This window comes from Streptomyces sp. JLBJ103 (genome assembly GCF_058215575.1).
Genome location: NZ_CM177089.1, coordinates 7277858 through 7335528, shown reverse-complemented (window position 1 = coordinate 7335528; position 57671 = coordinate 7277858). Strand labels below are relative to the sequence as shown.

Genomic DNA, 57671 nt, shown 5'->3' with positions numbered 1-57671 from the left:
GGCGGCGGGTGGACCTGCCAACCTACCCGTTCCAGCGCAAGCGCTACTGGCTCGATGAGACGGCCCGCTCGACGGCGGGCGGCGACCCCGCGCTGGAGGAGTTCTGGTCCGCGGTGGAGCGAGGAGATCTCGCCGCCACGCTGGACGTGCCCGCCGACGCGCCCCTGACCGACGTCCTGCCCAGCCTGGCCGACTGGCGCCGCCGCAGGCAGGAGCGGTCCGCGGTCGACGCGTGGCGCTACCGCGTCACCTGGCGCCCGCTCGGCGCCGCCAACGCGCCGACCCTGACCGGCACCTGGCTCGTGGTCGGTGCGCCGTCCGAGGCGTCCGAGGCGGAGCACCCGTGGCGTGCGGCGGCCGTCGACGCGCTGCGCGCCCATGGCGCCGACGTCCTGGAGGTCGACGGCTCTGCGGAGTCGCTGCGCGCCGCGGGCGTCGTGCCCAGTGGTGTGCTCTCCCTGCTGGCGCTGGACGAACGCCCCGACCCCGGGTCGCCGACCGTCCCCCGTGGACTGTCCGGCACGCTGGCGCTGGTGCGGGCGCTCGGCGACGCCGGGATCGACGCGCCGCTGTGGCTGGCCACGACGGGCGCGGTGTCCGTCGGGCGGTCCGACCCGCTGACCCACCCGGCGCAGAGCCAGGTGTGGGGCCTCGGGCTGGCCGTCGGCCTGGAGCACCCCGGCCGCTGGGGCGGCATCGTCGACCTCCCCGTGGACCCCGACGCCAGGACCGCGACGCGGCTCGCCGCCGTCCTGGCCGGGCAGGCGGACGAGGACCAGTTGGCGATCCGGGCCTCCGGCGTATCGGTGCGGCGGCTGACTCCGGCCCCCGCACCGGCGGCGGCACCCGCCTGGCGCACCAGTGGCACCGCGCTGATCACCGGTGGCACTGGCGCCATCGGTGGCCACGTCGCCCGTTGGCTGGCGGGCAGCGGAGCCGAGCACATCGTGCTGACCAGCCGCAGCGGTGCGGACGCGCCCGGCGCGCGCGAGCTGGAGGCCGAGCTGACCGCGCTCGGCGTCCGGGCCACCGTCGCCGCCTGTGACGCCGCCGACCGCGCCGCGCTGACCGACCTGTTCGCCCGGCTCGACGCCGACGGCACACCAGTCCGCTCGGTCTTCCACGCGGCGGGCACCGTCCCGTCCCTGCCGCTGGCCGACACGGACACCTCGGACCTGGCATACGCCCTGGCGGCGAAGGCCGTCGGCGCGACCCATCTCGACGAGCTGTGCGCCGGGCGCGAGTTGGACGCGTTCGTGCTGTTCTCCTCCGGGTCCGCGGTGTGGGGCAGCGGCGAGCTGGGGGCGTACGGCGCGGCCAACGCCTTCCTCGACGGCCTCGCGCTGCGCCGCCACGCCGACGGCCTGCCCGCCACCTCGGTCTCCTGGGGCATGTGGGCGGGCGAGGGAATGGCGGCGGGCGACCTGAACGACCAGCTCCGCCGCAGGGGTATGCGCCCCATGCGGCCGGAACTCGCGGTCGACGCGCTCGCCACCGCCCTCGCGGCCGGTGAGACGACCCTGACGGTCGCGGACGTCGACTGGGCCCGCTTCGCCCCCGGCTTCACCGCCGCCCGCTCACGCCCGCTGATCAGCGAGATCCCCGACGTCGTCGCGCTGGCCGCGCAGGACGCGGAGGAGCAGCCGGCCTCCGGCGGGGCGCTGGCCGAACGGCTGGCCGGGCTCACCGAGGCCGACCAGCACCGGCTCCTGCTCGACCTGGTCCGCGACCACGCCGCCGCGGTGCTCGGCCACGACGGCCCCGACGCCGTCACCCCCGACCGGGCCTTCCGCGAGCTGGGCTTCGACTCGCTCACCGCCATCGAGGTCCGTAAGCGCCTCAGCACCGCCACCGGCCAACGGCTGCCCACGACGGTCGTGTTCGACCACCCGACGCCGGAGGCGCTGGCCCGCCACCTGCACTCCGTGGTGCTCGGCGAGCGGCAGACCGCCGCGTCGGGCCGGACCGCGGCCCGTGACACCGACGAGCCTATCGCGGTGGTGGCGATGAGCTGCCGCTACCCCGGTGGGGTGCGCGGACCAGAGGACCTGTGGTCGCTCGTCCTGGCCGGGCGCGACGCCATCGGGCCGTTCCCGGACGACCGGGGCTGGGACACCGACCGGCTGTACCCGGCCGACGCGGAGGCCCAGGGCCGCAGCCGCACCCTGGAGGGCGCGTTCCTCGACGACGCCGGCGGGTTCGACGCGGGCTTCTTCGGCATCGCCCCGCGCGAGGCGCTGGCGATGGACCCCCAGCAGCGGCAGGTGCTCGAACTGGCCTGGGAGGCCTTCGAGCGGGCGGGCATCGACCCGTCCTCGGTGCGCGACAGCCTCACCGGCGTGTTCATCGGCGCCTCGCCGCAGGGCTACGCGGGCACTCTGGAACAGGCGACGCCCGAGATGGACGGCTACCGGCTGACCGGTGACGCGCTGAGCGTCGTATCGGGCCGGATCGCCTACTCGCTGGGCCTGCGCGGGCCCGCCGTCACCGTGGATACCGCGTGCTCGTCCTCGTTGGTCGCCCTGCACCTGGCGGTGCAGGCGCTGCGGTCGGGTGAGTGCTCGATGGCCGTGGCGGGCGGCACGGCCGTCATGGTGTCGCCCACGCCCTTCGCCGAGTTCAGCCTCCAGGGCGGCCTGGCCCCCGACGGCCGGTGCAAGCCCTTCGCCGACGCCGCCGACGGCGTCGGCTGGGGCGAGGGCGCGGGCCTGGTCCTGCTGGAGCGGCTCTCCGACGCACGGGCCAACGGCCACGAGGTGCTCGCCGTCGTCCGGGGTTCCGCGATGAACCAGGACGGCGCGTCGAACGGGCTGTCCGCGCCGAACGGGCCCGCGCAGCAGCGTGTCATCCGCGCGGCGCTCGCGAACGCGGGCCTGTCCGGCTCGGACGTGGACGCCGTCGAGGGCCACGGCACGGGCACCCGGCTCGGCGACCCGATCGAGGCGCAGGCGCTGCTGGCCACCTACGGCCAGAACCGCACCGGTGAGCCGCTGCTGCTGGGGGCGCTGAAGTCCAACATCGGCCACACCCAGGCCGCTTCGGGCATCGCGGGCGTCATCAAGATGGTGCAGGCGCTGCGGCACGGCGTGCTGCCGCGCACCCTGCACCTCGACCAGCCGTCCCGGCACGTGGACTGGACGACCGGCGCCGTGGAGCTGCTGGCCGACCAGCGGCCGTGGCCGGAGACCGGCAGGCCGAGGCGGGCCGCCGTCTCCGCGTTCGGCGTCAGCGGCACCAATGGCCACATCATCCTCGAACAGGCCGAGCCCACTCCCGCGGCCCCGGCGGACGAGCCCGACGGCCGGATGCTGGCGTGGGCGCTGTCCGCCCGCGACACCTCGGCGCTGCGCGAGCAGGCCGCCAACCTGGCGTCCACCGTGGACGAACGGCCCGAGCTGTCACCGGTGGACATCGCCGCGACGCTCGCGGCCGGGCGGGCCGCGCTCGACCACCGCACGGTTGTGCTCGGCGCCGGCACGCCCGAACTGCGCGCCGGTCTCGACGCGCTGGCCGAGGGCGCCGACCACCCGGCCGTGGTGCAGGGCATCCCCGACGGCGGCCGGCTCGCCCTGCTGTTCTCCGGCCAGGGCTCCCAGCGCGCCGGCATGGGCCGGGCCCTGTACGAGGCGCACCCCGTGTTCGCCGACGCGCTCGACGAGGTGTTCGCCCACCTCGACCCGCTGCTGGCCGTGCCGCTGCGCGACGTGGTCTTCGGCGACGACCAAGCGGTGCTGGACCGCACCGAGTACGCCCAGCCCGCGCTGTTCGCCGTCGAGGTCGCGCTGTACCGGCTGTGGGAGTCCTGGGGGCTGCGGCCCGACGCGCTCGCGGGCCACTCGATCGGCGAGCTGACCGCCGCGCACGTGGCGGGGGTGTTCTCGCTGGCCGACGCCTGCGCGATCGTCGCCGCGCGCGGCGCGCTCATGCAGGCGCTGCCAGCCGGTGGCCTCATGGTCGCGGTGCAGGCCACCGAGGACGAGATCGCGCCGGAGTGCTCCGAGCATGTCGGCATCGCCGCGATCAACGGTCCGAACTCGCTGGTCCTGTCCGGCAGCGAACGCGAGGTGCTCGACCTCGCCGACCGTCTCAAGGCGCAGGGGCGCAAGGTGACCAGGCTGCGGGTCAGCCACGCGTTCCACTCACCGCTGATGGAACCGATGCTGGCCGAGTTCCACCGCGTCGTGGCGGGCGCGACCGCCCACCCGCCCACGCTGCCGATCGTGTCCACGCTGACCGGCGCGCCGGTCGACGCCGAGGAGCTGGCCTCGCCGGACTACTGGGTGCGGCACGTACGCCGCCCCGTGCGGTTCGCCGACGCCGTCACGGCGCTCTTCGCACAGGGCGTGACGACGATGGTGGAGGTCGGACCCGGCGGTGTGCTCACCGCGATGGGCCAGGACAGCGCCCCCGACGCCGTATTCGTGCCGACGCTGCGCTCCGACCGGCCCGAACCGGACGCAGTGACCCTCGCCGCCGCACAGCTCCACGTCCGGGGCGCGCGGCTGGACCTGGCCGGCGCGCTGGGCGGCGGCCGGGGCAGCCGCACGGACCTGCCCACCTACGCCTTCCAGCACGACCGTTACTGGCTGACCGCGGCCGTCGCGCCCGCGGGCGACGGGGCGACGGCGGCCCTCGGTGTCGCCGCGGGCGACCACCCGCTGCTGCGCGCCGCGGTCGCGCTGCCCGACTCCGACGGCGTCGTATTCACCGGCCGGCTGTCCACGCGGACGCAGCCGTGGCTCGCCGACCACGGTGTCGGTGACCGGGTGCTGTTCCCCGGCACGGGATTCCTCGACCTCGCCCTGCACGCCGCGGGTCACTGCGGGCTCGACACGGTCGAGGAGTTGACCCTGCACGCTCCGCTGGTCCTGCCCGAACGCGGCGGCCTCGCCCTGCGGGTCGCGGTCGGCGCGGAGACCGACGGCAGGCGGAGCGTCCGGGTGCACTCCCAGGCCGAGGACGCCGACCGGGACGAGCCGTGGACCGAGCACGCGACCGGCACGCTCACGACGGGCGACGCACGGGCGGAGGAGCTGACGGCGTGGCCGCCGGAGGGCGCGACGCCGATGGACGTCGACGACGTCTACGACCGCCTCACCGAACTCGGCTACGGCTACGGGCCGGTGTTCCGCGCGCTGCGCGCGGCCTGGCGCCTCGGCAGCGATGCGTACGTCGAGGTGGCCCTGCCGGACGGAACCGGTGGCGAAGGCTTCAGCCTGCACCCCGCCCTGCTCGACGCCGCGCTGCACGCGCCCGTGCTGCGCACGCTGGAGGAGAACGGCGGCGGCCCCCGGCTACCGTTCAGCTTCACCGGGGTGCGGCTGCACGCCGTCGGTGCGTCGACGCTGCGGGTGCGCTGGTCGCCCACGGGCCAGGACGAGATGTCGCTGACCGTCGCGGACCCCACCGGCAGGCCCGTGGCGACCGTCGAGTCGCTGGTGATGCGACCGGCGGAACTCCGGAAGGCCGCCTCCCGGGCCACCGACTCCCTGCTCGCCCTGGAGTGGGCGCCCGTGGGGACCGGGGACAGGCCCGTCGGGCTCGCCGTGCTCGGCGCGGACGACCTCGGCGTGGACGCGCCGACCGTGCCCGGCTTCGGCGCCCTCGACGGTGTGACCGACCTGCTCGCCCCCTGCCCTCCGCCGTCCGGTGTGGACGGGAAGGCGGCGCGGGAGACGGTGTCCTGGGCACTGGCACTGGCTCAGGACTGGCTCGCCGACGAGCGGACCGCCAACACCCGCCTGGTGTTCGTGACCCGCGGCGCGGTCGACACCGACTCGCCCGACCCGGCACAGGCCGCCGTGTGGGGGCTGGTGCGATCGGCACAGACCGAGAACCCCGGCCGGTTCGCACTGGTCGACCTCGACGACGCCGAAGAGTCCGCCCTCGCCCTGTCGGCCGCGCTGGCCTCCGACGAACCCCAACTGGCCGTGCGAGCAGGTCTGGTGACGGTGCCCAGGCTCACCCGTGCCGCCGCCGACGGCCCGCTCACCCCACCCGTCGACGGCCCGTGGCGGCTGGACATCCAGCCCGACGGCTCGCCGGCCGACCTGACCGTGGCGCCGCACCCCGACGCCACCGCGCCCCTCGCCCCCGGCGAGGTACGCATCGCCGTCCGCGCGGCGGCCCTGAACTCCCGGGACGTGCTGAGCGCCATGGGCGCCTACCCCGGCGCGGCCGAGCTGGGCAGCGAGGTCGCGGGCGTGGTCACCGAGGTCGGCGCGGAGGTGACGGACCTGGCGGTGGGCGACCGCGTGCTGGGCATGGTCGCCCAGGGCTTCGGGCGGATCGCCGTCACCGAACGCAGGCTGACCGCCCCGATCCCCGCCGGTTGGTCCTTCGCCCGCGCCGCGTCCATGCCGCTGGTGTTCCTCACCGCCTACTACACCCTGCACGACCTGGCAGCCCTGCGTCGGGGCGAATCCGCGCTGGCCTCCCTGGAACTGCTGCCCGGCGGCGGGCGGTTCATCGAACCGGGCGCGGCCGACGTCCGCGACTCCGACGAGCTGCCGCCCGGCGCCGAGCACACCGCGTCCGACCGGACGCGGCCGGGTCCGGACCGCTTCCAGGAGACGCTGGTCGAGGTGCTGGCGATGTTCACGTCGGGCGTGCTGAGCCCGCTGCCGGTACGCGCCTGGGACGTCCGCCGCGCAGCCGAAGCCTTCCGCCACCTCAGCCAGGCCCGGCACGTCGGCAAGGTCGTACTGACCGTGCCCGCGCCGATGGACCCGGACCGCCCGGTCCTGGTGACCGGCGGCCTCGGCACGCTCGGCGCGCTGGTGGCCCGGCATCTGGTCGCCGACCGGGGCGTGCGGAACCTCGTACTGGCCGGGCGCAAGGGTCTGGCGACCGAGGGCGCGCAGGCGTTGCGCGACGAACTGGTGGCGCTGGGCGCCGAGGTGTCCGTGGCGGCGTGCGACGTGGCCGACCGCGACTCGGTGGCCGCGCTGCTGGCCTCGCTCGACCGGCCGCTCGGCGCGGTCGTGCACGCGGCGGGCGTCGTCGACGACGGCGTACTGGAGTCGCTGACGCCCGAACGGGTCGACCGCGTCTTCGGCCCGAAGGTCGACGGCCTGCTGCACCTGGACGAACTGACCCGGGACACCGACCTGTCCGCGTTCGTCGTGTTCTCCTCCGCCGCCGGGCTCCTCGGCAGCGCGGGCCAGGCGAGCTACGCGGCCGCGAACGCGGCACTCGACGCGCTCGTGCGACGCCGCCACGCGCTCGGCCTGCCCGGTGTCTCGCTGGCGTGGGGCATGTGGGCGGCCGCGAGCGGTATGACGGAGGGGCTCGACGCGGGCGACCGTGCCCGGCTCGGCCGCTCCGGCATCCTCGAACTGCCCACCGATGACGCGCTCGCGCTCTTCGACGCCGCGGCGGAGGACGACCGCGCCGCACTCGCGCCGGTCCTGCTGGACACCGCCGCGCTGCGCGGTCAGGCGGCGGACGGCACGCTGCCCCCGATACTGCGGGGCCTGTTCCGCGCCCCCGCCCGCCGCGCCACAACGGCGGCCCCCGTCGCGACCGCGACGTTCGCCGACACCATCGCGGGCCAGTCCGCCGAGAAGCGCGAACAGACGGTGCTGGACGTGGTCTGCGGGCAGGTCGCGGCAGTGCTCGGCCACTCGGCCGGCACCAAGGTCGATCCCGGCCGCGCGCTGCGCGACCTCGGGTTCGACTCGCTGACCTCGGTGGAGCTGCGCAACCGGCTCACCGCGGCCACCGGGCTTCGGCTGCCCTCGACGCTGGTCTTCGACCATCCGTCGGCCGCCGCGATCACCCGGCACATGCTCACGCTGCTCCCGCGCACCGAGCCCGAGCCGGAGACCGGCGTGCTCGACCAACTCGACCAGTTGGAGAGCGCGTTGCTCACCCTCACCGACGACGGCACCGCCACCAAGGTGGACCTGCGGCTGCGTGCCCTGCTCGCCAGGTGGAGTGATGCGCGGGCCGACGGCGCGGGCGAGGACACCGAGTCCGACCTCGCCTCGGCCACCGACGACGAACTCTTCGGCTACCTCGACAACGAACTCGAGACCTCGTGACCGGGTCGCCCCGCGTCGATCTCGTCTGCACCGCCGTAAGGAGCGCACGTTAAATGGAGAACGAGGACAGGCTCCGCGACTATCTCAAGCGAGCCACCAACGATCTGCGCACCGCACGCCGACGCCTGCGCGAGGTCGAGGAGCGGGAGAACGAGCCCGTCGCGATCATCGGGATGAGCTGCCGCTACCCCGGAGGTGTCGAGTCACCGGAAGACCTGTGGCGGCTGCTGGTCGACGGCGGGGACGCCGTGGTGGAGTTCCCGGCCGACCGAGGCTGGGACGCCGACGCGCTCTACGACCCCGACCCCGAGCACGCGGGCACGTCGATCACCCGGCACGGCGGATTCCTCCAGGGCGCCGCGGGCTTCGACCCGGCGTTCTTCGGAGTCAGCCCGCGCGAGGCACTGGCGATGGACCCGCAGCAGCGACTGCTGCTGGAGACCTCCTGGGAGGCGTTCGAGCGCGCGGGCATCGACCCGGCGCAGGCCAGGGGCACCAGGACCGGTGTGTTCGCGGGCGTGATGTACAACGACTACGCGACACGGCTGCCGCAGGCGCCCGAAGGGTTCGAGGGCTACCTCGCCAACGGCAGTGCGGGCAGCATCGCGTCGGGCCGGATCGCCTACACCTTCGGCCTCGAAGGTCCCGCCGTCACGGTGGACACGGCATGCTCGTCGTCGTTGGTGGCGCTGCACCTCGCGATGGTGGCGCTGCGCCGCGAGGAATGCTCGCTCGCGCTCGCGGGCGGCGCCACGTTCATGTCCACCCCGCGTACGTTCGTCGAGTACAGCAGGCAGCGTGCCCTGTCCGTGGACGGCCGCTGCAAGGCGTTCTCCGACAGCGCCGACGGCACCGGCTGGGGCGAGGGCGTCGGCATGCTCCTGGTGGAACGGCTGTCGGACGCCCGCCGCAACGGCCACCCCGTGCTGGCGGTGATCCGCGGCTCGGCGGTGAACCAGGACGGCGCGTCGAACGGTTTGACGGCGCCGAACGGGCCGTCCCAGCAGGCGGTGATCATCCAGGCGCTGGCGAGCGCACGGCTCACCCCGGCGCAGGTGGACGCGGTCGAGGCGCACGGCACCGGCACCACACTCGGCGACCCGATCGAGGCCCAGGCGCTGCTGGCGACCTACGGCCAGGACCGCCCCGCCGATCAGCCGCTGTGGCTGGGGTCGCTGAAGTCCAACATCGGCCACGCCCAGGCGGCGGCCGGTGTCGGCGGCATCATCAAGATGGTCATGGCGATGCGGCACGGTGTGCTGCCCAAGACCCTGCACATCGACGAGCCGAGCAGCCACGTCGACTGGTCGGCGGGCACCGTGGCGCTGCTGACCGAGCGGCAGCAGTGGCCGGAGACCGGTGAACCACGCCGCGCCGGTGTGTCCTCGTTCGGGGTCAGCGGCACAAACGCCCACGTCATCCTGGAGGAGGCAGCCGCCACTCCGGAGGAGGCGCCTGCCGTCCTGGAGGGGGCGCCCGCCGCCGATCCGGTGTCCACCGTGGACACCGACCTGCCGGTCCCCGCCGTCACGCCGTGGATGCTGTCCGCCCGGACCCCCGACGCGCTGCGCGCGCAGGCCGACCGCCTGCTGTCCGCCGTGCGGAGTTCGGACGAGTTCGACCCGGTGGGCGTCGGCTTCTCGCTGGCTACGACACGGGCCGTGTTCGAGCACCGCGCCGTGCTGCTGGCCGAGGACCGGGCCACCACCACCGACCGGCTCGCCGCTCTCGCCGAGGGGCGGGGTGGTTCGGGTGTTGTGGTGGGTGAGGCGGCATCGCGCCGGTTGGGTTTCCTGTTCTCGGGTCAGGGGTCGCAGCGGCTGGGCATGGGGCGTGAGCTGGCGGCCCGGTTCCCGGTGTTCGCCGAGGCGTTGGATGCGGTGCTTGGCGAGTTCGACCCGGCGGTGCGTGAGGTGCTGTTCGGTGAGGACGCCGATGCGCTGAACGAGACCGGGGTGACGCAGCCCGCGCTGTTCGCTGTCGAGGTGGCGCTGTTCCGGCTGCTGGAGTCCTGGGGTGTCCGGCCGGATGTGCTGGCCGGGCACTCGATCGGCGAGTTGGCCGCGGCTCATGTGTCGGGTGTGTGGTCGTTGGCCGATGCGGCAAAGGTGGTGTCGGCGCGCGGTGCGCTGATGCAGGCACTGCCCTCGGGTGGCGCGATGGTGGCCATCCAGGCGACCGAGGCCGAGGTCTCGCCCGAGCTGCCGGAGACCGTGGGGATCGCGGCGGTCAACGGGCCGTCGTCGGTGGTCGTCTCTGGTGTTGCCGCCGATGTCGAGGCGGTCGCGGAGCGGTGGCGCGAGGCGGGCCGGAAGGTGACCCGGCTCCGCGTGAGCCATGCGTTCCACTCGCCGCTGATGGACCCGATGCTGGACGCGTTCCGCCGGGTGCTGGAGAGCGTGTCCTACGAGGGACCCGCGATCCCGATCGTGTCGACGCTGTCGGGCCGGTTGACGACCGCCGAAGAACTTGCCTCGCCGGAGTACTGGGTGCGGCATGTGCGGGAGTCGGTGCGGTTCGCCGACGCGGTCCTGGCGCTGCGCGAACAGGGCGCCGATGTCTTCCTGGAGATCGGTCCCGGTGGTGTGCTGTCCGGTCTCGGGCAACTCAACGTCCCGGAGGCGGCCTTCGTACCCGCCTTGCGCGGCGACCGGCCCGAGCTCGTCGCGCTGACCAGCGCCGTCGGCCAACTGCATGTACGCGGTGTCGCGGTGAACCTGGCCGCCTGTTTCGAGGGCAGCGGGGCCCGGCGGGTGGACCTGCCCACCTATGCGTTCCAACGTGAGCACCTCTGGTTGGACGCTCCGGCCGACGATGAGGGCGCTGAGCGAATATCGCCGGTGGAGGAACGGTTCTGGGAGGCCGTGGAGGAGGGCGATCTCACCGATCTCGCCCGCACGCTGGGTGTGTCGTCCGACGATCCGCTGAGTGCCGTGCTGCCCCGGCTGTCCGCCTGGCGCAGGAAGCAGCGGGACCGGTCCACCGCCGACGGCTGGCGGTACCGGGTCGACTGGCGGCCGGTGGCCGCCGGATCCGGGCGACTGGACGGTGCCTGGCTGGTTGTGGCGCCGACCGGTGAGGACCGGGCCGAGTGGGTGGCGGATGCGCTGGCCCGGAACTGTGCGGAAGCACAGGTTCTGCACGTGGACCCGGAGGCGGTCGACTGGGCGGAGCAGCTGACCGAACTGCCTGCTCCGAGTGGCGTGGTCTCGCTGCTGGGGCTCGCGGACGCGGGCGGGTCGACCGTGCCCACGGGTATCGCGGCCACGATTGGTCTGCTGCGGGCGCTCGGTGATGCGGATGTGCAGGCGCCGTTGTGGTGTGTGACGTCAGGTGCGGTGTCGACGGGCGCGGATGACGCTGTTGCCGGGTTCGAGCAGTCGATGGTGTGGGGTCTGGGCCGCGTGGCCGCACTGGAACACCCCGGCCGCTGGGGCGGCCTGGTCGACCTGCCCGATACACAGGACGACAGGATCGGCGATCTGCTGGCCTCGGTGCTTGCCGGAACCACCGGCGAAGACCAGGTCGCGCTGCGCGGTGGTGAGGTTCTGGGTCGCAGGCTGCTGCCCGCTCCGCTGGGCGACGCTTCCGGGGACGGCTGGTCGCCGCGCGGCACCGTCCTGGTCACCGGCGGCACCGGCGCCCTGGGTGGCCATGTGGCGCGCTGGCTGGCGGCGCGCGGGGCCGAGCATGTGGTGCTGGTGAGCCGTCGCGGCCGGACCGCCGAGGGCGCCGAGGAGTTGGAGGCCGAGCTCGTCGAGCTGGGCGCACGCGTCACCATCGCCGCCTGTGACATGGCCGACCGGGAGTCCGTCGCGGCGATGCTGGGAAGCGTCCCGACGCTCACCGCCGTCGTCCACACGGCGGGTGTCGAGCGCTCGGCCGTACTCGCCGACCTCGATCCGGCTGACCTCGCCGACTTCGCCGACGTGCTGGCGGCCAAGGCCGACAGCGCCAGGAACCTGCACGAGCTGCTGGCCGGCACACCGTTGGACGCGTTCGTGCTGTTCTCGTCCATCGCCGGAGTGTGGGGCAGTGGTGGCCAGGCTGCCTACGGCGCGGCAAACGCCTACCTGGACGCCCTCGCCGACCACCGCAGGGCGGCGGGGTTGCCCGCCACGGCGGTTGCGTGGGGTCCGTGGGGCGGTGGCGGCATGGTCGCGGACTCCGGGCAGGCCGCACACCTCCGGCGCAGGGGTCTGACCACGATGGTCCCCGAGGCGGCGCTCGTCGGCCTCGGCACGGCCATCGAACACGGTGACAGCAAGGTCACCATCGCCGATGTCGACTGGGCCCGGTTCGCGGGCACCTTCATGGCGCAGCGGCCCAGCCCGCTGCTGCGTGAACTGCCCGAGGTCCGTGCCGCGTTCGAGGTCACGTCTACAGAAGGCGGTACGTCGGCTCTGGCCCAGCGGCTTGCCGGCTTGGACGAGGCCGAGCAGGAGCGGCAGCTCACCGACCTGGTCCGCTATGAGGCGGCTGCGGTGCTGGGGCATGTGTCTGCTGAGGCGTTCTCCGCGACGCGTGCCTTCAGGGAGTTGGGTTTCGACTCGCTGACGGTGATGGAGTTGCGGTCCCGGCTCAGCGAGGCCACCGGTGTTGCCCTGCCCGCGACCCTGGTCTTCGACTACCCGACGGCCGCCGCACTGGCCGCCTACCTGCGTACTGAGCTCTCCGGTGCGGAGGTGGCCCCCTCCCCCACTGCTGCTGTGGCCGTGTCGGGGGTGACGGACGAGCCGATCGCGATCGTGGCGATGGCGTGCCGGTACCCCGGTGGCGTGGCGAGCCCGGAGGACCTGTGGCAGGTGCTGCTGTCGGGTGGAGACGCGGTGTCGCAGTTCCCGACCGACCGCGGTTGGGACCTGGAGGCGCTGTACAACCCCGACCCGGACGCGGCGGGCGTCGGCACGTCGTACACCCGCATGGGCGCCTTCCTCGACCACGTGGCGGACTTCGACCCGGCGTTATTCGGGATCTCGCCGCGTGAGGCGTTGGCGATGGACCCGCAGCAGCGGTTGCTGCTGGAGACCTCCTGGGAGACGTTCGAGCGAGCGGGCATCGACCCGAACTCGTTGCGGGGCAGCCGGTCCGGTGTGTTCGTCGGCACCAACGGCCAGGACTACACGACGCTGATGATGGCCGCGCCGGACAGCGTCGAGGGCTACTTCGGCACGGGCAGCGCGGCGAGTGTCATCTCCGGTCGGCTGTCCTACACGTTCGGTCTTGAAGGTCCCGCGGTGACGGTGGACACCGCGTGTTCGTCGTCGCTGGTGGCGCTGCATCTGGCGGTGCAGGCACTGCGGTCCGGTGAGTGCTCGCTCGCCCTCGCCGGTGGCGTGACGGTGATGTCCACGCCCGCCGCGTTCGTGGAGTTCAGCCGCCAGCGCGGGCTGGCGGTGGACGGCCGGTGCAAGGCGTTCGGTGCAGACGCGGACGGCACGGGCTGGGGCGAGGGCATCGGGATGCTGCTCGTCGAGCGGCTGTCGGACGCCCAGCGCAATGGCCACCAGGTGCTCGCCGTCGTGCGTGGGTCCGCGGTGAACCAGGACGGCGCGTCGAACGGCCTGACGGCACCGAACGGCCCGTCCCAGCAGCGGGTGATCCGGCAGGCACTCGCCAGTGCGCAGCTCGCTCCGTCCGATGTGGACGTGGTCGAGGCACACGGTACGGGCACGAAGCTGGGTGACCCGATCGAGGCGCAGGCGTTGGTGGCCACCTACGGCCAGGATCGTCCTGCCAACCGGCCGCTGTGGCTGGGGTCCATCAAGTCGAACATCGGGCACACGCAGGCGGCCGCGGGCGTGGCTGGTGTGATCAAGATGGTGATGGCGATGCGGCACGGTGTGCTGCCGCGCACCCTGCACGTGGACGAGCCGTCGCCGCATGTGGACTGGTCCGCCGGTGCGGTGGAACTGCTCACCGATCAGCGTGAGTGGCCTGCTGCGGACCGGCCGTGGCGAGCCGGTGTGTCGTCGTTCGGATTCAGCGGAACGAACGCACACGCCATCATCGAGCAGGCTCCCGTGACCGTGCAGGAGGATGCCCCGGAGCCGTTGCCCGTCGACGCGGTCGTCCCCTGGGTGTTGTCGGCCAAGGGCCCCGAGGCGTTGCGGGAGCAGGCCGCGCGGCTCAAGTCCTTCGTGGACGAATCGCCGGACCTGTCCGTGGCGGATGTGGGCCGTACGCTGGTGTTCTCACGTGCGGCGTTGGAGCACCGCGCGGTGGTCGTCGGCACGGAACCTGCTGAGTTCCAGGCGGCGCTGGCCGCGCTCGCCGAGGGGAGAAGTGGTCCGGGTGTTGTGGTCGGCGAGGTGGCACCGCACCGGGTGGGTTTCCTGTTCTCGGGCCAGGGATCGCAGCGGCTGGGCATGGGGCGTGAGCTGGCGGCCCGGTTCCCGGTGTTCGCCGAGGCGTTGGATGCGGTGCTTGGCGAGTTCGACCCGGCGGTGCGTGAGGTGCTGTTCGGTGATGACGCCGATGCGCTGAACGAGACCGGGGTGACGCAGCCCGCGTTGTTCGCTGTCGAGGTGGCGCTGTTCCGGCTGCTGGAGTCCTGGGGTGTCCGGCCGGATGTGCTGGCCGGGCACTCGATCGGCGAGCTTGCCGCTGCCCATGTGTCGGGTGTGTGGTCGTTGGCCGATGCGGCAAAGGTGGTGTCGGCGCGCGGTGCGCTGATGCAGGCACTGCCCTCGGGTGGCGCCATGGTGGCCATCCAGGCGACCGAGGCCGAGGTCGCGCCCGAACTGCCGGAGACCGTGGGGATCGCGGCGGTCAACGGGCCGTCGTCGGTGGTCGTCTCTGGTGTTGCCGCCGATGTCGAGGCGGTCGCGGAGCGGTGGCGCGAGGCGGGCCGGAAGGTGACCCGGCTCCGCGTGAGCCATGCGTTCCATTCCCCGTTGATGGACCCGATGCTGGACGAGTTCCGCGCGGTGGTCGAGGGAACCGAGTGTGGTGAGCCCGCGATTCCGATCGCGTCCACGCTGACGGGCCGGTTAGCGAGCGCCGAGGAGCTTGCCTCGTCGGACTACTGGGTCCGGCATGTGCGGGAGTCGGTGCGGTTCGCCGACGCCGTGAGCACGCTCGTGAACGAGGGCGTGGGGACGTTCGTCGAGGTGGGGCCGGGCGGGACGCTGTCGGCGATGGGGCAGCAGTCCGCACCCGACGCCGGGTTCGTGCCCGTGCTGCGTGGCGATCGGCCAGAGGCCGTGGCTGCCACGACGGCCGCGGGCCAGTTGCATGTGCGCGGTATCCAGGTCGACTGGGAAGCCTTCTTCACCGGTCCTGGCGCGCGGCGAGTGGATCTGCCCACGTACGCGTTCCAGCGCGAGCGCTACTGGCTGGACGCTCCGTCCATTGATCTGGGCGTTGAGCGGATGTCGCCCGTGGAGGCGCGATTCTGGGAGGTCGTCGAAGATGGCGACATCGCTGATCTCGCCCGTACGTTGGATGTGTCGTCCGACGATCCGCTGAGCACGGTGTTGCCTCGGTTGTCTGCGTGGCGCAGGGAGCAGCAGGGTCGATCCGCTGTGGATGGTTGGCGGTATCGGGTCGAGTGGCGGCCGGTGACTGTCGGGTCCGGGCAATCGCTGGACGGTGCCTGGCTGGTTGTCGCGTCGACCGGTGAGGACCGGGCCGAGTGGGTACGTGACGCGCTGGCCCGGAACGGTGCGGAAGCGCACGTCCTGCACCTGAACCCGGAAGCCGTCGACTGGGCGGAGCAGCTGACCGAACTGCCCGCGCTGAGTGGCGTGGTCTCGCTGCTGGGACTCTCTGACGCGGGCGCCGAGACCACGATTGGTCTGCTGCGTGCGCTCGGTGATGCGGATGTGCGGGCGCCGTTGTGGTGTGTGACATCGGGTGCGGTCTCGGCGGGCGCGGATGACGTGGTTGCCGGGTTCGAGCAGTCGATGGTGTGGGGTCTGGGCCGCGTGGCCGCACTGGAACACCCCGGCCGCTGGGGCGGCCTGGTCGACCTGCCCGACACGCAGGACGATACGACCGGTGACCTGCTGGCCTCGGTGCTTGCCGGAACGAACGGCGAGGACCAGGTTGCCCTGCGCGGTGGTGAGGTTCTGGGTCGCAGGCTGCTGCCCGCGCCGTTGAGTGCGGATTCCTCCGGAGACGGCTGGTCCCCGCGCGGGACAGTGCTGGTGACCGGTGGCCTTGGTGCCCTGGGTGGCCATGTGGCGCGCTGGCTGGCAGCACGCGGCGCCGAGCACGTCGTACTGGTGAGCCGTCGCGGCCAGGCCGCCGCGGGCGCTGCGGAGTTGAAGGCCGAGCTCGTCGAGCTGGGCGCACGCGTCACCATCGCCGCCTGTGACATGGCCGACCGGGAGTCCGTCGCGGCGATGCTGGAGAGCGTCCCGTCACTCACCGCCGTCGTCCACACGGCAGGCATCGAGCGCTCGGCCGCCCTCGCCGACCTCGAACCGGACAACCTCTCCGATGTGCTGTCCGCCAAGGTCGACGGTGCGAGGAACCTGCACGACCTGCTGAGCGAAACGCCGTTGGACGCGTTCGTCCTCTACTCCTCGATCGCCGGTGTGTGGGGCAGTGGTGGCCAGGGCGCGTACGCGGCTGCCAACGCCTACCTGGACGCCCTGGCCGAGCACCGTAGGGCGGCTGGGTTGCCCGCCACCGCCGTCGCATGGGGTCCGTGGGGCGACGGCGGCATGGTCGCAACCGCTGAGCAGACCGAGCTGCTGCACCGCTGGGGCTTGTCGACGATGGCTCCGGCTGTCGCGATCGTGGGTCTGGCCACCGCCCTGGAACGTGGCGACGGGAACATCGTCGTCGCCGATGTCGACTGGGAACGCTTCGCGGGCACCTTCATGGCACAGCGGCCCAGCTCGCTACTGGGCGAGCTGCCCGAGGTCCGCGCCGCGTTCGAGGCCACCCCGGCGGCAGACAGCACATCGGCTTTGGCACAGCGGCTTGCCGGCTTGGACGAGGCTGAGCAGGAGCGACAGCTCACCGACTTGGTCCGCTATGAAGCGGCCACCGTGCTCGGGCATGTGTCCGGTGAGGCGTTCTCCGCGACGCGTGCCTTCAGAGATCTGGGTTTCGACTCGCTGACGGCCATGGAACTGCGCACCCGGCTCAGTGAAGCCACCGGTGTCGCCCTTCCCGCCACCCTGGTCTTCGACTACCCGACAGCCGCCGCACTGGCCGCCTATCTGCGCGTCGAGCTCTGCGGCGCGGACGTGGCCCCCTCCCCCACTGCCCCTGTGGCTGTCTCTGGTGTGACGGATGAGCCGATCGCGATCGTGGCGATGGCATGCCGGTACCCCGGCGGCGTGGCAAGCCCCGAGGACCTGTGGCAGGTGCTGCTGTCGGACGGGGACGCGGTATCGGAGTTCCCCACCGATCGCGGCTGGGACGTGGACGCGCTGTACAACCCCGACCCGGACGCGGTGGGGACCACGTACCTGCGTTCTGGCGCGTTCCTGTCGGACGTGAGCGGGTTCGACGCGGGCTTCTTCGGGATCTCGCCGCGCGAGGCGCTTGCCATGGACCCGCAGCAGAGGCTGTTGCTGGAGACCTCCTGGGAACTGATGGAACGGGCTGGGATCGACCCAGCGACGCTGCGCGGTGAGCACGTCGGCGTTTTCGTCGGCTCGAACGCGCAGGACTACGGGCTGGTGCTGGGCGAGGCCGCCGCAGACGTCGGTGGTTATGTGGCGACCGGCAACGCGGCCAGCGTGGCATCCGGTCGGCTCTCCTACACCTTTGGCTTCGAAGGCCCCGCCGTCACGGTGGACACCGCGTGTTCGTCGTCGCTGGTCGCCCTGCACTTGGCGGTGCAGGCGCTGCGGTCGGGCGAGTGCTCGCTCGCACTCGCGGGCGGCGTCACCGTGATGTCCACACCGGGTGCGTTCATCGAGTTCAGCCGCCAGCGTGGGCTGTCGTTGGACGGCCGGTGCAAGGCGTTCGCCGCCGCCGCTGACGGCACCAGCTGGGGCGAGGGTATCGGCATGCTGTTCGTGGAGCGGCTGTCGGACGCGCAGCGCAATGGCCACCCCGTGCTGGCGGTGATCCGCGGTTCGGCGGTGAACCAGGACGGCGCGTCGAATGGTCTGACGGCACCGAACGGACCGTCGCAGCAGCGGGTGATCCGGCAGGCGTTGGCGAACGCGGGTCTCGCTCCGTCCGATGTGGACGCGATCGAGGCGCACGGCACCGGTACCAAGCTCGGTGACCCGATCGAGGCGCAGGCACTGCTGGCCACCTACGGCCAGGACCGCCCCGCCGACCAGCCGCTGTGGCTCGGCTCGATCAAGTCGAACATCGGTCACACCCAGGCCGCGGCCGGTGTCGCCGGTGTGATCAAGATGGTGTTGGCCATGCGGCACGGTGTGCTGCCGCGCACCCTGCACGTGGACGAGCCCTCCCCGCACGTGGACTGGTCCGCGGGCGCGGTGGAACTGCTCACCGACCAGCGTGACTGGCCTGCTGTGGACCGGCCGTGGCGAGCCGGTGTGTCGTCGTTCGGATTCAGCGGAACCAACGCGCACACCATCATCGAGCAGGCACCCGTAGTCGAGCAGGAGGAAGCTCCGGAGCCGGCGTACGACGGCCTGGTGCCGTGGGTGCTGTCCGCGGGCGACGAGGGCGCGTTGCGTGGCCAGGCTGAGCGTCTGATGTCCATCGTGGACGAGCACGCGCCCGTTGATGTCGCTTACTCGCTCGCGACGTCGCGGACGGCGTTGGACCACCGTGCCGTGGTGGTCGCCGCTGATCGTGCCGAGTTCCTGTCGGCTCTCGGTGCTCTCGCCGAGGGGCGGGACGAGCCGGGCGTCGTGATGGGTGAGGCGGCATCGCGTCGGCTGAGTTTTCTGTTCTCGGGCCAGGGATCGCAGCGGCTCGGGATGGGCCGTGAACTAGCCGCCCGATTCCCGGTGTTCGCCGACGCCTTGAACGAGGCGCTGGGCGCGTTCGACCCGCAGGTGCGTGAGGTGCTGTTCGGCGAGGACGCCGATGCGCTGAACGAGACCGGGGTGACGCAGCCCGCGTTGTTCGCGGTCGAGGTGGCGCTCTTCCGCCTGCTGGAGTCCTGGGGCATCCGGCCCGAGGCGCTGGCGGGCCACTCGATCGGCGAGCTGGCCGCCGCGCACGTGGCCGGTGTCTGGTCACTCGCAGATGCCGCAAAGGTGGTATCCGCTCGTGCCGGGTTGATGCAGGCGCTGCCGTCAGGTGGCGCGATGATGGCGATCCAGGCGACCGAGGCCGAGGTCGCGCCCGAGCTGCCTGACACCGTGGACATCGCCGCAATCAACGGGCCGACTTCGGTGGTCGTCTCCGGTGTCGCCGCCGATGTGGAGGCCGTTGCCGAGCGGTGGCGTGAGGCAGGTCGAAAGACGACCCGGCTCCGCGTCAGCCACGCGTTCCACTCGCCGCTGATGGACCCGATGCTCGACGACTTCCGCCGTGTGCTGGAGAGCGTGTCCTACGAGGCACCCGCAATCCCGATCGTGTCCACGCTGACGGGCCGGTTGGCCACCGCCGAAGAACTCGCCTCGCCGGAATACTGGGTGCGGCATGTCCGCGAATCGGTGCGGTTCCACGACGCGGTCGTGGCACTGCGCGAGCAGGGTGCCGAGTTGTTCGTCGAGATCGGGCCGGGTGGGACACTGGCCGCTCTCGGCCTCGGCAGCGCACCCGACGCGGTGTTCCTGCCCGCGTTGCGTGCGGACAGGCCCGAGGAGACCGCCCTCATCACCACCGTCGCCGCGTTGCACACGCAGGGCGTGGCGGTTGACTGGACCGCCTACTTCGCAGACAGCGGGGCCCGGCGGGTCGACCTGCCGACGTACGCCTTCCAGCACCAGCGCTACTGGCTGGACGCTCGGCCCGGCAACACCGAGGCCGCGCCGGACGCGGACGAGGCGCGGTTCTGGGCCGCGGTGGACAGCGAGGAGGCGACGGCACTCGCCTCGTCCCTGGGGATCAACGACGACGGGGCGACCGATTCGCTCCGCGCCGTGCTGCCGCTGCTGTCGTCGTGGCGGCGCCAGAGCCGCGAGAAGTCCACTGTGGACAAGTGGCGTTACGCCGTTGACTGGAAGGCCGTCGGCCACCCTGCGACGACGCCCCCGTCGGGCACGTGGCTGGTCGTGGCACCCGCGGGTGACGAGCGCGCCGAGGCGCTGAGCAGGCTGCTGGCGGACCGGGACCTGGCGCTCGTCGCGGTCCAGGTCGAGGGCGACGCAGCGGATCGCGCAGGGCTGGCCGACGCACTGCGCGCGGCCGTCGCGCGCGAAGAGGTCAGCGGTGTCCTGTCGCTGCTGGCGTTCGACGAGTCGCCGCACCCCGACCACCCCGCGGTGCCGAACGGCGTGGCGGCCACCCTCGCGCTGGTCCAGGCGCTCGGTGACGCGGACGTACAGGCGCCGCTGTGGTGCGTGACGTCGGGTGCGGTGTCGGCGGCCGCGGATGACGCGGTCGCGGGCTTCGCGCAGTCGATGGTGTGGGGCCTCGGCCGGGCCGCGGCGTTGGAACACCCCGCTCGCTGGGGCGGCTTGGTCGACCTGCCGGAGACGGTGGACGAGCAGGTGGCCGCGCGGCTGTGCGGACTGCTGGGCGGATCGGAGGACCAGGTCGCCGTGCGCGGGTCCGGCGTGTTCGCGCGTCGGCTCCGGCGGGCCGGACGGGCCGCCGCCGGCTCCGGCTGGACGCCGCGTGGCACGGTCCTCGTGACCGGCGGTCTCGGCGCCCTGGGCGCCAGGGCTGCCCGGTGGTTGGCGGCGAACGGTGCCGAGCACGTCGTGCTGGTGAGCCGTCGCGGTCCTGAGGCCGAGGGCGCCGCGGAGTTGGAGGCCGAGCTCATCGAGCTGGGCGCGCGCGTCACGGTCGCCGCGGTCGACATCGCCGCCGGGGACGGACTCGCCGGCCTGCTCGACGGTCTGGCCGCCGCCGGTGACCCGGTCCGCGCCGTTGTGCACACCGCAGGTCTCAATGACAGCGCCCCTGTCGAGGAGACCGACCTCGCACGCTTCGCGGACGTGGTCACCGCCAAGGTGGCGGGTGCCGCGCACCTGCATGAGCTGCTGGCCGACACGCCGCTCGACGCGTTCGTGTCCTACTCCTCGATCGCCGGTATCTGGGGCAGTGGTGGCCAGGTCGGCTACAGCGCCGCGAACGCCTACCTCGACGCGCTCGCCGAGCACCGCACCTCGTGCGGTCTGCCGGGGACGGCAGTGGCCTGGGGCCCCTGGGCCGGGGGCGGGATGGCCGACGACGAGGCGCAGCGGCAGCTGTCCCGGCGCGGGCTCCCGGCGCTGCCGCCGGACCTCGCGGTGGGCGCCATCGGCGACGCGGTCGGCGGTGGCACCGCGAGCACGGTCGTGGTGAACGTGGACTGGGAGCGGTTCGCCCCCGCGTTCACGATCGGCAGGCCCAGCCCGCTCTTCGCCGACCTGGCCGAGGCGTGTGCCGCGGTCGCGGACCGGACGGCCGAGTCCGACGTGTCCGACGGGGCCGACGAGGACGGGGCGGAGCTGCGGCGCCGGCTCACCGGCCTGGACGCGGCGAAGCAGCGGGAGCTGGTGCGCGGGCTGGTGGTGGCGCAGGCGGCCACCGTCCTCGGACACACCTCGGCCGGCGCCGTCGAACCCGACCGGGCATTCCGCGAATTGGGCTTCGACTCGCTGACCGCCGTCGAACTGCGCAACCGGCTGACGGCCGCGTCCGGCCTCACCCTGCCCGCGACCGTGGTCTTCGACTACCCCACCCCCGCGGCGCTCGCCGAGCACCTTATGACGGAGGTCCTGGAACCGCACAGCGGGTCGCTGCCGGCGCCGGAGGTCGCCGTGTCGGGGGTGACCGATGAGCCGATCGCGATCGTGGCGATGGCATGCCGGTACCCCGGTGGTGTGGCGAGCCCGGAGGACCTGTGGCAGGTGCTGCTGTCGGGTGGGGACGCGGTGTCGGAGTTCCCGGCCGACCGCGGTTGGGACCTGGAAGCGCTGTACGACCCGGACCCTTCGGGTGTGGGCACGTCGTACAGCCGTATGGGTGCCTTCCTCGACCGCGTGGCGGACTTCGACGCGGGCTTCTTCGGGATCTCGCCGCGTGAGGCGCTGGCGATGGACCCGCAGCAGCGACTGCTGCTGGAGACCTCCTGGGAGACGTTCGAGCGGGCCGGTATCGACCCGAACGCCGTCCGTGGCGAGCGGGTCGGCGTATTCGTCGGCTCGAACGTGCAGGACTACGGGATGGTGCTGGACGGGGCCGCCGAGGACGTGGGTGGGCACGTGGCGACGGGCAGCGCGGCAAGCGTCATGTCCGGTCGGCTGGCCTACACGTTCGGTCTTGAAGGTCCCGCCGTCACGGTGGACACGGCGTGCTCGTCGTCGCTGGTGGCGCTGCATCTGGCGGTGCAGGCACTGCGGTCCGGTGAGTGCTCGCTCGCGCTCGCCGGTGGCGTCACGGTGATGTCCACGCCGGGTGCGTTCATCGAGTTCAGCCGCCAGCGCGGGCTGTCGGTGGACGGCCGGTGCAAGGCGTTCGCCGACAGCGCGGACGGCACGGGCTGGGGCGAGGGCATCGGGATGCTGCTCGTCGAGCGGCTGTCGGACGCCCAACGCAACGGCCACCAGGTGCTGGCGGTGGTGCGGGGTTCCGCGGTCAACCAGGACGGCGCGTCGAACGGCCTGACGGCACCGAACGGACCGTCGCAGCGCCGGGTGATCCGGCAGGCGCTCGCCAGTGCGGGTCTCGCTCCGTCCGATGTGGACGCGATCGAGGCGCACGGCACCGGTACCAAGCTGGGTGACCCGATCGAGGCGCAGGCCCTGCTGGCCACCTACGGCCAGGACCGCCCCGTCGACCAGCCGTTGTGGCTCGGCTCGATCAAGTCGAACATCGGTCACACGCAGGCGGCTGCGGGCGTGGCTGGCGTGATCAAGATGGTGATGGCGATGCGGCACGGTGTGCTGCCCCGCACCCTGCACGTCGACGAGCCGTCGCCGCATGTGGACTGGTCCGCCGGTGCGGTGGAACTGCTCACCGACCAGCGTGACTGGCCTGCCGTGGACCGGCCGTGGCGAGCCGGTGTGTCGTCGTTCGGATTCAGCGGAACCAACGCGCACACCATCATCGAGCAGGCACCCGCGATCGAGCACGAGGAAGCCCCGGAGCCGACGCACGACGGCCTGGTGCCGTGGGTGCTGTCGGCGCGGTCCGGCGAGGCACTGCGGGAGCAGGCGTCCCGGCTCCGCGAGGAGTTCGCGCACGAGACGGCCATGTCCGTCGCCGATGTCGCCCACTCGTTGCGTTCCCGGTCGACGTTCGACCACCGCGCCGTGGTGGTGGGGCTGGACCGCGAGGAGTTCCTCGCCGGTCTCACCGCTCTGGCCGACGGCCGTGAGGCGCCGAACGTCGTGACCGGTGTGGCGGAACACCGCGGTGACGGTGTGGTGTTCGTGTTCCCCGGCCACGGTACGCAGTGGGTCGGCATGGCGCAGGAGCTGCTGGAGTCCTCGCCGGTGTTCCGCACGCGGATGGAGGAGTGCGCGGAGGCGCTGGAAGCGTTCGTCGACTGGTCGCTGCTGGACGCGATCCGGGATTCCGACCTGATGGAGCGAGTGGATGTCGTCCAGCCCGCACTGTTCGCGGTGATGGTGTCACTGGCCGCCACCTGGCGGTCGTGGGGCGTCGAGCCGAGCGCCGTGCTGGGGCACTCGCAGGGCGAGATCGCGGCAGCGTGCGTCGCGGGCGCCCTGTCCCTGGACGACGCGGCGCGGCTGGTCGTCCTGCGGAGCAAGGCGTTGACCGCGCTGTCCGGCCAGGGCGGCATGGTGTCGGTCGCGCTCGGTGTGGACGCCGTACGGGAGCTGCTGGCGCGGTGGGACGGGCAACTCGCGGTCGGCGTGGTGAACGGCCCCGCCTCGGTCGTCGTGTCCGGCGATGTCGCCGCGCTGGACGAACTGGTGGAGGTCTGCGCCGAGCGGGGGGTGTGGGCGCGCCGGGTCCTGGCGGACTACGCCCCGCACTCCCACCACGTCGAGCGGATCGAGGCGGAACTCCTGGAGGGGCTGGCGGATGTGTCGCCGCGCTCCGGTGAGGTGCCGTACTTCTCCCCGCTGACCGGCGGGTGGCTGGACACCCGAGAGATGGACGCCACGTACTGGTACCGGAGCCTGCGGCAGACGGTGGAGTTCGCGGACTCCGTCTCGGCCCTGGTGGCCGCGGACTTCACGGCCTTTGTCGAGGTCAGCCCGCATCCGGTGCTGGTGGCCGGCTTGGGCGAACTGGTCGGCGCCAACGGCTTGGTGGTCGGCTCGTTGCGGCGCGGGGACGGGAGCCTGGCCCGGCTGATGACCGCGGCAGGCGGGCTGTTCGTCCGCGGCGGCAAGGTGGACGGGGAGCTCTCGGGTGCGTGGGAGCCCTCCGGTGCGCGGCAGGTGGACCTGCCGACGTACCCGTTCCAGCGCCAGCGCTTCTGGCCCACGACGACGCACACCGCGTCCGGCGACGTGACCTCGGCCGGGCTGGGGCGGGTGGACCACCCCGTGCTCGTCGCCGTCACCGAACTCGCGGACTCCGAGGCGCTCGTGTTCAGCGGCAGGCTGTCGCTGCGCACCCACCCGTGGCTCACCGACTACCGCGTCCTGGGCGCGGCGGTGCTCCCCGGCGCGGCCTACGTGGACCTCGCACTGCGCGCCGGTGACCACGTCGGCTACGCGTCGCTGGACGACCTGGTGCTGGAGGCGCCGCTGGTGCTGCCCGAGCGGGACGGCGTCCAGGTACGGCTCAGCCTCGACGGGCCGGACGCGTCGGGCAAGCGGGCGTTCACCGTGGATTCCCGGGGTGACGAAGGCGGGGACTGGACCCGCCACGCCACCGGCGCTCTGGTGGCCGAGGCGGAACCCGTCACCGACACCCTCGTGGCCTGGCCGCCGAGCGAGGCCGAGCCGGTCGAGCTGGACAGTCACTACGCCACCGTCGCCGCTTCCGGCCTCGACCACGGCCCCGCCTTCCAGGGCCTGCGCACGGCCTGGCGCAAGGGCGACGAGGTGTTCGCCGAGGTGGTGCTGCCGGACGGCCTCGCGGACGAGGGCTTCGGCCTGCACCCGGCTCTCCTGGACACGGCGCTGCACGCCATCGGGCTCGGGGTGAGTTCGGATGGACTCCCGTTCTCATGGGCCGGGGTGCGGCTGCTGGCGACCGGAGCGACGGCGCTGCGGGTCCGGTTGACGCCGGTCGGCGTGGACGCCGTGGCGGTGCTGGTCGCCGACGGCTCCGGCGAGCCGGTCGCCGCCGTAGACGAGCTGAGCCTGCGGCCGATCTCGGCCGATCAGCTCAACCTCGCACGGTCCGCACACCGCGACTCGCTGTTCGAGGTGAAGTGGGTTCCGATGCCGGACGCCGCTCCCGACATCGGCACGTGGGCGGTGCTCGGCGGCGACACCGCCCGGCTGACCCACGCACTCACCGCGGCGGGTGAACTGGTCGACGAGCACGGTGACTTGGCCGCGCTGCTGGCCGCCGTCGATGGCGGCGCGCCCGTGCCCGGGTTTGTGGCCGTGACGCCGGGCGAGGGCGCGACGACCCCTCGAGAGGCGACGCGCCGCACCCTCGACCTCCTCCAGAAGTGGCTTGCGGACGACCGGTTCGCCGAGTCGCGGCTCGTACTGCTGACGAGTGGCGCGGTGGCGGCCGGACCGGACGAGGATGTCCCGGACCTGGTGCGCGCTCCCGCGTGGGGCCTGGTGCGGTCGGCACAGTCGGAGCACCCGACGCGGTTCGTGCTGGTCGACGTGGACGGGCACGAGAAGTCGCTGCGCAGGCTGCCCGCCGCGGTGGCGACCGGGGAGCCGCAGGTCGCGGTACGGAACGGCGTCGCCTCGGTGGCCAGGCTGGCGCGGCTCGCCGCTCCGGCCGACGCGCCCGAACCCGTGGCGTTCGACCCTGATGGCCCGGTGCTGATCACCGGTGGGCTCGGCGTGCTCGGCGGGGTGACCGCGCGGCACCTCGTCACCCGCCACGGTGTCCGGAACCTGGTACTGACCGGCAGGCGCGGCATGGCTTCGCCGGGCGCGGAGGAACTGCGCCGGGAACTCGAGGAGTTGGGCGCGCGGGTCGTGGTCGAGGCGTGTGACATGAGCGACCGCGACGCGGTCGCCGCGCTGCTGGCCGAGCACCCCGTGACCGCTATCGTGCACACGGCGGGCGTACTGGACGACGGCGTGATCGAGTCCCTGACTCCGGAGCACATCGACGCGGTGCTCCGCCCCAAGGCCGACGCCGCGCAGCACCTGCACGAGCTGACCGCGGGGACGGACCTCACGGCGTTCGTGCTGTTCTCCGCCGCCGCCGGTGTGTTCGGCGGCCCCGGCCAGGGCAACTACGCGGCCGCCAACGCGTTCCTCGACGCGCTCGCGCAGCACCGCCGGGCGGCCGGGCTGCCCGCGACGTCGCTGGCCTGGGGTCTGTGGGCCGAGGCCAGCGGCATCACCGGCCACCTCGACGACGCCGACGTACAGCGGATGGCGAGGGGCGGCATGGTCCCGCTGTCCTCCGAGGACGGCATGGCGCTGTTCGACGCGGCGCGCGCGACCGGCGCCGCCACCGCGGTGCCCGCCGCGATCGAGCTGGCTGCGCTGCGGGCCCATCCGGAGCAGGTGCGGCCGCTGCTGCGCGGTCTCGTTCCCACCCCCGCCCGCCGGTCCGCGCGGTCCGGCGACGGCTCCGGGACGGTTCCGCTCACCCAGCGGCTCGCGGGCCTCACCGAGGCGGAGCAGGACCGGGCGCTGGTGCACCTCGTCCGCACTCACACCGCGGCCGTACTCGGCTTCGCGGGACCGGAGGCCGTCGAGGCGGACCGGGCGTTCAAGGAGCTTGGTTTCGACTCGCTGACCGCCGTGGAGCTGCGCAACAGGCTCGACGCCGAGGTCGACTCACGACTGCCCGCCACCCTGGTGTTCGACCACCCGAACCCGGCGGCGCTCGCGGCCCACCTGCGGACGACGGTGCTCGCCGACTCCGGCACGCCCGCCACCGCGGTGCTCAGCGAACTCAACAAGCTGACGATCACCATCTCCAAGCTCGACCCGAACGACGAGCTGGTCGGGGACATCCGGCTGAGGCTCCGGTCGCTCCTGTCCACATGGGACGACAAGGAGACCGAGGCCGCCGCGGTGGACGACCTGACGTCGGCAACGCTGGACGACGTGTTCGACATCATCGACGAGGAACTCGGAAAGTCCTGATCAGCCGGTACGGACTCACACGCGCACACGCGCACACCAGGATCAGCCCATACGGGCTCTTAGCCAGATCAGCCCGTACGGACTCTGACCCAGATCAGCCGGCACGGACTCTCATCAACACGGGTACGGACTCTCACCCGGAGGGGTAGCAAGCACATGTCGAACGACGACAAGGTCCTCGACTACCTGAAGCGCCTGACCGCGGACCTGCGGCAGACCAGGCAACGGCTTCGCGAAGTCGAGGAGAAGGCCAGCGAGCCGATCGCGATCGTCGGCATGAGCTGCCGTTTCCCCGGTGGGGTCGAGTCGCCGGAGGACCTGTGGCGTCTTGTCGAGTCCGGTGCGGACGCGGTGTCCGGGTTCCCCACCAACCGGGGTTGGGACGTGGAGTCGCTGTACGACCCGGACCCCGAGCACTCGGGCACCACCTACGCGCGTGAAGGTGGCTTCCTGCACGACGCGTTGGAGTTCGACCCGGGGTTCTTCGGGATTTCGCCGCGTGAGGCGTTGGCGATGGACCCGCAGCAGCGACTGCTGCTGGAGACCTCCTGGGAGGCGTTCGAGCGGGCGGGTATCGACCCGAACTCGGTGCGGGGCAGCCGGTCCGGTGTCTTCGTCGGCACCAACGGGCAGGACTACGCGGCGCTGTTGATGGCCGCGCAGGAGACTGTCGAGGGATACGCGGGCACCGGCATCTCGGCGAGCGTCATCTCCGGTCGGCTCTCCTACACGTTCGGCCTTGAAGGCCCCGCGGTGACGGTCGACACGGCGTGTTCGTCGTCGCTGGTGGCGCTGCATCTCGCGGTGCAGGCGCTGCACAAGGGCGAGTGTGAACTGGCACTGGTCGGCGGTGTCACGGTGATGTCGACACCGGGCTCCTTCATCGAGTTCAGCAGGCAGCGTGGCCTTGCCCCGGACGGTCGGTGCAAGGCGTTCGCCGAGAGCGCCGATGGCACCGGTTGGGGTGAGGGTGTCGGCATGCTGCTCGTGGAGCGGCTGTCGGACGCGCAGCGCAACGGCCACCAGGTGCTGGCGGTGGTGCGGGGTTCCGCGGTGAACCAGGACGGTGCGTCGAATGGTTTGACGGCGCCGAACGGTCCCTCGCAGCAGCGGGTGATCCGGCAGGCGTTGGCCAGTGCGGGTCTCACTCCGTCCGATGTGGACGCGATGGAGGCACACGGCACCGGCACCACGCTCGGCGACCCCATCGAGGCACAGGCCCTGCTGGCCACCTACGGCCAGGACCGCACCGGTGAGCCGCTGTGGCTGGGATCGGTGAAGTCGAACATCGGCCACACGCAGGCGGCCGCGGGCGTGGCCGGTGTGATCAAGATGGTGATGGCGATGCGGCACGGTGTGCTGCCGGCCACCCTGCACGTGGACGAGCCGTCGTCACATGTGGACTGGTCCGCGGGCGCGGTGGAGCTGCTGACCGAGTCCCGGTCGTGGCCGGAGACGGACCGGCCGTGGCGAGCGGGTGTGTCGTCCTTCGGCGTGAGTGGCACGAACGCGCACACCATCATCGAGCAGGCTCCCGCAGTCGAGCAGGAGGAAGCTCGGGAGCCGTCGGGTGAGGGGCTGGTGCCGTGGGTGCTGTCGGCCCGGAGTGCGGAGGCGCTGCGGTATCAGGCTGAGCGGCTCCGCGACGGTGTGGTCGGTCTGGACCCTGTGGATGTCGGCTTCTCACTCGCGACCACACGAGCGTCGCTGGAACACCGCGCGGTTGTCCTTGCGGATGATCCGGAGGCTCGACTGACCGCTCTGACCGCCCTGGCCGAGGGCAGGGAGGTGGCGGGTGTTCTGACGGGTTCCGTCGCCACCGGGTTGTTAGGTTTCCTGTTCTCGGGCCAGGGGTCGCAGCGGCTCGGAATGGGCCGCGAGCTGGCCGCCCGGTATCCGGTCTTCGCCGAGGCGTTGGACGAGGCGCTGGGCCAGTTTGATCCGCAGGTGCGTGAGGTGCTGTTCGGCGAGGACGCCGATGCACTGAACGAGACCGGGGTGACACAGCCCGCGCTGTTCGCGGTCGAGGTGGCGCTCTTCCGCCTGCTGGAGTCGTCGGGAGTCCGGCCGGATGTGCTGGCGGGACACTCGATCGGTGAGTTGGCCGCGGCTCATGTGGCTGGTGTCTGGTCGCTGGCTGATGCCGCAAAGGTGGTGTCGGCGCGCGGTGCGCTGATGCAGGCGCTGCCCGAGGGCGGCGCGATGGTGGCGATCCAGGCAACCGAGGCCGAGGTCGCGCCGGATCTGTCGGAGACCGTGGGCATTGCCGCGGTGAACGGGCCGACGTCAGTGGTCGTCTCCGGTGTCGCCGCCGACGTGGAGGCCGTTTCCGAGCGGTGGCGTGCGGCGGGTCGGAAGGTGAGCCGCCTGCGCGTCAGTCACGCGTTCCACTCGCCGCTGATGGACCCGATGCTGGACGAGTTCCGCCGGGTGCTGGAAGGCGTGTCCTACGAGGCGCCTGAGATTCCCATCGTGTCGACACTGACGGGTCAGGTGGCCACCGCCGAAGAACTCGCCTCGGCGGAGTACTGGGTGCGGCATGTGCGGGAGTCGGTGCGGTTCGCCGACGCCGTGAGCACGTTGCGGGACGAGGGCGTGACCACGTTCGTTGAGGTTGGGCCGGGTGGGACGCTGTCGGCCCTGGGGCAGGAGACCGCACCCGACGCCGGGTTCGTGCCGGTGCTGCGGACCGACCGCCCGGAGGAGTCCGCGCTGACCGCCGCGATCGCGGAAGCGCATGTGCGGGGTGCCCATGTGGACTGGGTCGCCTACTTCGAGGGCAGCGGGGCTCGGCGGGCGGATCTGCCGACGTACGCGTTCCAGCGCGAGCGCTACTGGCTGGACGTGCTTCCGCTGGTCGGTGATGTCTCGGCGGCCGGGCTCGGTGCGGCAGAGCACCCGTTGCTTGGTGCGACCGTCGCGGTGGGCGACACCGATGGTGTGCTGCTGACCGGCCGGTTGTCGGTCCAGAGCCACCCGTGGCTGGCCGATTACGTGGTCCAGGGTTCGGTGCTGTTGCCCGGTACGGCGTTTGTCGAGCTGGCGGTGCGTGCCGGGGACCAGGTCGGGTGTGACCTGGTGGAGGAGTTGACTCTAGAGACGCCTCTCGTCCTGCCGGAGAACGGCTCGGTGCGGGTGCAGGTGTGGATCGGTGCCGAGGACTCCTCGGGCAAGCGCGAGCTGACCTTCTATTCCAGCGCGGGCGACGACGACCGGTCGTGGACCCGACACGCCACCGGTGTGCTGGCCGCGGGAGGCCGCTCCGGTGGGGCTTCCCTGGTCGAATGGCCGCCCGCAAGCGCGGAGGTCATGGAGCTGGACGGAGCCTACGACCAGCTGGCGGAGCTGGGCTACGGCTACGGGCCGGCATTCCAGGGGCTGCGGTCGGCCTGGCGCAAGGGCGACGAGATGTTCGCCGAGATCGCCCTGCCCGAGGGTGTGAGTGTGGACGGTTTCGGTCTGCACCCGGCCCTGCTGGACGCGACGCTGCACACCATCGGGCTGATGGGCGAGGCCGACGCTCTCAGCAAGCTGCCCTTCTCGTGGTCGGGGGTGCGGTTGCACGCCTCGGGCGCGACGGTGCTGCGGGTGCGGTTGACGCCTGCGGGATCGGACGAGGTGTCGTTGGCGATCGCGGACGGCTCCGGTGCTCCGGTGGCCACGATCGACTCGCTGGTGCTGCGCCCCGTCTCGTTGGAACAGCTGGCCGGTGACAACCGGAGCGACGCGCTGTTCGGCATCGACTGGGTGTCGGTGCCTCTGTCTGACGACGACGTCCCGACGGTCGAGTGGACCGACCTGGAGTCGCTATCCCCGTCGGCGGAACTGTCCGACTTCGTCGTCCTTTCGTGCCCGATCACCTCTGGGTCCGATCCGGTGTCCGGTGCCCATGAGGCAGCGCACTGGGCGCTGAACGCGATCCAGAACTGGCTCGCCGACGAGCGGTCCGACACGGCGCGTCTGGCCATCGTGACCAGCGGTGCGATCGCCACCACAGCCGACGAGGACCTGCGGGACATCGCGCAGGCGGCGGTGTGGGGCCTGGTGCGGTCCGCCCAGTCGGAGAACCCGGACCGGATCGTCCTGGTCGACCTCGACGACGAAGCGACCTCGCTCGATGTACTGCCTTCCGCATTGGCCACCGGAGAACCGCAGTTGGCGCTGCGCTCCGGCGCCGCCAGCGCGCCGCGTCTGGCCAGGGTCAAGCAGTCGGTGGTGGACGACCCCGGCTTCGGTTCGGGTGCGGTGCTGATCACCGGCGCGACAGGCACGCTGGGCGGCCTCGTCGCCCGACACCTGGTCGCGGAGCGAGGTGTGCGGAGCCTGCTGCTGGTGAGCAGGCGCGGCGCCGCGGCCAAGGGCGCCGAGGAACTGCGCGACGAACTGGTCGCTCTGGGCGCCGAGGTGACGTTCGCGGCGTGTGACGTAGCCGACCGGGAGGCCGTCGCGGGTCTGCTGGCCGAACACCAGGTCTCCGCCGTGGTCCACACCGCGGGCGTACTGGACGACGCCACCATCGGCTCGCTGACTCCGGACCGGATCGACGATGTGTTCCGGCCCAAGGTCGACGCGGCCTGGCACCTCCACGAGCTCACCCGCGACCTGTCGGCGTTCGTGCTGTTCTCCTCCACCGCCGGTGTGTTCGGCAGCGCCGGCCAGGGCAACTACGCGGCGGCGAACACCTTCCTGGACGCGCTCGCACAGCATCGCCGCGCTGCCGGCCTGCCCGCCACCTCCCTGGCATGGGGTCTGTGGGCGGATGCCAGCGGTATGGCAGGCAGCCTGGATGAGGCCGATGTGCGGCGGATCACCAGCGGTGGCATGATTCCGATCGGCGCGGCCGAGGGCCTGTCGCTGTTCGACGCGGCGGGCTCCACGGGGCGCGCGCTGCTGGCACCGGTGCCCCTGGACATACCCGTGCTGCATCGGCAGGCGCGTTCCCAGCCTGTGCCACACATGCTGCGCGGTCTGGTCCGTGGCACCGCGCGCAGGACTGCCGAGGCCGGGTCCGTCGCCGGATCCGCGCTGGCGCGGTCACTGGCGGGCATGACCGCCGCGGAGCGCGAGAAGGCACTGCTGGACCTGGTCCTCAGCCAGGTTGCCGTGGTCCTCGGCCACAGCTCGGCGCACGCCATCGCGCCCGACCGCGCGTTCAAGGACCTGGGCTTCGACTCGCTCAGCTCTGTCGAACTGCGCAACCGGCTCAACACCGCCACCGAGTTGACCCTGCCCGCCACCCTGGTCTTCGACTACCCGACCCCCGCCGCACTCGCAGCACACCTGGGTGCCGAACTGCTGGGTGGGGTGATCGATGTCGTTGCCGACAGCCCCACAGTGACTGTGACCGACGAGCCGATCGCCATCGTCGGTATGAGCTGCCGCTTCCCCGGCGGGGTCGAATCACCCGAGGACCTGTGGCGCCTCGTTGCCGAAGGCACAGACGCGGTCTCGGAGTTCCCCACCGACCGCGGCTGGGACGTGGAGTCCCTGTACGACCCGGACCCCGACCACTCGGGCACCACCTACAGCCGCATGGGCGCCTTCCTCGACCATGTGGCGGACTTCGACCCGGCGTTCTTCGGCATCTCGCCCCGCGAGGCGCTGGCCATGGACCCGCAGCAGCGACTGCTACTCGAAACCTCCTGGGAAGCCTTCGAGCGGGCGGGTATCGACCCGAACTCGATACGGGGCAGCCGGTCCGGTGTCTTCGTCGGCACCAACGGGCAAGACTACGCGGCGCTGTTGATGGCCGCGCAGGAGACCGTCGAGGGATACGCGGGCACCGGCATCTCGGCGAGCGTCATCTCCGGTCGGCTCTCCTACACGTTCGGCCTTGAAGGCCCCGCGGTGACGGTCGACACGGCGTGTTCGTCGTCGCTGGTGGCGCTGCATCTCGCGGTGCAGGCGCTGCACAAGGGCGAGTGTGAACTGGCACTGGTCGGCGGTGTCACGGTGATGTCGACACCGAGCTCGTTCATCGAGTTCAGCCGCCAGCGCGGGCTGTCGGTGGACGGCCGCTGCAAGGCGTTCGCCGACGGCGCCGATGGCACCGGTTGGGGCGAGGGCGTCGGCATGCTGCTCGTCGAGCGACTGTCGGACGCCCAACGCAACGGCCACCAGGTGCTCGCGGTGGTCCGGGGTTCCGCGGTGAACCAGGACGGCGCTTCCAACGGCCTCACCGCGCCGAACGGTCCGTCGCAGCAGCGGGTGATCCGGCAGGCGTTGGCCAGTGCGGGTCTCACTCCGTCCGATGTGGACGCGATGGAGGCGCACGGCACCGGCACCACCTTGGGTGACCCCATCGAGGCACAGGCCCTGCTGGCCACCTACGGCCAGGACCGCACCGGTGAGCCGCTATGGCTGGGATCGGTGAAGTCGAATATCGGTCACACCCAGGCCGCGGCCGGTGTGGCTGGTGTGATCAAGATGGTGATGGCGATGCGGCACGGCGTGCTGCCGGCCACCCTGCACGTGAACGAGCCGTCGTCACACGTGGACTGGTCCGCGGGCGCGGTGGAGCTGCTGACCGAATCCCGGTCGTGGCCGGAGACGGACCGGCCGTGGCGAGCGGGTGTGTCCTCCTTCGGCGTGAGTGGCACGAACGCGCACACCATCATCGAGCAGGCCCCGGAGTTTGAGGAGTCGGCTCCCGTTGTGGCGTCCGAGCCGGCCGGGCTGGTGCCGTGGGTGCTGTCGGCTCAGAGTGCGGAGGCGCTGCGGTATCAGGCTGAGCGGCTCCGCGACGGTGTGGTGGGTCTGCACCCTGTGGATGTCGGCTTCTCACTCGCGACAACACGGGCGTCCCTGGAACACCGCGCGGTTGTCCTTGCGGATGATCCGGCGGCTCGGCTGACCGCTCTGACCGCGCTGGCCGAGGGCAGGCAGGCGGCGGGTGTTCTGGCGGGTACTGTCGCCACCGGGTTGCTGGGCTTCTTGTTCTCGGGCCAGGGGTCGCAGCGGCTCGGAATGGGCCGCGAACTCGCTGCCCGATTCCCGGTGTTCGCCAACGCGTTGGACGAGGCGCTGGGCGCGTTCGACCCGCAGGTGCGTGAGGTGCTGTTCGGCGAGGACGCCGATGCGCTGAACGAGACCGGGGTGACACAGCCCGCGTTGTTCGCGATCGAGGTGGCGCTGTTCCGACTGCTGGAGTCCTGGGGCGTCCGCCCTGGCATGTTGGCCGGGCACTCGATCGGTGAGCTGGCCGCCGCGCACGTGTCCGGGGTGTGGTCGTTGGCCGATGCCGCCAAGGTGGTATCCGCTCGTGCCGGGTTGATGCAGGCGCTGCCGTCAGGTGGCGCGATGATGGCGATCCAGGCAACCGAGGCCGAGGTCGCGCCCGAGCTGCCTGACACCGTGGGGATCGCGGCGGTCAACGGGCCGACGTCGGTGGTCGTTTCGGGTGTTGCCGCCGATGTTGAGGCGGTCGCGGAGCGGTGGCGTGAGGCGGGTCGGAAGGTGACCCGGCTGCGGGTGAGCCATGCGTTCCACTCGCCGCTGATGGACCCGATGCTGGACGAGTTCCGCGCGGTGGTCGAGGGAATCGAGTGTGGTGAACCCGAGATCCCGATCGTGTCGACGCTGACGGGTCGGTTGGCCACCGCCGAAGAGCTCGCCTCGCCGGAGTACTGGGTGCGGCACGTGCGCGAGTCGGTGCGGTTCCACGATGCGGTCGTGGCACTGCGCGAGCAGGGTGCCGAGTTGTTCGTCGAGATCGGGCCGGGTGGGACACTGGCCGCTCTCGGCCTCGGCAGCGCACCCGACGCGGTGTTCCTGCCCGCGTTGCGTGCGGACAGGCCCGAGGAGACCGCCCTCATCACCACCGTCGCCGCGTTGCACACGCAGGGCGTGGCGGTTGACTGGACCGCCTACTTCGCAGACAGCGGGGCCCGGCGGGTCGACCTGCCGACGTACGCCTTCCAGCATCAGCGCTACTGGCTGGACATGCCCGCCGACGAGCGCACTGAGCGGATGTCTCCGGTGGAGTCGCGGTTCTGGGAGGCGGTCGAGGATGGCGACATCGCTGATCTCGCCCGTACGTTGGATGTGTCGTCCGACGATCCGCTGAGTGCTGTGCTGCCCAGGCTCTCCGCCTGGCGTAAGGAGCAGCAGGGTCGATCCGCTGTGGATGGTTGGCGGTATCGGGTCGAGTGGCGGCCGGTGACTGTCGGGTCCGGGCAGCTGGACGGTGCCTGGCTGGTTGTGGCGCGGCCCGGTGAGGACCGGGCCGAGTGGGTGCGTGACGCGCTGGCCCGGAACGGCGCGGAAGCACACGTCCTGCACATGGACCCGCAAGCCGTCAACTGGGCGGAGCAGCTGACCGAACTGCCCGCACTTCACGGAGTCGTCTCGCTGCTGGGACTCACCACGGGTGTCCAGGCCACGGTTGGTCTGCTGTGTGCGCTCGGTGCTGCGGATGTGCGGGCGCCGTTGTGGTGTGTGACATCGGGTGCGGTGTCGGCGGCCGCGGATGACGTGGTTGCCGGGTTCGAGCAGTCGATGGTGTGGGGTCTGGGCCGGGTGGCCGCGCTGGAGCACCCCGGCCGCTGGGGCGGCCTGGTCGACCTGCCCGACGCGCAGGACGAGGCGACCGGCGATCTGCTGGCCACGGTGCTTGCCGGAACCACCGGCGAAGACCAGGTTGCCCTGCGCGGTGGTGAGGTTCTGGGTCGCAGGCTGCTGCCCGCACCGCTGGGCAAGGCGTCCGGGGCAAGTTGGTCGCCACGCGGGACGGTCCTGGTCACCGGCGGTACCGGCGCGCTCGGTGCGCACGTCGCCAGGTGGCTGGTGGCGAAGGGTGCCGAGCACCTGCTGCTGACCAGCAGGCGTGGGCTGGAAGCCGATGGTGCGGAGGAGCTGCGTGCGGAGCTGACCGCGCTCGGTGCCCGCGTCACGATCGCGGCCTGTGACGCCGCCAATCGGGACGCGCTGGCAGACGTACTCGCCTCGGTGCCCGCCGAGTTCCCGCTCACCGCGGTCGTGCACGCGGCCGGTGTCGAGCGCTCGGCCGTACTCGCCGACCTCGACGCGGGCGAACTTGCCGATGTGCTGTCCGCCAAGGTCGACGGTGCGAGGAACCTGCACGACCTGCTGAGCGAAACGCCGTTGGACGCGTTCGTCCTGTTCTCGTCGATCGCCGGTGTGTGGGGCAGTGGTGGCCAGGGCGCGTACGCGGCCGCCAACGCCTACCTGGACGCCCTGGCCGAGCACCGTAGGGCGGCTGGGTTGCCCGCCACCGCCGTCGCATGGGGTCCGTGGGCCGACGGCGGCATGGTCGCGAACGCCGGGCAGGACGCGGCGACGCACTTGCGACGCAGGGGCTTGCCGACGATGGCCCCGGCCGTCGCGATCGTGGGTCTGGCCACCGCCCTGGAACGTGGCGACGGGAACATCGTCGTCGCCGATGTCGACTGGGAACGCTTCGCAGGCACCTTCATGGCACAGCGGCCCAGCCCGCTGCTGGGCGAGCTGCCCGAGGTCCGCGCCATGTTCGAGGCCACCCCGGCGGAGCAGAGCACGTCCGCTCTCGCACAGCGGCTTGCCGGCTTGGACGAGGCTGAGCAGGAGCGGCAGCTCACCGACTTGGTCCGCTATGAAGCGGCCACCGTGCTCGGTCATGTGTCCGGTGAGGCGTTCTCCGCGACCCGCGCCTTCAGAGAGTTGGGCTTCGACTCGCTGACGGCCATGGAACTGCGCACCCGGCTCAGTGAAGCCACCGGTGTCGCCCTTCCCGCCACCCTGGTCTTCGACTACCCGACAGCCACCGCACTCGCCGCCTATCTGCGCATTGAACTCTCCGGCGCGGACGTGGCCCCCTCCCCCACTGCCCCTGTGGCTGTCTCTGGTGTGACGGATGAGCCGATCGCGATCGTGGCGATGGCATGCCGGTACCCCGGCGGCGTGGCAAGCCCCGAGGACCTGTGGCAGGTGCTGCTGTCGGACGAGGACGCGGTATCGCAATTCCCGACCGATCGTGGCTGGGATCTGGAAGCGCTGTACAACCCCGACCCGGATGGCGTGGGGACCTCATATTCGCGTTCCGGCGCGTTCCTGTCGGACGTGAGCGGGTTCGACGCGGACTTCTTCGGCATCTCACCGCGTGAAGCGCTGGCCATGGACCCGCAGCAGCGGCTGCTGCTGGAGACCTCCTGGGAGGCGTTCGAGCGGGCTGGGGTTGACCCGGCGTCACTGCGCGGTGAGCAGGTCGGCGTTTTCGTGGGATCGAACGTGCAGGACTACGGGCTGGTGCTGGGCGAGGCCGCCGCCGACGTCGGTGGTTATGTGGCGACCGGTAACGCGGCCAGCGTGGCATCCGGTCGGCTCTCCTACACCTTTGGCTTCGAAGGCCCCGCCGTGACGGTGGACACGGCGTGTTCGTCGTCGCTGGTCGCCCTGCACTTGGCGGTGCAGGCGCTGCGGTCCGGTGAGTGCTCGCTCGCACTCGCGGGCGGCGTCACCGTGATGTCCACACCGGGTGCGTTCATCGAGTTCAGCCGCCAGCGTGGGCTGGCGGTGGATGGGCGCTGCAAGGCGTTCGCCGCCGCCGCTGACGGCACCGGTTGGGGTGAGGGTGTCGGCATGCTGTTCGTGGAGCGGCTGTCGGACGCGCAGCGCAACGGCCACCCCGTGCTGGCGGTGATCCGCGGTTCGGCGGTGAACCAGGACGGCGCGTCGAATGGTCTGACGGCACCGAACGGCCCGTCGCAGCAGCGGGTGATCCGGCAGGCCCTCGCCAGTGCGCAGCTCGCTCCGTCCGATGTGGACGTGGTCGAGGCGCACGGCACCGGTACGAAGCTGGGTGACCCGATCGAGGCGCAGGCACTGCTGGCCACCTACGGCCAGGACCGCCCCGCCGACCAGCCGCTGTGGCTCGGCTCGATCAAGTCGAACATCGGGCACACCCAGGCCGCGGCCGGTGTCGCCGGTGTGATCAAGATGGTGTTGGCCATGCGGCACGGTGTGCTGCCCCGCACCCTGCACGTGGACGAGCCCTCCCCGCACGTGGACTGGTCCGCGGGCGCGGTGGAACTGCTCACCGACCAGCGTGACTGGCCTGCCGTGGACCGGCCGTGGCGAGCCGGTGTGTCGTCGTTCGGATTCAGCGGCACGAACGCACACGCCATCATCGAGCAGGCTCCCGCGGTCGAGCAGGAGGAAGCTCCGGAGCCGGCGCACGACGGCCTGGTGCCGTGGGTGTTGTCCGCGGGCGACGAGGGCGCGTTGCGTGGCCAGGCTGAGCGTCTGATGTCCATCGTGGACGAGCACGCGCCCGTTGATGTCGCTTACTCGCTCGCGACGTCGCGGTCGGCGTTGGAGCACCGTGCGGTGGTGGTCACCGCCGACCGGTCGGAGCTGCTGGCCGCTTTGGCGGCTGTGGCCGAGGGTCAGGCGACCGGTGCTGTGGTGACGGGGGTCGTTGACGAGCCTGGCCGGGTGGGTTTCCTGTTCTCGGGCCAGGGGTCACAGCGGCTCGGAATGGGGCGCGAACTCGCTGCCCGATTCCCGGCCTTCGCCGACGGGCTCGACGCTGTGCTGGGCGAATTCGACCCGGCGGTGCGTGAGGTGCTGTTCGGCGAGGACGCCGATGCACTGAACGAGACCGGGGTGACACAGCCCGCGCTGTTCGCGGTCGAGGTGGCCCTGTTCCGCCTGCTGAAATCCTGGGGTGTCCGGCCCGACATGCTGGCCGGGCACTCAATCGGCGAACTGGCCGCCGCCCACGTGGCCGGTGTCTGGTCGCTGGCCGATGCCGCAAAGGTGGTGTCGGCGCGCGGTGCGCTGATGCAGGCACTGCCCGAGGGCGGCGCGATGGTCGCGATCCAGGCAACCGAAGCCGAGGTCTCGCCCGAGCTGCCGGACACCGTCGGCATTGCCGCGGTGAACGGGCCGACGTCGGTGGTCGTCTCCGGTGTCGCCGCCGATGTCGAGGCGGTCGCGGAGCGGTGGCGCGAGGCGGGCCGGAAGGTGACCCGGCTCCGGGTCAGCCACGCGTTCCACTCGCCGCTGATGGACCCGATGCTCGACGAGTTCCGCCGGGTCCTTGAAGGCGTGTCCTACGAGGCACCCGCTATCCCGATCGTGTCCACGCTGACCGGTGTGCGGGCGGCCGCCGACGAGTTGGCCTCGCCGGAGTACTGGGTGCGGCATGTGCGGGAGTCGGTGCGGTTCGCCGACGCCGTGAGCACGCTCGTGAACGAGGGTGTGGCGACGTTTGTCGAGGTCGGGCCGGGCGGAACGCTTTCGGCACTCGGCCAGGAGTCCGCGCCGGACGCCGGATTCGTACCGGTGCTGCGGACCGACCGCCCGGAGGAGTCCGCGCTGATATCCGCGGTGGCACAGCTGTGCACACAGGGTGTGCGGCTGGACTGGGAAGCCTTCTTCACCGGTCGTGGCGCCCGGCGGGTGGACCTGCCCACCTACGCGTTCCAACACGAGCGCTTCTGGCCTGAGGTACTGCCGCTGGTCGGTGATGTCTCGGCGGCCGGGCTCGGTGCGGCAGAGCACCCGTTGCTTGGTGCGACTGTCGCGGTGGGCGACACCGATGGTGTGCTGCTGACCGGCCGGTTGTCGGTCCAGAGCCACCCGTGGCTGGCCGATTACGTGGTCCAGGGTTCGGTGCTGTTGCCCGGTACGGCGTTTGTCGAGCTGGCGGTGCGTGCCGGGGACCAGGTCGGGTGTGACCTGGTGGAGGAGCTGACTCTAGAGACGCCTCTCGTCCTGCCGGAGAACGGCTCGGTGCGGGTGCAGGTGTGGATCGGTGCCGAGGACTCCTCGGGCAAGCGCGAGCTGACCTTCTATTCCAGCGCGGGCGACGACGACCGGTCGTGGACCCGACACGCCACCGGTGTGCTGGCCGCGGGAGGCCGCTCCGGTGGGACTTCCCTGGTCGAATGGCCGCCCGCAAGCGCGGAGGTCGTGGGCCTGGACGGGTTCTACGATGGCATGGCCGACGACGGTTTCGACTACGGGCCGGCATTCCAGGGGCTGCGGTCGGCCTGGCACAAGGGCGACGAGATGTTCGCCGAGGTCGCCCTGCCCGAGGGTGTGAGTGTGGACGGTTTCGGTCTGCACCCGGCCCTGCTGGACGCGACGCTGCACACGATCGGCTTGGCGGACGGCGACGGTGGTTCTGGTCGGTTGCCGTTTGCGTGGTCGGGGGTGCGGTTGCACGCCTCGGGCGCGACGGTGCTGCGGGTGCGGTTGACGCCTGCGGGATCGGACGAGGTGTCGTTGGCGATCGCGGACGGCTCCGGTGCTCCGGTGGCCACGATCGACTCGCTGGTGCTGCGCCCCGTCTCGTTGGAACAGCTGGCCGGTGACAACCGGAGCGACGCGCTGTTCGGCATCGACTGGGTGTCGATGCCTCTGACTGACGACGACGTCCCGACGGTCGAGTGGACCGACCTGGAGTCGCTATCCCCGTCGGCGGAACTGTCCGACTTCGTCGTCCTTTCGTGCCCGATCACCTCTGGGTCCGATCCGGTGTCCGGTGCCCATGAGGCAGCGCACTGGGCGCTGAACACGATCCAGAACTGGCTCGCCGACGAGCGGTCCGACACGGCGCGTCTGGCCATCGTGACCAGCGGTGCGATCACCACCACAGCCGACGAGGACCTGCGGGACATCGCGCAGGCGGCGGTGTGGGGCCTGGTGCGGTCCGCCCAGTCGGAGAACCCGGACCGGATCGTCCTGGTCGACCTCGACGACGAAGCGACCTCGCTCGATGTACTGCCTTCCGCATTGGCCACCGGAGAACCGCAGTTGGCGCTGCGCTCCGGCGCCGCCAGCGCGCCGCGCCTGGCCAGGGTCAAGCAGTCGGTGGTGGACGACCCCGGCTTCGGTTCGGGTGCGGTGCTGATCACCGGCGCGACAGGCACACTGGGCGGCCTCGTCGCCCGACACCTGGTCGCGGAACGGGGCGTACGGAGCCTGCTGCTGGTGAGCAGGCGCGGCGCCGCGGCCAAGGGCACCGAGGAACTGCGCGACGAACTCACCGCGCAGGGCGCCGAGGTGACGTTCGCGGCGTGTGACGTAGCCGACCGGGAGGCCGTCGCGGGTCTGCTGGCCGAACACCAGGTCTCCGCCGTGGTCCACACCGCGGGCGTACTGGACGACGCCACCATCGGCTCGCTGACCCCGGACCGGATCGACGATGTGTTCCGCCCGAAGGTCGACGCGGCCTGGAACCTGCACGAGCTCACCCACGACCTGTCGGCGTTCGTGCTGTTCTCCTCGGTGGCGGGCGTCCTCGGTGGGCCTGGCCAGGGCAACTACGCGGCGGCGAACACCTTCCTGGACGCGCTCGCACAGCATCGCCGCGCTGCCGGCCTGCCCGCCACCTCCCTGGCATGGGGTCTGTGGGCGGATGCCAGCGGTATGGCAGGCAGCCTGGATGAGGCCGATGTGCGGCGGATGTCGAGGGGCGGCATGGTTCCGCTGTCCTCCGAGGACGGCCTGTCTCTCTTCGACGCGGCGGGCTCCACGGGGCGCGCGCTGCTGGCACCGGTGCCCCTGGACATACCCGTGCTGCATCGGCAGGCGCGTTCCCAGCCTGTGCCACACATGCTGCGCGGTCTGATCCGTGGCACCGCGCGCAGGACTGCCGAGGCCGGGTCCGTCGCCGGATCCGCGCTGGCGCGGTCACTGGCGGGCATGACCGCCGCGGAGCGCGAGAAGGCACTGCTGGGCCTGGTCCTCAGCCAGGTTGCCGTGGTCCTCGGCCACAGCTCGGCGCACGCCATCGCGCCCGACCGCGCGTTCAAGGACCTGGGCTTCGACTCGCTCAGCTCTGTCGAACTGCGCAACCGGCTCAACACCGCCACCGAGTTGACCCTGCCCGCCACCCTGGTCTTCGACTACCCGACCCCCGCCGCACTCGCAGCACACCTGGGTGCCGAACTGCTGGGTGGGGTGATCGATGTCGTTGCCGACAGCCCCACAGTGACTGTGACCGACGAGCCGATCGCCATCGTCGGTATGAGCTGCCGCTTCCCCGGCGGGGTCGAATCACCCGAGGACCTGTGGCGCCTCGTTGCCGAAGGCACAGACGCGGTCTCGGAGTTCCCCACCGACCGCGGCTGGGACGTGGAGTCCCTGTACGACCCGGACCCCGACCACTCGGGCACCACCTACAGCCGCATGGGCGCCTTCCTCGACCATGTGGCGGACTTCGACCCGGCGTTCTTCGGCATCTCGCCCCGCGAGGCGCTGGCCATGGACCCGCAACAGCGACTGCTACTCGAAACCTCCTGGGAAGCCTTCGAGCGGGCCGGTATCGACCCGAACTCGATACGGGGCAGCCGGTCCGGTGTCTTCGTCGGCACCAACGGCCAGGACTACGGGGCATTGTTGATGGCCGCGCAGGAGAGCGTGGAAGGGTATGCGGGCACCGGCAATGCGGCGAGTGTCATCTCCGGTCGGCTGTCCTACACCTTCGGTCTTGAAGGCCCCGCCGTCACGGTGGACACGGCGTGCTCATCCTCCCTGGTCGCACTGCACTGGGCGAGCCAGGCGCTGCACAAGGGCGAGTGTGAACTGGCACTGGTCGGCGGTGTCACGGTGATGTCGACACCGGGTGCGTTCATCGAGTTCAGCCGCCAGCGCGGGCTGTCGGTGGACGGCCGCTGCAAGGCGTTCTCCGACAGCGCGGACGGCACGGGCTGGGGCGAAGGCGTCGGCATGCTGCTCGTCGAGCGACTGTCGGACGCCCAACGCAACGGCCACCAGGTGCTCGCGGTGGTCCGCGGGTCCGCAGTGAACCAGGACGGCGCTTCCAACGGCCTCACCGCGCCGAACGGTCCGTCGCAGCAGCGGGTGATCCGGCAGGCGTTGGCCAGTGCGGGTCTCACTCCGTCCGATGTGGACGCGATGGAGGCGCACGGCACCGGCACCACCTTGGGTGACCCCATCGAGGCACAGGCCCTGCTGGCCACCTACGGCCAGGACCGCACCGGTGAGCCGCTATGGCTGGGATCGGTGAAGTCGAATATCGGTCACACCCAGGCCGCGGCCGGTGTGGCTGGTGTGATCAAGATGGTGATGGCGATGCGGCACGGCGTGCTGCCGGCCACCCTGCACGTGAACGAGCCGTCGTCACACGTGGACTGGTCCGCGGGCGCGGTGGAGCTGCTGACCGAATCCCGGTCGTGGCCGGAGACGGACCGGCCGTGGCGAGCGGGTGTGTCCTCCTTCGGCGTGAGCGGGACGAACGCGCACGCCATCATCGAGCAGGCTCCCATCGTGGAGCAGGAGAAAGTCCCGGAGCCGTTGCCCGTCGGCGCGGTCGTCCCGTGGACGCTGTCGGCGCGGAGTGCCGAGGCATTGTGCGAGCAGGCCGCGCGGCTCAAGTCTTTTGTGGACACAACTCCTGAGCTGGCCGTAGCGGATGTGGGCCGTTCGCTGATGTCCTCGCGGGCGGTGCTGGAGCACCGTGCGGTGGTGGTCGGCGCCGACCGGTCGGAGTTCCTGGCGGCTTTGGCGGCTGTGGCCGAAGGCCAGGCGACCGGTGCCGCGGTCACGGGAGTGGTCGACGAGCCTGGTCGGGTGGGCTTCCTGTTCTCGGGCCAGGGGTCACAGCGGCTCGGCATGGGCCGCGAGCTGGCTGGCCGGTTCCCCGTTTTCGCCGAGGCCCTTGACGCTGTGCTGGGCGAGTTCGACCCGCAAGTGCGTGAGGTGATGTTCGGCGAGGACGCCGATGCGCTGAACGAGACCGGGGTAACGCAGCCTGCGTTGTTCGCGGTCGAGGTGGCCCTGTTCCGCCTGCTCAAGTCCTGGGGCGTCCGGCCCGACATGCTGGCCGGGCACTCGATCGGTGAACTTGCCGCCGCCCACGTGTCGGGTGTGTGGTCGCTGGCTGATGCCGCAAAGGTGGTGTCGGCGCGCGGTGCGCTGATGCAGGCACTGCCCGAGGGCGGTGCGATGGTGGCGATCCAGGCAACCGAGGCCGAGGTCGCGCCGGACCTACCGGAGACCGTCGGTGTTGCCGCGGTCAACGGGCCGAACTCGGTGGTCGTCTCGGGTGTTGCTGCCGATGTCGAGGTGGTCGCGGATCGGTGGCGCGAGGCGGGCCGGAAGGTGACCCGGCTGCGCGTCAGTCACGCGTTCCACTCGCCACTGATGGACCCGATGCTCGACGACTTCCGCCAGGTCGTGGAAGAGGTGTCGTTCGGCGAGCCCGCGATCCCGATCGTGTCCACGCTGACCGGTGCGCGGGCGACCATCGAAGAGTTGGCCTCGCCGGAGTACTGGGTACGACACGTGCGGGAGTCGGTGCGGTTCGCCGACGCCGTGAGCACGCTCGTGGACGAAGGCGTGGGGACGTTTGTCGAGGTGGGGCCGGGCGGGACGCTGTCGGCGCTGGGGCGGGAGTCCGCTCCGGAGGCGGCCTTCGTACCGGTGCTGCGCGGCGATCGGCCGGAGGCCGTGGCTGCCACCACGGCCGCGGGCCAGTTGCATGTGCGCGGCGTCCGGGTGGACTGGGAAGCGTTCTTCACCGGTCGTGGCGCCCGGCGGGTGGACCTGCCCACCTACGCGTTCCAACGCGAGCGCTTCTGGCCTGACCTGCTGCCGCTGATCGGTGATGTCTCGGCTGCCGGACTTGGTTCGGCAGAGCACCCGCTGTTGGGCGCGGCTGTCGCGGTGGGCGGCACCGATGGTGTGCTGCTGACCGGCCGGTTGTCGGTTCAGACCCACCCGTGGCTGGCCGATTTTGTGGTCCAGGGTTCGGTGCTGTTGCCCGGTACGGCGCTTGTTGAGTTGGCGGTGCGGGCGGGTGACCAGGTCGGGTGTGACCTGGTGGAGGAGTTGACGCTTGAGGCGCCTGTTGTCCTGCCGGAGAACGGCTCGGTGCGGGTGCAGGTGTGGATCGGCGCCGAGGATTCCTCGGGCAGGCGCGAGCTGACCTTCCACTCCAGCGCGGGTGACATCGACGACGGTCGTTCCTGGACCCGGCACGCCACCGGTGTGCTGGGCGCGGGGGGTCGCTCTGGTGGGGCTTCCCTGGTCGAGTGGCCGCCCGCAGGCGCGGAGATCGTGGGCCTGGACGGGTTCTACGACCGCATGGCCGATGGCGGTTTCGGCTACGGGCCGGTGTTCCAGGGGCTGCGGTCGGCTTGGCGCAGCGGGGACGAGGTGTTCGCCGAGGTCGCGCTGCCGGACGGGGTGAAGGCGGAGGGTTTCGGTCTGCACCCGGCTCTGCTGGAGGCGACGCTGCACACCATCGGGCTGATGGGCGAGGCCGACGCTCCCGGCAAGCTGCCCTTCTCGTGGTCGGGGGTGCGGTTGCACGCCTCGGGCGCGACGGTGCTGCGGGTGCGGTTGACGCCCACAGGGTCGGACGGGGTGTCGTTGGCAATCGCGGACGGCTCCGGTGCTCCGGTGGCGACCGTGGACACGCTGATGCTGCGCCCGATGTCGGCGACGCTGTCGCGGCAGGACCAGCAGTCGCTGTTCGGCGTCGACTGGATGTCGGTGTCCCTGTCTGATGGCGATGCCCCGACGGTCGAGTGGACCGGCCAGGCGCTGGCGCCGTCGGCGGAACTGCCCGACTTCGTCGTCCTGCCGTGCCCGATCACCTCCGCCTCTGATCCGGTCTCCGGTGCGCATGAAGCGGCGCACTGGGCGCTGACCACGGTCCAGACTTGGCTTGCCGACGAGCGGTTCGACGGGTCACGTCTGGCCATCGTGACCAAGGGTGCGATCGCCACCACGGCCGACGAGGACGTACAGAACCTCACGCACGCCGTTGTGTGGGGCCTGGTGCGATCCGCCCAGTCGGAGAACCCGGATCGGATCGTCCTGGTCGACCTCGACGACGAAGCGACCTCGCTCGATGCGCTGCCTTCCGCGCTGGCCACTGGAGAGCCGCAGTTGGCGCTCCGCTCCGGCGTCGCCAGTGCGCCGCGTCTGGCCAGGGTCAAGCAGTCCGTGGTGGACGACCCCGGCTTCGGTTCGGGTGCGGTGCTGATCACCGGCGCGACAGGCACACTGGGCGGCCTCGTCGCCCGACACCTGGTCACGGAACGAGGCGTACGAAACCTGCTGCTGGTGAGCAGGCGCGGCGCCGCGGCCGAGGGTGCCGAAGAACTGCGCGACGAACTCACCGCGCACGGCGCCGAGGTGACGTTCGCGGCGTGTGATGTAGCCGACCGGGAGGCCGTTACAGGACTGTTGGCCGAGCACCAGGTCTCCGCCGTGGTGCACACCGCGGGTGTGCTGGACGACGGCACCATCGGCTCGCTGACCCCGAACCAGGTCGACGCGGTGTTCCGGCCCAAGGTCGATGCGGCGTGGCACCTGCACGAGCTCACCCGCGACCTGGACCTGTCCGCGTTTGTGCTGTTCTCCTCGGCGGCGGGCATCCTCGGTGGCCCCGGCCAGGGCAACTACGCGGCGGCCAGCGCGTTCCTCGACACGCTGGCCCACCACCGCAGGGCGACCGGTCTCCCCGCCACCTCACTGGCGTGGGGCCCGTGGGCCGAGACAGGCGGCATGGCAGGCAACCTGGACGAGAACGACGCGCTGCCCATCGCCAACAACGCCATGCTCCCGCTCGGCTCGGCCGAGGGCTTGGCACTGTTCGACGCGGCAGGCTCCACAGGACGCGCGCTACTGGCACCAGTGCCCCTCAACCTGCCCGCGTTGCAACGGCAGGCGCGTTCCCACCCCGTGCCACACGTCCTGCGCGGTCTCGTGCGCGGCACGGCACGCAGGACCGCCGAGTCCGCCGCCGCCCGGTCCGCGCTGGCGCAGTCGCTGGCCGGCCTGACCGAGGCCGAGCGGGAGAAGGCGCTGCTGGACCTCGTGCTCAACCACGTGGCCGTGGTGCTCGGCCACAGCTCTGCACATGCCGTCGTGCCCGACCGTGCGTTCAAGGAGCTCGGGTTCGACTCACTGACCGCCGTCGAGTTCCGCGACCGGCTCAACGCGGCCACCGAGCTGCGCCTGCCCGCCACACTCGTCTTCGACTACCCGACCCCCGCCGCGCTCGTGGCGCACCTCGGTACCGAGCTCGCGGGCGCGCCCGTCGTCGCGGCGCCCACCCGCACCACCGTGGCCATGACCGACGAACCGATCGCGATCATCGGCATGAGCTGCCGCTACCCCGGCGGGGTGAACTCACCCGAGGACCTGTGGCGACTGGTCCTGGACGGTGTCGACGCCATCAGCGAGTTCCCCACCAACCGCGGCTGGGACATCGACGCGCTCTACAACCCCGACCCCGACCACATGGGCACCACCTACGCCCGCGAGGGCGGCTTCCTGCACGACGCCGACCAGTTCGACCCGGCGTTCTTCGGCATCTCGCCCCGCGAGGCGCTGGCCATGGACCCGCAGCACCGGCTGCTGCTGGAGACCTCCTGGGAAGCCTTCGAACGGGCCGGTATCGACCCGGACTCGGCGCGGGGGCGCGACATCGGCGTCTTCGCCGGCACCAGCATTCAGGACTACGCCACGCTGCTTGCGGCGAGCGAGGAGAGCGTCGAAGGGTACGTCGGCACGGGCAACGCGGCGAGCGTCACGTCCGGTCGGCTGTCCTACACGTTCGGCCTCGAAGGTCCCGCAGTGACGGTCGACACCGCGTGCTCCTCGTCGCTGGTGGCGCTGCACCTCGCGGGGCAGGCGCTGCGCTCGGGTGAGTGCTCGCTCGCACTCGCGGGTGGCGTGACGGTGATGTCCACGCCGGGCGCGTTCCTGGACTTCAGCCGCCAGCGCGGTCTGTCCGCCGACGGACGGTGCAGGCCGTTCTCGTCGGACGCGGACGGCACCGGCTGGGGCGAGGGCGCCGGGATGCTGGTGCTGGAGCGGTTGTCCGACGCCCGGCGGAACGGGCACCGAGTGCTGGCGGTGATCCGCGGCTCGGCGGTGAACCAGGACGGCGCGTCCAACGGTCTCACCGCGCCGAACGGCCCGTCGCAACAGCGGGTCATCCGGCAGGCGTTGGCGAGCGCCGGGCTGGTGTCATCCGATGTGGACGCCATGGAGGCGCACGGCACCGGCACAAAGCTGGGTGACCCGATCGAGGCGCAGGCGCTGCTGGCCACCTACGGCCAGGACCGCCCCGCCGACCAGCCGCTGTGGCTCGGGTCGCTGAAGTCCAACATCGGCCACACCCAGGCCGCGGCCGGTGTCGGCGGCATCATCAAGATGGTCATGGCGATGCGGCACGGCGTGCTGCCGAAGACACTGCATGTTGCCGAGCCGACCCCGCAGGTCGACTGGTCGATGGGCGACATCGAACTCCTCACCGAGGCCCGCCCCTGGCCGGACACCGACCGGCCGCGCCGGTTCGCCATCTCGTCGTTCGGGTTCAGCGGCACCAACGCGCATGCCATCCTCGAACAGGCGCCGGCCACCAAGGTCGCCGCGCCGAAGGCCGTGCCGGACACGACCGTTCTGCCGCTGCTGGTATCGGGGCGCGGCGACGACGCGCTGCGGGCGCAGGCCGACCGGCTGCGCGCCCACCTCGTAGCGCACCCGGAGCTGAACCCGCTCGACGCCACCACCACTCTCGCGGTGGCGCGAGCCGCCCTCGGCCACCGGGCGGTCGTCATCGGGCAGGACCGCGAAGGACTGCTCACATCACTCAAGGCGCTCGCGGAGGGGCGGACCGCGGGCGGGCTGGTCTCCGGTGTCGCGGCGGGGCACCGGCTGGCATTCATGTTCTCCGGCCAGGGCGCGCAGCGGCTGGGCATGGGACGCGAGCTGTACGGCCGCTTCCCGGTGTTCGCCGACGCGCTCGACGAGGTCCGCGGCCACCTCGACGCCCACTCCGAACAGCCGCTGCTGGATGTGCTGTTCGGCGAGGACGCCGATGCCCTGAACGAGACCGCGGTGACGCAGCCCGCGCTGTTCGCGGTCGAAGTGGCAATGTTCCGGCTGCTCGAGTCGTGGGGTGTCCGCCCCCAGCTGCTGGCGGGTCACTCGATCGGCGAGCTGGCCGCGGCCCATGTGGCGGGTGTGTGGTCGCTGGCTGACGCCGCCGCGGTGGTGTCGGCGCGGGGTCGCCTGATGCAGGCCCTGCCCGAGGGCGGCGCGATGGTGGCGATCCAGGCGACCGAGGCCGAGATCCTGCCGGAGTTGTCCGACACCGTGGGCATCGCCGCGGTGAACGGCCCGACGTCGGTGGTCGTCTCGGGCGTCGCCGCCGATGTCGAGGCCCTTGCCGAGCGCTGGCGTGAGGCGGGTCGGAAGGTGACCCGGCTGCGCGTCAGCCACGCGTTCCACTCACCACTCATGGAGCCGATGCTCGAGGACTTCCGCCGCGTGCTGGAAGGTGTGGACTTCCAGGCGCCGACCATCCCGATCGTGTCCACACTGACGGGCAGGCCGGCCTCCGCGGAGGAATTGGCTTCGGCGGAGTACTGGGTGCGCCATGTGCGGGAGTCGGTGCGGTTCGCCGACGCCGTCGGCACACTGCGCGAGCAGGGTGCGGATGTGTTCCTGGAGGTCGGGCCGGGCGGAGTGCTCACCGCGCTGGGTCAGGAGACCGCGCCCGAGGCCGAATTCGTACCCGCGCTGCGCGGCGACCGGTCCGAAACACTCGAACTGACAACGGCGGCGGGCAGGCTGCACGTGCTCGGTGTCACCGTCGACTGGACCGAACTGACCGCCGGTGGCACACACATCGACCTGCCCACCTACGCCTTCCGGCGCCAGAGGTTCTGGCCGACCCTGGCCGAGGCCCCCTCGGGCGATATCTCCGGGGCTGTCGACGCACGGTTCTGGGCGGCCGTGGCGGACGGCGACCTCGGTGAGCTGGCGGACGAGCTGGCCGTGTCCCTCGACGACCCGATCGGCGCGGTACTGCCCCGGCTCTCGTCGTGGCGGCGGGAACAGGCCGAGAACTCGGCGGTCGACGAGATGCGCTACCGCGTCACCTGGCGGCCGGTGAACGAGCCCACCGCGGCGCTCTCGGGTACCTGGCTCGTGGTCAGCCGGGACGGCGCCGGTGAAGAACCCGTCGCCGCCGCGCTGAGCAGGTACGGCGCGCAGGTGCTGCCGGTACGGACCGGCGGGCCGGTGGACCGTGACTCACTGACGGCCCGGGTGGCGACCGACGAACCCGTCGCGGGCGTGCTGTCGCTGTTCGCGCTCGACCCCGAGCTGCCGTCCGGTGGTCTGGCGGCGAACCTCGCCCTCGTTCAGGCCCTCGGCGACACCGGCCTCGCCGCACCGCTGTGGTGCGCGACGCAGGGCGGGGTCACCATCGGTGGCTCCGACGCGCCCACCAAACCGGACCAGGCGATGGTGTGGGGGCTCGGCCGAGTCGTCGGGCTGGAGTACCCCGATAGCTGGGGTGGCCTCGTCGACCTGCCGGACACGCTGGACGAGCGCACCGGCGCCCGTCTCGCGGGCATCCTGTCCGGCACGCAGGGAGAGGACCAGGTCGCGCTACGCGCCAACGGAGTGTTCGCCCGGAGGCTCGTGCGGGCGTCCTCGGGACGCCTCGGAGAATGGAACCCCACCGGCACGGTGCTGGTCACCGGTGGCACCGGCGCGCTCGGCGGGCACGTCGCCAGGTGGTTGATCGCGAAGGGCGCCGAGCATCTGCTGCTGACCAGCAGGCGCGGCCCGAAGGCCGACGGCGCCGAGGAGCTGCGCACGGAGCTGACCGCGCTCGGTGCCCGCGTCACGATCGCCGCCTGCGATGTAGCCGACCGGGACGCGCTGGCGGAGCTGCTGGCCTCCATACCCGCCGAGTTCCCGCTCACCGCGGTGGTGCACGCGGCGGGCGTCCTGGACGACGGCGTGCTGTCCGGGCTCACCCCGGAGCGGTTCGACGCCGTACTGCGGCCGAAGGTCGACGCCGCGGTCAACCTGGACGAGCTGACCAGGGAGCTTGAGCTGTCGGCGTTCGTGATGTTCTCCTCGATCTCCGGCACGATCGGCGGGACGGCCCAGGGGAACTACGCGGCCGCCAACACCTTCCTGGACGCGCTCGCGGAACGGCGCGTGGCGGCGGGCCTGCCCGCCACCGCGGTCGCTTGGGGGCCGTGGGAGGGCGCCGGCATGGCCGAGGGGCCGCTCGGCGACCAACTGCGCCGCCGCGGCATGCCCCCGATAGCGCCCGAGCGGGCGATCGCCGCGCTGGACCGGGCCGTCCGCTATGGCGACCCGACGGCGCTGGTGGCGGACATGGACTGGGACGTGTTCGTCCGGGCCTTCACATCGGTACGGCCGAGCCCGCTGTTGCAAGAACTGTCCGGCGCGGCCGGACCCCAGGCCACTGCCGCGGCCGGGATGCAGGACGACTTGGCGGCCAAGCTCGCCGCGCTGTCCGGACCGGAGCGCGAACGCGCCGTGCTGGACCTGGTGCGGGACGTTGCGGCCGCCGTCCTCGGTCACGATGGCACCAAGCTGGTGGAACCCGGCAAGGCGTTCCAGGAGCTAGGCTTTGACTCGCTCACCGCGGTCGAGTTCCGCAACGTCCTCAACTCGGCCACCGGGCTGAGCCTGTCCTCGACGCTCGTCTTCGACCACCCCACCCCCTCCGCACTCGCAGCGCACATGCTCGAGGAACTGCCGGGAGGCGGGGCGCCGACCATCGACGCCGAACTGGACCGCCTCGAGTCCGCACTGTCCCTCCTGACGCCGGACGACCAGCAGAGCGCCGCCGTCAGTAACCGCCTCCGCGCGCTGCTGTCCATGTGGGACGAAGCGCACACCCGCAACACGGAACCCGCCGAGTCCGGAACGGACGCGCGTACTGCGTCGGCGGACGAGCTGCTCGCGCTGCTCGACGAACAACTCGGTAGGTCCTGAGCTGATGAACACACCTGAAGGGTCCGAAGTCATGTCCAACGAGGAGAAGTACCTCGACTACCTCCGCCGGGCCTCCGTGGACCTGCAGGAGGCACGCGGGAAGCTGCGCGAGGCCGAGGAGCGCGAGGTCGAGCCGATCGCGATCGTCGGTATGAGCTGCCGGTTCCCCGGTGGCGTGCGGTCGCCGGAGGACCTGTGGCGGCTCCTGCGGGACGGCGAGGACGCCGTCACCGCGTTCCCCACCAACCGGGGTTGGGACCTGGAAGCGCTCTTCGACGACGACCCCGACCGGCAGGGAACCTGCTACACCCGTGAAGGCGCCTTCATCCACGACGTGTCGGACTTCGATCCCGCCTTCTTCGGGATCTCGCCACGTGAGGCCGCGGCGATGGACCCGCAGCAGCGGCTGCTGCTGGAGACGTCGTGGGAGGTGTTCGAGCGAGCGGGCATCGACCCGCATACGCTGCGGGGCAGCCGGTCGGGCGTGTTCGTCGGCACCAACGGCCAGGACTACTTGGCACGCCTGGCAGCAACCGGCGCACCGGACGGTTACGAGGGCTACCTCGGCACCGGCAACGCCGCGAGCGTCATCTCGGGCCGCGTGTCCTACACATTCGGCTTCGAAGGCCCCGCGCTGACCATCGACACCGCCTGCTCTTCGTCCCTGGTCGCCCTGCACCTCGCGGTGCACGCGCTGCGACACGGTGAGTGCCCGCTCGCCATCGCGGGTGGTGTGACGGTGATGTCGACGCCGGGAGTGTTCATCGACTTCAGCCGCCAGCGTGGGCTGGCGGTGGACGGCCGCTGCAAGGCGTTCGCCGACGGCGCCGATGGCACCGGTTGGGGTGAGGGCGTCGGCCTGCTGCTGTTGGAGCGGCTGTCGGACGCGCAGCGCAACGGCCACCAGGTGCTGGCGGTGGTGCGGGGTTCCGCGGTGAACCAGGATGGTGCGTCGAATGGTTTGACCGCGCCGAACGGTCCATCGCAGCGGCGGGTGATCCGTCAGGCGCTGGCGAGTGCACGACTCTCCGCGGCGCAGGTGGACGCGGTCGAGGCACACGGCACCGGTACGAAGCTGGGTGACCCGATCGAGGCGCAGGCGTTGGTGGCCACCTACGGTCAGGGCCGGCCTGCCGACCGACCGCTGTGGCTGGGGTCCATCAAGTCGAACATCGGGCACACGCAGGCGGCCGCGGGCGTGGCCGGTGTGATCAAGATGGTGATGGCGATGCGGCACGGTGTGCTGCCGCCCACCCTGCACGTGGACGCGCCGTCATCACACGTGGACTGGTCCGCCGGTGCGGTGGAGCTGCTGACGGAGTCTCAGCCGTGGCCGGAGACCGGTCAGCCATGGCGGGCCGGTGTGTCGTCGTTCGGTGTGAGCGGGACGAACGCGCACGTGATTGTCGAGGCCGCTCCCGTGGTGGAGCCGGAGGAAGTCACAGAGCCGGTGCACGACGGCCTGGCGCCGTGGGTGTTGTCGGCCCGGAGCGCCGAGGCGTTGCGTGAGCAGGCCGCGCGGCTCATGTCCTTTGTGGACTCGAGTCCTGAGCTGGCCGTGGCGGATGTGGGCCGTGCGCTGGTGTCTTCGCGGGCGGTGCTGGAGCACGGTGTGGTGGTGATCGCCACTGAGCGATCGGAGTTCCTGGCGGCTTTGGCGGCTGTTGCCGAAGGCCAGGCGACCGGTGCCGCGGTCACGGGAGTGGCCGACGAGCCTGGTCGGGTGGGTTTCCTGTTCTCGGGTCAGGGGTCGCAGCGACTGGGTATGGGGCGTGAGCTGGCGGCCCGGTTCCCGGTGTTCGCCGAGGCGTTGGATGCGGTGCTTGGCGAGTTCGACCCGGCGGTGCGTGAGGTGCTGTTCGGTGAGGACGCCGATGCGCTGAACGAGACCGGGGTGACGCAGCCCGCGCTGTTCGCTGTCGAGGTGGCGCTGTTCCGCCTGCTGGAGTCCTGGGGTGTCCGGCCGGATGTGCTGGCCGGGCACTCGATCGGCGAGCTTGCCGCTGCCCATGTGTCGGGTGTGTGGTCGTTGGCCGATGCGGCAAAGGTGGTGTCGGCGCGCGGTGCGCTGATGCAGGCACTGCCCTCGGGTGGCGCCATGGTGGCCATCCAGGCGACCGAGGCCGAGGTCTCGCCCGAACTGCCGGAGACCGTGGGGATCGCGGCGGTCAACGGGCCGTCGTCGGTGGTCGTCTCTGGTGTTGCCGCCGATGTCGAGGCGGTCGCGGAGCGGTGGCGCGAGGCGGGCCGGAAGGTGACCCGGCTCCGCGTCAGCCATGCGTTCCATTCCCCGCTGATGGACCCGATGCTGGACGACTTCCGCCAGGTTGTGGAAGAGGTGTCGTTCGGCGTACCCGCGATTCCGATCGTGTCCACGCTGACGGGCCGGTTAGCGAGCGCCGAGGAGCTTGCCTCGTCGGAGTACTGGGTCCGGCATGTGCGGGAGTCGGTGCGGTTCGCCGACGCCGTGAGCACGCTCGTGAACGAGGGCGTGGGGACGTTCGTCGAGGTGGGGCCGGGCGGGACGCTGTCGGCGATGGGGCAGCAGTCCGCACCCGACGCCGGGTTCGTGCCCGTGCTGCGTGGCGATCGGCCGGAGGCCGTGGCTGCCACGACGGCCGCGGGCCAGTTGCATGTGCGCGGCGTCCGGGTGGACTGGGAGCCGTTCTTCGCCGGTCCTGGCGCGCGGCGAGTGGATCTGCCCACGTACGCGTTCCAGCGCGAGCGCTACTGGCTGGACGCTCCGTCCATTGATCTGGGCGTTGAGCGGATGTCGCCCGTGGAGGCGCGATTCTGGGGGGTCGTCGAAGATGGCGACATCGCTGATCTCGCCCGTACGTTGGATGTGTCGTCCGACGATCCGCTGAGCACGGTGTTGCCTCGGTTGTCTGCGTGGCGCAGGGAGCAGCAGGGTCGATCCGCTGTGGATGGTTGGCGGTATCGGGTCGAGTGGCGGCCGGTGACTGTCGGGTCCGGGCAGTCGCTGGACGGTGCCTGGCTGGTTGTCGCGTCGACCGGTGAGGACCGGGCCGAGTGGGTACGTGACGCGCTGGCCCGGAACGGTGCGGAAGCGCACGTCCTGCACCTGGACCCGGAAGCCGTCGGCTGGGCGGCGCAGCTGACCGAACTGCCCGCGCTGAGTGGCGTGGTCTCGCTGCTGGGACTCTCTGACGCGGGCGCCGAGACCACGATTGGTCTGCTGCGTGCGCTCGGTGATGCGGATGTGCGGGCGCCGTTGTGGTGTGTGACATCGGGTGCGGTCTCGGCGGGCGCGGATGACGTGGTTGCCGGGTTCGAGCAGTCGATGGTGTGGGGTCTGGGCCGCGTGGCCGCACTGGAACACCCCGGCCGCTGGGGCGGCCTGGTCGACCTGCCCGACACGCAGGACGACAGGATCGGCGATCTGCTGGCCTCGGTGCTTGCCGGAACGAACGGCGAGGACCAAATTGCGCTGCGCGGTGGTGAGGTTCTGGGTCGCAGGCTGCTGCCCGCGCCGTTGAGTGCGGATTCCTCCGGGGACGGCTGGTCCCCGCGCGGGACAGTGCTGGTGACCGGTGGCCTTGGTGCCCTGGGTGGCCATGTGGCGCGCTGGCTGGCTGCACGCGGCGCTGAGCACGTCGTACTGGTGAGCCGTCGCGGCCAGGCCGCCGCGGGCGCTGCGGAGTTGAAGGCCGAGCTCGTCGAGCTGGGCGCACGCGTCTCGTTCGCCGCCTGTGACATGGCCGACCGGGAGTCCGTCGCGGCGATGCTGGAGAGCGTCCCGTCACTCACCGCGGTCGTGCACGCGGCCGGTGTCGAGCGCTCGGCCGTACTCGCCGACCTCGACGCGGGCGAACTTGCCGATGTGCTGTCCGCCAAGGTCGACGGTGCGAGGAACCTGCACGACCTGCTGAGCGAAACGCCGTTGGACGCGTTCGTCCTGTTCTCGTCGATCGCCGGTGTGTGGGGCAGTGGTGGCCAGGGCGCGTACGCGGCCGCCAACGCCTACCTGGACGCCCTGGCCGAGCACCGTAGGGCGGCTGGGTTGCCCGCCACCGCCGTCGCATGGGGTCCGTGGGCCGACGGCGGCATGGTCGCGAACGCCGGGCAGGACGCGGCGACGCACTTGCGACGCAGGGGCTTGCCGACGATGGCCCCGGCCGTCGCGATCGTGGGTCTGGCCACCGCCCTGGAACGTGGCGACGGGAACATCGTCGTCGCCGATGTCGACTGGGAACGCTTCGCAGGCACCTTCATGGCACAGCGGCCCAGCCCGCTGCTGGGCGAGCTGCCCGAGGTCCGCGCCATGTTCGAGGCCACCCCGGCGGAGCAGAGCACGTCCGCTCTCGCACAGCGGCTTGCCGGCTTGGACGAGGCTGAGCAGGAGCGACAGCTCACCGACTTGGTCCGCTATGAAGCGGCCACCGTGCTCGGTCATGTGTCCGGTGAGGCGTTCTCCGCGACCCGCGCCTTCAGAGAGTTGGGCTTCGACTCGCTGACGGCCATGGAACTGCGCACCCGGCTCAGTGAAGCCACCGGTGTCGCCCTTCCCGCCACCCTGGTCTTCGACTACCCGACAGCCGCCGCACTGGCCGCCTATCTGCGCATTGAACTCTCCGGCGCGGACGTGGCCCCCTCCCCCACTGCCCCTGTGGCTGTCTCTGGTGTGACGGATGAGCCGATCGCGATCGTGGCGATGGCATGCCGGTACCCCGGCGGCGTGGCAAGCCCCGAGGACCTGTGGCAGGTGCTGCTGTCGGACGAGGACGCGGTATCGCAATTCCCGACCGATCGTGGCTGGGATCTGGAAGCGCTGTACAACCCCGACCCGGATGGCGTGGGGACCTCATATTCGCGTTCCGGCGCGTTCCTGTCGGACGTGAGCGGGTTCGACGCGGACTTCTTCGGCATCTCACCGCGTGAAGCGCTGGCCATGGACCCGCAGCAGCGGCTGCTGCTGGAGACCTCCTGGGAGGCGTTCGAGCGGGCTGGGGTTGACCCGGCGTCACTGCGCGGTGAACGCGTCGGCGTGTTCGTGGGATCGAACATGCAGGACTATGGCTGGGTGCTGGGTGCGGCTGCCGAGGATGTGGGCGGCTATGCGGCGACCGGCAACGCGGCCAGCGTGGCATCCGGTCGGCTCTCCTACACCTTCGGTCTTGAAGGCCCTGCCGTCACGGTGGACACGGCGTGTTCGTCGTCGCTGGTCGCCCTGCACTTGGCAGTGCAGGCGCTGCACAAGGGCGAGTGTGAGTTGGCACTTGCCGGCGGTGTGACGGTGATGTCGACGCCGAGCTCGTTCATCGAGTTCAGCCGCCAGCGTGGGCTGGCGGTGGACGGCCGGTGCAAGGCGTTCGCCGGCGCCGCTGACGGCACTGGTTGGGGTGAGGGCGTTGGCATGCTGTTCGTGGAGCGGCTGTCTGATGCCCAGCGCAACGGCCACCCCGTGCTGGCGGTGATCCGCGGTTCGGCGGTGAACCAGGACGGCGCGTCCAACGGCCTGACGGCACCGAACGGCCCGTCGCAGCAGCGGGTGATCCGGCAGGCCCTCGCCAGTGCGCAGCTCGCTCCGTCCGATGTGGACGTGGTCGAGGCGCACGGCACCGGTACGAAGCTGGGTGACCCGATCGAGGCGCAGGCACTGCTGGCCACCTACGGCCAGGACCGCGGTGGTGAG

At 71.6% G+C, this 57671-nt stretch carries 4 protein-coding genes (2 of these 4 running past the window's edge); all 4 read left to right on the top strand.

Going from position 1 to position 57671, the window contains the following annotated elements:
* A protein-coding gene (locus tag AC4BEG_RS31750) for a type I polyketide synthase (RefSeq protein ID WP_490703103.1) crosses the window boundary here: on the top strand, positions 1-8045 show its 3' portion. 4708 nt of this gene lie to the left of the window's left edge; only the last 8045 of its 12753 coding nucleotides appear in the window; its start codon lies beyond the left edge, outside the window; its stop codon occupies positions 8043-8045.
* Positions 8046-8098: 53 nt separating this feature from the next.
* Entirely contained in the window at positions 8099-27256 is a 19158-nt protein-coding gene (locus AC4BEG_RS31745; protein WP_490703102.1) for a type I polyketide synthase, read from the top strand.
* A 156-nt stretch (positions 27257-27412) separates the two neighbouring features.
* The gene (locus AC4BEG_RS31740; RefSeq protein WP_490703101.1) at positions 27413-52015 is read left to right on the top strand and encodes a type I polyketide synthase; all 24603 of its coding nucleotides are present in this window, start codon (positions 27413-27415) and stop codon (positions 52013-52015) included.
* A protein-coding gene (locus AC4BEG_RS31735) for a type I polyketide synthase (RefSeq protein ID WP_490707270.1) crosses the window boundary here: on the top strand, positions 51960-57671 show its 5' portion. The gene runs 4599 nt beyond the window's last position; only the first 5712 of its 10311 coding nucleotides appear in the window; it begins with the start codon at positions 51960-51962; its stop codon lies beyond the right edge, outside the window. Before AC4BEG_RS31740 ends, AC4BEG_RS31735 begins: the two co-directional genes overlap by 56 nt.

Coding starts and splice junctions, on each gene's coding strand:
- AC4BEG_RS31740 (WP_490703101.1), top strand. CDS start 27,413: ATGTCGAACGACGACAAGGTCCTCGACTACCTGAAGCGCCTGACCGCG.
- AC4BEG_RS31745 (WP_490703102.1), top strand. CDS start 8,099: ATGGAGAACGAGGACAGGCTCCGCGACTATCTCAAGCGAGCCACCAAC.